This window comes from Mycobacterium sp. (genome assembly GCF_035274705.1).
Classification (GTDB): domain Bacteria; phylum Actinomycetota; class Actinomycetes; order Mycobacteriales; family Mycobacteriaceae; genus Mycobacterium.
On record NZ_DATENY010000037.1, the window covers coordinates 57,672 to 112,823 of the forward strand.

A 55,152-nucleotide genomic window follows, 5' to 3' on the forward strand; every position below is an offset into this window, starting at 1 on the left:
CTTGGCCCAGCCGGCGAAGACTTTCCAGAGCGGCGTCACGCTGATCCGGTACGCGGCCTGATTGGCGCTGATCGACCCATCGCGATCGGCGTGGCTGTCAGAATTGCGGCGTGAAGGACATCGAGCGTCCGGAAGCCCACCAGAAGTGGGACAAGGACCGCGATGAGACCGAAGCGCAACGGCTGGACCGAAATTGGTCCAGCCTGCTGCAGGAGCTGCGTGTAGCGCAGACCGGTGTCCAATTGCTCACTGGCTTCCTGCTGACACTGCCGTTTCAGCAGCGGTTCACGCAGCTGGACGCCACCATGCGCACGGTCTATCTCGTCACGGTGGGATGCTCGATCGGCGCCACGGTGTTGCTGGTGGCCCCGGTCAGCATGCACCGGCTGCTGTTTCGTCGGCACCGCATGAAGACACTGGTGTCGGCCGCGCACAGCTATGCGATCGTCGGCACGGTGCTGCTCGGCATCGCGCTCGGCGGCGTCGCCGTCGTCATCTTCGACACGGTCATCGGCAGGACCGGCGCCTGGATCGCCGGCGGGTGCACGCTGGCGGCGCTCGTGGCGTTTTGGTACTTCATGCCGCTGCTCGGCCGAAGCGACGCCGACAACCGCTACTAGGGTTTGCGTCCCCGTAAGCCGGGGAACCCCTCGCCCATGTTGATCCGACGAATCGCGCGCCCGATGTTGTCAGCGGTTTTCATCAGCCGCGGCGTCGATGCTCTGCGCAGCCCCAAACCCGCCGCGGATGCGGCCCGCCCCACACTCGAGGGCCTCAGCAAGTTACCGGATCCTGTCGGTACGAACGTCCCAACCAACGCCGAGACCGTCGCCCGCATCAACGCCGCGGTGCAGATCGGTGGTGGGCTTCTACTCGCGACGGGCAAGCTCCCCCGCTTGGCGTCTGCCGCCCTGGCGCTCAGCGTCGTGCCGGGCAGCCTTGGCGGGCATACGTTCTGGAGCGAATCCGACCCGGCACGCAAGGCCGATGAACGACGTGCCTTCATCACCGACGTGAGCCTCATCGGCGGCCTGATCATTGCCGCCGTCGACACCGCGGGCAAACCTTCCCTGGGCTGGCGCGGCCGGCGGGCCGCCCACAAGGTGTCAGGAGCCGTCACCGCCGCGCTGCCCATCGGAGCCGCCTCCGGTGGCGCACTCGCCGACAGCGCGCTGGCCGACAAAGTCAGCCACGGCCTGCAGGTCGGCGCCGAACGCGGGCGCGAACTGGCTCATGTCGCCGGCGAGCGCGGCGCCGAACTCGCTCATGTCGCTCGTGAGCGAGGCGCCGAGCTGGCCGAGGTCGCGCGCGAGCGCGCACCAGTCCTCGCAGAGGCGGCTCGTGAACGCGGGGCCGAGTTGGCAGAAGTCGCACGCGAACGCGGCGCGGAATGGGCCGAGGTCGCCCGTGAGCGCGGCAGCGAATGGGCGGACGTGGCGCGGGAGCGTGCCCCCGAGCTGGCCGATTCTGCGCGCACCCAGGTAGAGCAGCGCCGGCGCCGCTGACAGGAATCAGACCGCACTAAACCGCTCAGCATGCCGTGCTGAGCGGTACATTTGCGTTCACAATCACTGCGGTCAGGAGATCCGATGACAACCGGCGATTACGAACCCCAGCCCGGACAATACGGCGAACCCGGCGCATACCCGCCGCCACCCGGAGCACAGGAACCCGGCGGCTTGGCACTGAGGTTCGGCGCGCGACTGATCGACGGCATCATCGTCAACATCGTCGCGTTCGTGCTCGCGTTGGCGATCGGCGCGCTGACGAACTACTGGGTGACCGGTCTGTTCTCCGGGCTGCTGATGTTCCTGTACTTCCTGGCTTTCGAATCCACCCAGGGGTGGACGCCGGGCAAGAAGCTGTTGGGCCTGAGCGTGCACGGCCCTGCTGGCGCACCCAAGCCGGATGTTCAGCAGGCCGCGATCCGCAATTCGTGGACGTTGCTCAACATCATCCCGTTCGTCGGCGGTCTGCTGACGCTGGCCGCCGTCATCGTGATCGCGGTGACCATCAACAGCAGTCCGACCAAGCAGGGCAAGCACGACGAACTGGCGGGCGGCACCCAGGTCGTCAAGGGCTAAGTTTCCTCGCGAGCAGACACAAAACTGCCCAAAATTGTCCCAAATAGGGCACTTTTGCGTCTGCTCGCGCTACCCACGGGGCGTCAAATCACGATGCCGAGCAACAACACCAGGATCAGGCCCGTCACCGACAGCACCGTCTCCATGATCGACCATGACTTGATGGTCTGACCGACCGTCATGCCGAAGTACTCCTTGACGAGCCAGAAGCCGGCGTCGTTGACGTGGGAGAAGAACAGCGAGCCGGCGCCGACGGCGAGCACGACCAGCGAAACCTGTCCGGTGCTCATGCCTTCTACCAGACCCAGCATCAGCGACGATGCGGTAATGGTCGCCACCGTCGCGGAACCCGTTGCGAGCCGGATCAATACGGCCAGCACCCAGGCCAGCAGGATCACCGAGATACCGGTGCCCTTTGCCCAGTCGGCGAGCATCGTGCCGATACCGGTATCCACAAGGACCTGTTTGAATCCGCCGCCGGCGGCGACGATCAGGATGATGCCGGCGACCGGGGGCAGCGACGTCTCAAGGCATTTGACGATCTGATCACGCGTCATCGCTGCGCCGCGGCCCAGGGTGAAAATGCCGACCACTACCGCGATCAACAGCGCCACGAGCGGACGGCCAAGAATGTCGAACGTTTGGCGCAGCACGTTGCCTTTGTCGTCGATGAAGATGTCGGCCAGCGCCTTACCCATCATCAAGCCGACGGGCAGCAGAACGGAAAACATGGTGATGCCGAAGCTTGGCCGGCGGCGCTCAGTGCGGCTGGCGGTCTGCGTCGTCGTCGTGCCCTCACCCTCGGCGCCCGCCGCGGCGGTCGTCACTGAACCACCACCGTTTCTGGCGAAGTCGTCGGCCTCGAACCGGTCTGGCACATCGAGGACGACCCAGCGTCCGGCCAGCTTGCCGAACAACGGGCCGGCGACGATCACGGTGGGAATAGCGACCGCCACACCCAATGCCAGCGTGACACCGAGGTCGGCGTTGAGCAGCTGGATGGCGGTCAACGGCCCGGGGTGCGGCGGGACCAGGCCGTGCATCGCGGAAAGCCCTGCCAGCGCGGGGATGCCGACGGTGATCAGCGAGAGCTGCGACCGTTTGGCGACCAGATAGATGACCGGCATCAGTAGCACCAGGCCGATCTCGAAGAACATCGGCAGGCCAATGATGGCCCCCACCAATGCCATTGCCCACGGTAGTGCCCGTGGTGATGCGTGCCCCACGATGCTGTCGACGATCTCGTCGGCCCCGCCGGAATCGGCGAGCAGCTTGGCGAACATCGCACCGAGCGCGATCAGGATGCCCACCCCCGCAGCGGTATCGCCGAATCCCTTGCCGAACGAGTCGAGGACATCCCCCGGGTTCTGTCCCGCAACAATGCCAACGGTGATGGCGCCGAAAATCAATGCGAGGAACGGATGCAGCTTGGCGATCGTGATCAGCACGACGATCAGCGCGATACCGGCAAGCGCCGCAAGGATCAGCTGCCAGCCGCCAGCGACCGGTTCAACCAGCTTGGTGTCGGCCGCCAGGATGGTGAGTGCCGACCCGATATCTGCAGTCATCGGTTCTCCTGTTCCGTTGTGCGCGTACCGGATAACGCGACATAGTTGTCGATGATGGAATCGATGTTCTGATCGACATCGATGACGATGCCGCGTTCATCGGGCTCGAGTGCCTCGAGCGTGGCGAACTGAGATGCCAGCAGGGACGCGGGCATGAAGTGTCCGGGCCGGCTGGCCTGTCGCTTGCCGATGACCTCGGGTGTGCCGGACAGATGCAGGAATTCGACGTCTGGGCATCCACGACGCAACTGGTCGCGGTACTTGCGCTTGAGCGCCGAGCAGCTCATCACCCCGCCGTCGCCGCAATGCTGGGCGAGCCATTCGCCGATCGCTTCGAGCCACGGATAGCGGTCATCGTCGTCGAGGGGTTGACCGGCCGTCATCTTGGCGATGTTGGCGGGCGGATGGAAGTCGTCGGCGTCGGCGAACGGCACTCTCAGTCGCTGCGCCAGTGCCGCCCCGACGGTCGACTTACCCGAGCCAGAAACGCCCATGACGACGATTGGTGACGCCATCTCCTCCACCTACCCAGTTGTGCTTGGCGTCACACAGCATGCCTCAATAGTCATACCATTGCAACCCTGATGCGGAATCATATGGTTTTAACAACGCCAGCAAAGCTATGACAAGATGTATGCGTGGCATCGCCATCAAACGTCGGAGCTCTGCATGGCAACCTCCTCGACGCGTTGGGCTGCGCGATCGTGTCAGGCGAGTACCCGCCCGGCCAGGTGATCACGCTCGACGGGGTTGGCGCGGGGCACGGCGTATCGCGCAGCGTGACTCGGGAGGCGGTCCGCGTGCTGGAGTCGATGGGCATGGTCGAATCGCGCCGGCGAGTGGGCATCACCATCCAGCCCCCACAGAAATGGAATGTCTTCGATCCTCGGCTCATTCGCTGGCGGCTCCAGGCAGGCGACCGCGCCGCCCAGCTGGTGTCGCTATCGGAGCTACGACGGGGATTCGAGCCTGCCGCGGCGGCGCTGGCAGCCCGTCGTGCCGACCCACACCAATGCCGAATCATGGCCGCCGCCGTCTCGGACATGGTCATGCACGGCCGCTCCGGCGACCTCGAGGCATATCTATTGGCCGACAAAGTCTTTCACCAAACGATGCTGGAGGCCAGCCGCAACGAGATGTTCCGCGCGCTCAACGGTGTGGTCGCCGAAGTGCTGACGGGTCGTACTCATCACGGCATGATGCCCGAGACACCTAACGCGGCGGCCATCGAGCTGCACGACCAAGTGGCCCGTGCGATCCGGCTGCGTGACGAGGCGGCCGCAGAACGCGCGATGCTCGCGATCATCGACGAAGCGGCATCGGCTGTGGCAGAAGAGTTTTCCGAGACGTCCTAGGGACGTGACGCGGGCCATGGCAAGTTAGGCGCGGGCGTAATGGTTAACTGCCAGAGTGAGTAGACAACCTTCGCTGGCGCGCCGCTTCTTCGACCGCTTCGAACCGGTGCACGCCGTCACCTACTTCGCTCCCGAATCCCGAACCGCCCTCGAAGGTCTGGGCTTTCACGGATTCTGGAAGGGCTACTTCGCCGCCCGGTCAGCCCCGTTCGGGGTGGTGCCGACGGAGGTCGTGACCGCGGTGTTCTACAACTTCGCCCCGGAGCGCGTCGCCAAGGCGCTACCCGCGGTGTGGGAGATCGCCTCACCTGATGACGCGCTGCGCGTACGCCGGGATTCGGCGGTGGCTGCGCTGCGCCGCTACGGCGTGACGGATGACGAGGCTCGCGTCGCAGCTGATCTCGCCGCCAAGGCTGCACGCAGCGCTCCACCCGATGGGCGGCCCCTGTACGCGGCGAATGTGTCGTTGGATTGGCCCGACGAACCGCTGGCCCGTCTGTGGCACGCGGTCACACTGCTGCGCGAACAGCGCGGTGACGGGCATGTGGCCGTGTTGATCACTCACTCCGTGTCGGGCCGCGAGTCGAACGTGCTACACGCCGCGGCGGGGAGAGTTCCCAGGGAGATGATCATGCGCAGCCGCGACTACGACGAAAACCAATGGGGCCGCTATCACGAGCAGTTGGCCAGCCGGGGTCTCCTTGACGTGGACGGCGAACTGACCGATGGGGGACGTGACCTCAAACAGCGCATCGAAGACACCACCGACGAGTTGGCGCTGTCGGCGCTCGACGCGCTCGACGACGACGAGGTCGAGGCGTTGTTCGGGGCGCTTACGCCAATCACCCGCAAGGTGGTCGCCGCCGGGGACGTGCCTGCCGCGACGCCGATGGGCCTGGGCCGCCACGACCTTGACGACGACAGCGCGCATCTGTCCTAAGCCTTACGGCCAGTTGCAGCCGGTCAGGTCGGCAGAGGCTTCCCATAGCCGGCGGGCCATGAGAGGGTCGCGGCCCTTTGGCCGCAGTTTGGTCACCTTGGGTCTGCCCCACTGGTTGAACCGCGGTGCAAGATATGTGCCGCTCGGCAGATCCGTGCTCACCGCCTCAATGCTCGCCCTGGCGCCCTGATCGGTCGGCGGCACTTCTGGTGATGCCGGTATCGGTCATTCCCGGATCGGACGCATACGCCCGGATGCCGCGGGCGGTCAGCTCATGTACGAAAAGCAGGTTCGCCAGCTTGGATTCCGCATAGGCCGACATCGCCGAGTACCGGCGAGTGTGCCAATTCAGGTCGTCGATATGGATGCGGGCGAAGAGGTACATCGCGCTTGCCACCGCGACCACTCGATCCGTGATCTTGTCGCCGAGCAGGCACGTCAACGCGAAGTGGCCGAGGTGGTCGACGGCCATCAGCCTGCCGTGAGCGTGCGCAAAATCGCGGTGTTCTCCGGCGTGTCGCCCGCAGACACGCACGCTCGCGGCGTTAGGGATGGGGTTGGTTGCGGTTCCATTCCACCCAGCCGACACCGGTTCGGCCGTCGGTGGTCGTCACGGTGGCCCAGGCCCGCGGAAAGTGGCTGACGCGCCCGTCGCGCGACGTGAGCAACACCGGCGCGTGTCCACGGACGTCGATGGTAGTGGTCAGCTCACCGAGACGAAGCGTCGTCGACACAGGTAAACCGTTGTCGGCGAAGGTTTCCCGCGCGTTGACTGCATGCAGCTCGACCAGCGGCTGGCCTGGTGGCTGGATGTAGCCGACGCCGATCGCGGGAGCTCCAGGGATGCGAATGTCGACGCCGTGCAGATGGGTTCCGTCGTCGAGGTGAAGTGCACTCCACACCCAATCCATGGCCCACCAGTCACGCACTCCCCAGGAATGGTCCCGCTGACCCGCAACGTCGTGAAGCGCGAATTCGCGGCCGTCGACGGTGACGCTGCCCGACACTGTGCACGGAATTTCATACCGCGGCGTGATCCGGTACTGGTAGGGCGTGCCGGCCGTCGTCCACACGAGGTCCATGGTGACCTCGACGGCCCGGCCCGACTCACCGTGCAGCAGCGCGGCCGGATCGTCATAGGCCTGTCCGCGTCCGCGCAGCCTGACGCGGTATGTCTGCAGCGGTTCCGTTGCGGTGAGGGCGAGTTCGACGGCGTCAGTGTGGATCCCGGCCAGATCGTCGGGAACCGCGGCTTCGAAGTCGTTCACTGCGATGGTGGGCATGTCGGGTCCACACACCAGCGCGTTGATCCATGCCGTCTGCTGGCTCGGATACAGGCCGAGCCTGATCCAACCGCCGACCTCTTGGCGCGGGTCGGCGAAGTCGAAATACCAGCTCTCGTTCCACAGCGGCTCGTCGGTCGCCTGGTGGCGGCCTTCGTCATCAATCGCGGGTGTAAGAGGCTGCGGTGCAACGGGTTCAGGGAGCGCGTCAAGCGCACCGGTGTCGAGCACATGCCGGCAATGGCGCTGCAGCATGACCATGAACATCTCATCGCCGCGGTCGGTGCGGGCGACGAGCATCGACGACACGATGGCCATCATCACCCCGAAGAAGCTCGCACGCCGCACGCCGTCGCGGACGTCGTCGAGGCTGATCGGTGCGTCGGGGCCGAGGCCGTCGTGGTATGCCCGCAGCAGCGCGTCGTAGTGGTCGCGGCGCTGCTCAGTCGGCAGCGCGCAGCCGAGGAAGTACGCCACGTCGGTGAACGCCTGCCCCCACGTCACGGTCTGCCAGTCGACCACTGTGAGCGGGCGCTCGGCGCCGGCCTTGCCGAAAAGCATGTTGTCCAGGCGATAGTCACCGTGCACAAGTCCGTGCAACCGTTCGGCTTCAGCGGCCAGATAGGCGTCGAAGCCGGCTACCAACCGCTCGCATACCGCGCGATGCTCGGGGGTGATCCGGTCGGCGTAGCGCTCCGAGAACCCCGTGTACAGCTGGCCGATGAGTACCTGGTTCATCGGTGAGTCGCGGTGGAGCCAGTCCGCCTGGGCCGCGGCCGTGTCGCCGAGCAACGGTGCGTGCAGCTTGCCGAGTTCGGTCAGCGCCAGGAGTGCCTGTCCGCGTGTGGCGCCGTGAATTTCGTCGCCGACGACTGCCGGCGCGGCATCGCCCAACAGTAGGTGAAACGCACCGGTCTCCGCGTCGTACGCGGCGTGATAGCACGGCGCGACAGGACCGTCCAAACCCGGCGCGATCTCGGTGTAGAAACGCACTTCCCGCTCGTATAGCCCAAGTGCCAGACCGGTCTGACGGCTGCTGGGATCGGTAGCGGCGACCTTGAGGACAACCGAATTCGGGCCTGCACCTTGGTCCCCGTATGTGAGTGCGACGCGGTAGCACTCGCTCATCTGGCCGGTGCCGATGCGCTCGAACTCAAAGCCGGTCACGGGTGCATCGAGCGCTGCGGTGAGCCACTCGGCAGTCAGATCGGATGGTTGTTCAACGACGTCAGCCACGCGACTAAGCAATCACATCCGCCGTCGACGACGTCGACGATTCGTGAAGTTCAGCCAACCGTCACGGCGCGGCGAGTGAAAAGCCCTCCCACGCCTGCCGACGGGCGGAGTGCGGGTCGAATTCAACGCGGGGATGCCGGTCGAAAACCATCACTGGGCGGTCATCGTGGGTATATGCGGGCCAGCCGTCTCCCGGTACCCCGATGCGGCTGAACTCGTGCCACCGCCTCTGCACGTCGCGACTTACCCGCAGCGCCGAACGGCGATCGGCGGCGGCTGTCAGCAGACGACCGAACTTCGTGCGGTACACGTCGAACACGGCGAACAGCTCGGTGGCATGCGTTGCGCCCAACCCCGACCACTGCAGCACGCGTGGCGCGTAGTCATACCGGTAGAGATACGTCGGCGCGTGCCGGCTGTGGGCTTCGGCGATCTGCCAGACCGCCGAGCCGAAGGCGAAGTCGCCGCCGAGCTGGATGCACGCGTCGGGATGCGGGTAGTTCGGGTATGCCGCCGTAATACGTTCGCGCTCAGCGGGTTCAGCTTCAGCCAGCAATCGTTCGATCATCGGCTCGGTCATCGGTAGTAGCTTGAGAAAGCGTGTGAAAAGCCTTCCTTCTTCGGCGTTGGTGCCGACGATCAGCGGCACGCGGTGCGCCTTGCCGCTCGTCATCGCCTGCACCGGATCGAGAGGCAGGTAGTCGGTGCCGGACGTCGGGCCGGCGGCGAAGGCGCCGAGCATGTCGCGCTGGCCGTGAATGATCAGCTGGTCGAACGCGTCGACCAACTCGGCGGGCCGCGCGGCCATGACCGCATGGGCGCCGTCCTGGAGGCGTGCGCCAAGCAGCGTTGCGAACTTGGTGGCGTATTCTGCCGCCACCTCCGGTGTGCGAACCATTCCGCTGGCCGGGCTCTCGCAAATCGCTTGGGCGAAGAGGCCTTTGGCGGCGGGTACCGCGAGTAACGTCGCGACGGCGTGCGCACCCGCGCTTTCGCCGAAGATCGTCACATTGTGAGCGTCGCCGCCGAACACCGCGATGTTGTCGCGGACCCACCGCAGCGCCATCACGAGGTCGCGCAGGTAGAGGTTGTCGTCGATGGTGATGTCGCGGTTCGACAGCGACGACAGGTCGAGACAACCCAACGCGCCGAGCCGGTAGTTCACCGATACGTACACGCAGCCCCTGCGCGCCAACGCTGCACCGTCGTAGATCGGTGTCGCCGAGCTGCCCAGGATGTACCCGCCGCCGTGGATGAAGACCAACACCGGCAGCGGCTGCCTGGTCGGCGACTCGGGTGTGACGACGTTGAGCGTCAGGCAGTCTTCGCTCATCGGCTGGTACTTGCCGGGCGCGAGGATCGTGTACTTGCGCTGCTGCGGCGCGCAGTAGCCGACTCCGTGGCAATACCGCACGCCGGGCCACGGCTGCACCGGCTGAGGGGCGCGCAGACGCAGCGGGCCCACCGGAGGGCGGGCGTACGGAATCGACCGCCAGCGGTTGACGCCGTCGCGGGTGAATCCCTCGACAATGCCGGACGCGATGGTTGCGCGGACGGTGTGTTCGTGCATAAACCGACGGTATCCAACAAAGCCTCGCCGCCGCGCCTGTCCAGCGATCGTGTGTCGGGCCGCTAGCCTTGCCGATATGCGAATGGCTGGGGTGATTGCGGCGTCTGTGCTGGTGGCAGGGTGTTCACAGTCTGTGGGCGGGGACGCCCAACGCTCGGGACCCGCACTGTCGGCGCTTCCGAGCACGGCGCGCTCCACGCCATCGACGAACTCGACGGTCCCAGCCCAACCGCCAGCAGCTGGCGCGCAGATCGGCGCCGTGGTGTCCTGGATCGAGGCCGGCTCACCGGCCGATCCCGCCGGCTATCACGTCGCCACTCGCGGCGGCGACACGACGCAGCTCGGCGACGACGTCGCATTCACCACTCCGTCGGGCAAAACCGATTGCATGACCGACTCGAAGTCCAGCAAGGGCGCGCTGGCGTGCCTCGTCGATCTCGTGAACCCACCACCCCGACCCGCCGATGCGTATGGCGAGTGGAAGGGCGGATGGGTGGACTTCGACGGCATGAGTGTCGCGGTCGGCTCGGTACACGGGGATCCGGGCCGGTTTACCGCGGGCAATGGCGCCGAATTGCCGTACGGCCAGTCACTGGCCTTCGGCGATTATCGCTGCCGCAGCGACCCGAAGGGCTTGTTCTGCGTGAACTACGCCCACCAGTCGGCCGTGCGGCTCAGCGACGCCGGGGTGGAGCCTTTCGGGTGTCTCGAACCCGCGACGGCACCGCCGCAGATTGGCGAGATGTTCAGTTGCTGAACGCGGCGTCGTGGGCTGGATAGGCATGCACGATCACCGGGCCCAGCTTCGGAATGGCATGCGCCAGTTCATGTTCGGCACCGTGGGCAACCCGGTGCGCCTCGGCCAGACTCAGTAACGGGTCGACGTCGAGCTCGGCGTCCGCTTCGAGTTGATGACCGACCCAGCGCATCCTGACCCGTCGAACGGCGCGAACTCCCGGCCGGTCAGCCAAGACTGTGGTAGCGGTGTCGATCAATTCGGGGTCGATGCGGTCCATGAGCCTGCCGAACACGTCGCGGGCCGCGAAGACGAGGACCACACAGATCGCCGCCGCGATCAGCAGACCGACGAGCGGATCGGCGGCCGGAAAGCCCAGCGCCGCACCCAAGGCACCGGCCACAACGGCCAGCGACGTCAAACCGTCTGCGCGCGCGTGCATTCCGTCGGCCCGCAATGCGGCCGACCCGATGCGGTGGCCTACGCGGATGCGATAAAGCGCTACCACTTCATTGCCGACAAATCCGACGACGCCGGCCGCGGCGACCCACCCGAGATGTTCCAGCGGTACCGGATCGACCAGACGGCGGACGGCCTGGACCGCCGCCACCACCGCAGAAATTGCGATCACCGCCACGACGAACAATCCGGCAAGATCCTCGACTCGACCGAAGCCATAGGTGTAGCGACGTGTAGCGGCGCGCCGGCTTATCGAGAATGCGATCCACAGGGGCGCGGCCGTCAACGCGTCGGAGAGGTTGTGCACGGTGTCGGCGAACAGCGCCACCGAACCCGACCAGGCGACAACCGCCAACTGCGCGACAGCGGTGATGCCGAGTACCACCAGGCTGATCTTGACCGCTCGGATTCCCGCGGCGCTGTCGCGCAGGGCGTCGTCGACACTGTCGGCGTGGTCGTGGCTGTGGCCACCGTGGCCGAGCCACGAAATATGACGACCGTGGCCGAGCCACGAAATATGACGCGAGCCCATCAGCCTGTGCCCTGTTCGTGGATCAGCTGCAGCTCAGCGTCCTTCAGGTGGTGGGCGGGAACGCCGCCGGCCGCATGCTCGGCGTTGTACACCGCATCGGTGACGAGCTGGCGCACATGGTCGTTTTCGAGCCGGTAGAACACCTGCGTGCCCTCGCGGCGGGTACGCACCAGCCGCGCCATCCGCAGCTTGGCCAGGTGTTGCGACACCGACGGCGCGGGCTTGGCGACCCGTGCGGCGAGGTCGTTGACCGACAGCTCGTGGTCGGCCAGCACCCACAGCAGCTGGACGCGGGTCGAGTCGGCGAGCATCCGAAACACCTCGACGACCAGGTCAGCATGTTCGTCAGCCAGGCGCCGCGCACAGACCTGCGTATCTGCATTCATACGCAGATAATAGCGCTTCTCACCGCGCGCGTCAGCCCGCGAAACTGCGCAGAGACCGCCATCCAGCGCGAAAACGCGATCTGTGCGCAGTTTGGAGGTGCTGCGTTAGGCGACACCCTTTTGCTTCAGCAGCGGCAGCACCCCTTCGGCGAACCAATACGCCTCCTCCAGGTGCGGGTAGCCCGAGAGGATGAACTCGTCGAAGCCCAGCGAGTGATATTCGTAGATCAGGTTCGCGACTTCCTCGTGGCTGCCGACCAGCGCCGTTCCCGCGCCGCCGCGAACCAGCCCCACCCCCGCCCACAGGTTGGGGTAGATCTCGAGCTGGTCCACTCGCCCGCCGTGCAGAGCGGTCATCCGCCGCTGCCCTTCGGACTCCGATTTCGCATGCAGCTGTGTGGCTTTCGCGATCTGATCAGGCGCCAGTTCAGCCAGCAGCTCGTCGGCCACCGCCCACGCCGCTGCCGAGGTGTCCCGGCTGATGGTGTGCAGGCGGATGCCGAAACGCACCTGGCGGCCGCGTGCTTCCGTCAGCTTGCGCACTTTCTCGATCTTGGCGGCGGCCGACGGCGGCGGCTCCCCCCAGGTCAGGTAGACGTCGACATGCTGCGCGGCGACCGGCAGCGCGGCGGGCGAGGATCCGCCAAAGTAGATCTGCGGCACCGGATCCGGCGGTTCGTACACCCGCGCGTCGGAGACCGTGTAGTAGTCGCCGGTGAAGTCGACCGACTCCTGCCTCCAGACGGAATTCACAATGTGCAGGAACTCGCCGGTGCGGGCATAGCGCTCGTCGTGGCTGAGCCAGTCGCCGAACCGGCGCTGTTCGAGGTCGTCTCCCCCGCTGACGATGTTGAGTAACACTCGACCTTCGGAGAACCGCTGCAGGGTCGCTGTCTGCTGCGCGGCGAGCGTCGGCGGTACCAGCCCAGGGCGAAAGGCGACAAGAAACTTCAGCCGCTCGGTCTCGGCCAGCAGCGCCGACGCGGTCAACCACGCGTCCTCACACCAGGTTCCGGTCGGCGTGAGCACGCCCTCGTAGCCCAGCCGGTCGGCGGCGCGGGCCACCTCGGCCAGATACCGGCGGCTCGGTGCACGGTAATTCGCCGGCAGTGTGTGATGCGACGACGCGTGCGACGCCCCGACGATCGAGCGGCTGTCGCCGTTGGTGGGCAGAAACCAGAAGAATTTCGCCCGCGGAGCGGGCGATTCAGACGGAGTAGGCATTGTCCTCTTCCTCAGTTGGTGCTGATGAACAGTGGGCGCAGTGCGTCGTTGTATCGCTTGTCGACCCACTGATCGAATTTCGGTGCGGGTGAGGCTATTTGGCCTGATTCTGCGAAAAGGTCGGCCAGCTTCTGCTCGGAGGCGACGATCTCGTCGTCGAGTTCGGTGGGCAGCCGAAGGCTGCGGGCCTGCACGACGGCGGCCACCTTCGGGTCCAATCCTACGGCGGCGGCATAGCTGTCCGCCCATTGCTGCGGATGGTCTTGGGCCCAGCGCACGGCTTTCTCGAAGCGCACGAGCAGATCCTGCAACGCGGTGTTGCGCTTGGGGTCCGCCAGCGCCTGATCGGATGCAATCCCGAACCAATATCCATTGGTGACGCCCTTGGCCTGACCGATGCTGCGTACCGGAATCTCGGCCTCAGCCTGCGCGGTGTAGGGATCCCAGATCGCCCAGGCATCGGTCTGATGTTGGGTGAACGCCGACAATGCATCGGCGGGCTGCAGGAACACGAATTTGACGTCCGACGATGAGAGACCGGCCTTTTCGAGCTGGCCGAGGATGTGGCCGTTCGCGGAGCTACCCTTGCCGACCGCGATGCTCTTGCCGCGCAAGTCGGCGATCGACCTGATCGGCGAATCGGCGTGCACGAGGATCTGGTCGCCGTTTCCACCGCCGTCGTAGGCGGCCACCACCTTCACCTTGGCGTTGGACGCCGCACCGAAGATCGGCGGGGTGTTGCCGGTGATCGCGAAGTCGATCTTGCCCGCCGTTGCGGCCTCGATCTGAGGCGGGCCGGAAGTGAACGTCGAGAACGCCACCTGGTAGGGCAGGTTGTCGAGCGCATCGGCAGCGCGCAGCAACGCCTCCGTGTTGCCCTTCTGATCGCCGATTTGCAAAGTCAGACCGGACAATTCGGAGAGCGGCACCGTGGCGGGCGCCTCCTTGGCGCCGGAACCGTCCTGACGCGACACACACCCCGCCACCAGTGCGACGACCATGATCAAGAGCGCGGCGAATCGTGCCTTGGGCATCAAAGCTCCCTTTTCGTTTCAGATCTGGACGCCGAGCTTGTCCAAAAGCTCGGCTCGGTATTGCTGGGCGTGCGGTGATCGGCGTGGTTCATCGATGGCCAGTGAATGCGCGACGCGACCAGATTCGAGAACCAGCACTCGGTCGGCCAGCGCAATCGCTTCGTCGACATCGTGGGTGACCAGCAGCACACCGAAACCGTGTTCACGCCAGAGGTCGAGCAGCAACGCACGCATGCTCAGCCGGGTCAGCGCGTCGAGCGCTCCGAACGGCTCGTCGAGCATCAACAGCTCCGGCTCGGCGACGAGCGCGCGGGCCAGCGAAACCCGTTGTGCCTGACCGCCAGACAGGGTCAGCGGCCATACCTCGGCACGGTCGGCCAAGCCAACGTCGGCCAAGGCCCGGTCGGCTCGGGCGGCAGCTTCGGACTTGGACAGCCGGGTGCGGGTGAGCCCGTAGACCACGTTGGTGCGGACGTCGCGCCACGGAAACAGCCGCGGCTCCTGGAACGCCAGCGCCGGTGCGCCCGACACCGCGCGATTCCCGGTGTGGTCGGTCGACAGGCCGGCCAGCACCCGCAAGACAGTCGACTTGCCGGAGCCACTCCGTCCGATGAGCGCCACGATTTCACCGCGGTCGATGCGTAGCGAGACATCGCGTAGCACGTGGTGGTCGCCGTACCACTTGTTCACATGGCGCAATTCACCGGCGAGGCGGGTCGTTTGAGCAGTGGTCAACGTCATGAGCGATACCTCAATGCTCGGTGTTCCAGTGCGCGGACGATGGCGTCGGTGCCGATGCCGAGCAGCGCGTAGACAATCAGCCCGAAGATGATGATGTCGATACGCAGGAAGTCGCGGGCGTTGTTGATCAGGAACCCGATTCCCTTGTCTGCATTGATCTGCTCGGCGACGATCAGCGTCAGCCACGCGATCGCCAGTGACTGCCGCACCCCGACGAGTACCTGCGGTGCGGCGCTCGGCACGATGATCGTCCGAAATCGTTGCCAGAACGAGAACCCGAGCACCTGGGCCGTTTCGAACAGCTTCGTGTCGACCTGACGGATCGCCGAGAACGTGTTCAGATACAGCGGAAAGCTGACGCCGAGCGCGACCAGAAGCACCTTGGGTAATTCACCGATGCCAAACCACAGAATGAACAACGGGATCAGCCCAAGATGTGGCAGCGCGCGGATCATCTGCATCGGCGGGTCGACCGCCGCCTCGAACCATCGAGACAACCCCACCGCGGTTCCCAGTGCGAGACCGAGAAATCCGCCCAGCAGCAGTCCCTCCACCACGCGCAGACCCGATACCCGAAGCGCGTCGGTGAGCTGCCCGTTCTCGATCAGCTCGACACCTGCATCAAGGATCAACGACGGGGCCGGCAGGACGTCCTGCGGGATGAGACCCAGTGCGCTGCCCAGCTGCCATAAGCCGAGAAGCGCCAGAGGTGACGCCAGGCGGATCAGACTCCACTTGCCTTGGCGCAGGCGGCTATTCCGCGCAGGAGTCATCTGCGCAAGTGGCGGGGCCAGCTCGGCGGGACTAGTCACGGTGGCCCGACGTTACGCGGCCGCATTTCGCCGTTGAAGGGTTTGATTCTGCGTGATGCAAAGCCGAACGGCCCTGCGGGTGCGATCGTTCACACCGGCAGGGCCGTTGGGCGACAACGGTTTATGACAGCCGGAACGTGCCAGTGACGAGCGTCGGCGTCACCTGCCGCCCGTTGATCGTCGAGCTTGCACTCTTGTTCTGCAGGAAGCTGATCTGGCTGGCCTGCTGAAGCTGACGCTTGCTGCGGACCTGTGCCCGGAACTGGTCATCCTTGAGCTGCTGCAGCTCGGCCTGTTCGAAGTCACGGCCGCTGATACCGCCATTGAACTGGACACCGATCGCCGATCCGTCTTCGCGGACCACCCAGGACGCGCGCACACCGTTCAAATCTGCGGTGTACATGCCGGCCACGCCGGACGCCGGCGCAGCGGTGAACTTGTAGGCGACACCGTTCATAGTCAGGTCGCCCTGGACGTCGTTGCCGGTGAAGTGTGCGCTGAGAGTGTCGCGGAACCGGGACTTGACGTCGATCTTGCCGTCGGCCTGGTTGCCGAAGAACCACGCCTCGTCGTCGGTGCCGTTGCACGCGTACGCGGCTATCGATGCGCCGTCAACGGAGATGCCGATCGACATCGTCTTCCCGTCGGCGGCTTTCATGTCGGCGACGTATCTGGCCGACGGCGGGAAAGGCGTCGCGGTCGCCGGTGGCGTGGTGGCTGCTTCAGATGTAGGGGTTGCCTCGGTGGTTTTCCCGCCGGAGCAAGCTGACAGAGTGCCCAGGGCGATGAGCGCGCTGACGCTCACGAGCAGGGTGCGGAAGTGCTTTTTCATGTACCCAGCATGGATTGCCGCAGGCAGGCGCACATGAAGAATGTGTGGAGATTGCATGGAGAAAACGGGCGATCTGCGACCGTTCTATCGCGCTCAGCCCGCGAGAAAGGCGTCGAGCTCAGAGCGGAACACCTGCCACGCGGGCTCGGCCGACGTCAGCAAGTGGTTGTTACTGGACAACGCAACGAGCCGGGAATCCGGTACCAGGGCGGCAAGTTCCTCGCCGAACCGCATGGGCACGCGATGGTCGTCGCGAGAATGCATGATCAGCGTCGGACACGACACCTCGCGGGCCGCGTCGCGAACGTCGACGCGGCCGAACTCTTCCAGGAAGCGCACCGCATTCTCCGGAGATGTTGTCCGCCGCTGCAATTGATCGAACGCCGCCCAGTCTGCGCGCGTGCCGTCGGGCAAGAACTGCGCGGCGAAGACCTGCCGGAATGCCGGATCGTCTCGGCCCCATCCGACTCGGGCAAGTTCGAGATCCAATGCAGCGGCACGCGTTTCATCGTCACCGACGGCCCGTACCGCGCGACCGCGTGCGTACGCACTACATAGCACCAGCTTGCTCACCCGGTCGGGATGCCGCGCTGCGTATGCCACCGCGACGGCTCCACCCTGCGACACCCCGAGTAACGGGAAACGGTCGAGCCCGAGCGCCTCGACCACGGACTCGAGGTCGGCCACCCAGTCGTCGAATGTGAAATCTGTTGCTTCCCAATCGGATAGGCCGCAGCCGCGTTCGTCGTAGCGGATGAATTTGTGATTCAGAGACAGGTCACGGACCCAGTGCTTCCAGACCGGGCTTTCAATGTCGTAACCGAGATGGGTCATCCAGTTGGCCGCTCGAACCAGCGGCGGCCCCTCCCCGGCCACCGCGTAGGCCAGCCGAACTCCGTCGGAGGCGCGGCAGAAGGCGATGTGCTGGCGGGGCGGCGGCGGTTCCTCGAGAGGCGGTGGCGTTGGTGCGGCGGTGGCGTCGGCGAGGATCGTGCCGACGAACTGGTACCCGCGGCCCCGGACGGTTCGGATGTAGCGCTGCGATTCGCCGTCATCACCCAGCGCCCGGCGCGCGGCCTTGATGCGGCTGGTCAACGCGGCCTCACCGACGAACCGGCCGCCCCATACGGAATCGAACAGCTCCTCTTTGGACACGAAGCGGTCGTGGTTGCTGATCAGTTGGGTGAGTACGTCAAACACCTGCGGCTCGACGCGGATCACGTCACCGCCGGAGCGCAGTTCGTACCGGTGCGTGTCCAGGACAAAACCGTCGAAGCGCCACACGCCGCTGGCAGTGGGCGTCGATTCAGGCGGTGACAGCGGCACGGTGTTCCCATCTCGACGGCTCGTTGCTGGCTAATCGTATCGACGAACGAGCCCTACCGAGGGTTCGAACGAGCTACCGCCAGCCGTCGGCCGCCTTGGCAGCGCGCATCAGCGCATCGCACAGTTCCCGCAGTTCTGTGCCGTCGGCGCCTTCTTCGATCGCGGTCGCGACGTCTTCGGCTGCGCATCTGACCTGGTAGACGCGGTCAGACAGCTCTGCTGCCTCGTCAGCGGTGAGGACCACCGCATCCGGCGCGAGCGAGGTGCCCTTGACTATCGCGCGCTGTTCATAGGCGCGTTGCCGGCAGGACTGCCTGCAGTACTGACGACGCCGGCCCAGCCCCGCGTCAGCGACTTCACGACCACACCAGCGACAGGGCTGAGGACGAAGACGACGTGCCACGGAGGTGACTGTAAACCGGCGGGGGCGCCGATCCCGGTATCATGGACGGTCGAGTCGGGAACTGCGCGCCGCGTTGCTGCGTTGAGTAGCCGGACAAATTGAGCTTATTGAGGAGTGTTGACGATGGCTGATCGTGTCTTGAGGGGCAGTCGCCTCGGAGCCGTGAGCTACGAGACCGACCGCAACCACGACTTGGCGCCGCGTCAGGTCGCCCGCTACCGCACCGACAACGGTGAGGAGTTTGACGTCCCGTTCGCCGACGACGCCGAGATTCCCCACACCTGGCTGTGCCGCAACGGCATGGAAGGCACCCTGATCGAGGGCGATGCGCCCGAGCCGAAGAAGGTCAAGCCGCCGCGCACCCACTGGGACATGCTGCTGGAGCGCCGCTCGGTCGAAGAGCTGGAGGAGCTGCTCAAGGAGCGCCTCGACATCATCAAGACCCGCCGCCGCGGCAGCTGACGCTTTAACGTACGACGCCGCGGGCGCGATCAAGGCGCCCGCGAATACCCCACTCCGCGACCTTGAACAGGGCCTCGCGGATGTTGGAGCCGCTCATCTTCGACTGCCCCAGCTCGCGTTCGGTGAACGTGATCGGCACCTCGGCAACGGCGAATCCGTTGTTGATCGAACGCCAGGTCAGGTCGATCTGGAAGCAGTAGCCCTTCGAATCGACCGCGTCCAAGTCGATCTTTTCGAGCACCTCGCGGCGGTACGCGCGGTACCCGGCGGTGATGTCGTGCACATCGACGCCGAGCAGGATCCGCGAGTAGCCGTTGGCGGTGCGTGACAGCACCAGCCGCCGCTTGGGCCAGTTGCGCACCTCTCCTCCGGGCACATAGCGAGAGCCGATCGCCAGGTCGGCGCCGCCGTCGACGGCGTCCAGCAGGCGGTGCAGCTGTTCGGGCGGATGGCTGCCGTCGGCGTCCATCTCGACGAGCACCGAATATTCGCGGCCCAGGCCCCATGCGAAGCCGGCCAGATACGCGGCGCCCAAGCCGTCCTTTGAGGTGCGGTGCATGACGTGCACCCGGTCCGGGTCGCCAAGGGCCAGCTCGTCGGCAAGGTCCCCGGTGCCGTCGGGGCTACCGTCGTCGACGATGAGGACGTGTACGTCTGGGCGCGCGGCGTGCACGCGTCCGACGATCAACGGCAGGTTCTCGCGCTCGTTGAACGTGGGAATGATGACCAGAGTGCGCTCGCTGGGGCGCTGAGCTCCAGCTTCCCCCGGTCGCTCCGCTCCACCCCTCCGGACGCTCATGTGGCTCCTTTGTCGTCGGCGTCCGGTCCGGACCGCCTGCGTCGGTCGTCGGCCGCGAGCCGACGACGCACGAAACTCCCATTGTGCAGTATTGCGGCGATCACAGCGCCAACACCGACCGCCACGAGGAGGGCCTGGACTATCGGGCCCCAGCGCGTTGCGGGAGTGAGCTGCGTCTTTAGCCGCACCTGGGCGTCGAGGTAGGCCGGTTCGAAGAACGCGGTCCTGGCCAGCTCGCGGCCGTCAGGCGCGATGACGGCGCTGATGCCAGTGGTGCCGGCGACCACGACGTATCGGTCGTGCTCGACCGCGCGCAGCCGGGCGAACGCGAGCTGTTGCTCACTCATGGCCTCGTTGAAGGTGGCGTTGTTGGACGGCACGGCCAGCAGCTGGGCGCCATTGCGCACCGATTCACGGGCGGCGCGGTCAAAGATCACCTCCCAGCAGGTCGTCACCCCGATCGGCACTCCCGCGGCATGTACCACCCCGGTCCCGTTGCCGGGCACGAAGTAGCCGGCGCGGTCGGCGTACGACGACAGGTGAGAAAAGAAGCTGCGCCAGGGCAGGTACTCGCCGAACGGCTGAACGATCTGCTTGTCGTGGCGGTCGGCCGGCCCGGTGCTGGGATTCCAGACGATCACCGAATTCGTCGAGACCGGATTGTCGCGGCTGTAGCCGGGCGCGGCAAGCACGCCGCCGACCAGGATCGGCGCGTTGATCGTCGATGCCGCCGACGAGATCTCCTGGGCGGCGTCGGTGTTGGCGAGAGGGTCGATGTCCGACGAGTTCTCCGGCCAGATCACGATCATCGGCTGCGGTGCGCGGCCGGCATGCACATTCTCGGCGAGCTGGACGGTTTCCCGGACGTGGTTGTCGAGTACTGCCCGGCGCTGGGCGTTGAACTCCAGTCCGAGCCGCGGCACGTTGCCCTGGACCGCGGCCACGGTGATACCCGGGTCGTCGCCAGCTCCGACGCCGGACTGCCGTACGTGCGGCCACGCCAGCGCTGTGGTCAGCAGCACGCCGCTGATACAGAGGCCCGGCACCATCACGGCTGGAGGCGCGGCGCTGTGGCTGTCGTGGCGGCCCCACAGCTGAACGACCTCGAGAATGATTGCGGCCAAACTGAATCCGATCAGCACAACCGCGAAGGACAGCAGCGGAGCACTGCCGAATTGGGCGAGCGCCAGCAGCGGGCCATCGGTTTGACTGAAACCGACTACGCCCCAAGGAAATCCGCCGAACGGCACTGTCGACTTGGCCCATTCTTGAGCCGCCCAGAGACCGGCGAACCACAGCGGCCAGCCGGGCATTCGGCGGACCGCGACGGCCGCCAACCCGAACAGGCCCGGGAACATCGCCTGAAGGACCGCCAGCATGATCCACGGAAACGCGCCGACCAGCCCGCTGATCCATGGCAGCAGCGGCAGATAGAACGCCAGCCCGAACAGGAATCCGTATCCGAATCCGCCTGCAAACGTTGTGGATTCGCGGGTCAGTACCCACGCGAGCATGGCGAACGACACGAACGCCAGGTACCACCAGCCGAACGGCGGGAAACTCGCACACAGCGCCAGCCCGCCGACAATCGCGACGCTCAGCTGGGGCAGCCGGTCCACCACAGCCTGGCCGAACCGTCGCAGGCGCGACGGTGCCTCATTGGTCGCGTCGGAGTCGATGGACTCGCCGTCCTCGTCGGTATCGGCCAGTTCTTCGCCGTCCTCGTCGTCGGCGACGGCGGGAAAGACGTCCGTGTCGTCGATCGCCCGCACCCACTCGCGCCGGCGGCCGGATTTAGCCATGGAGGACGGCACCCCGATGAACCGTTTGCCGGCACGTCGGCAAGCGGTCGTCGAGCCGCGGAAGGGCGGGGACCCGCGAGCGCTGATCCGTCGACCAGCGCTGCACCGCATCGGCAGGAGCGGCGACTTCGAAGTCGTCGGCCGCCCAAATGGCGTACGAAGCCGGGGCGCCGGGAACCAGGGTGCCGGTGATGCCGTCGCGAACTCCGCCGGCGCGCCAGGCGCCGCGCGTCGCGGCCGCGAACGCCGCCCGGGCCGACACGGCGCTGCCGGGGGTGTGATGTCGGGTCGCGGCCCGCACCGTCGCCCAGGGATCCAGCCGCGTGACCGGGCTGTCGGAGCCGAAGGCGAGGGGCACGCCTTGGGATGCTAACAGTGCGAACGGGTTGAGCCGCCGGCTTCGGTCGACGCCGAGACGCTGCGCATACATGCCGTTCTCGCCGCCCCACAACGCGTCGAAGTTGGGCTGCATGCTGGCACACACGCCCCATGACCCGAGCTGGCGTGCCTGCTGCTCGGTGACCATCTCGAGGTGCTCGAGCCGATGCCCGCACCGCGCCACCGCGGGTGCTCCGAACCGGCCGACGATTTCTTCGAGCGCGTCGACGACGGCGGTGACCGCGGCGTCGCCGATGACGTGGAATCCCGCGGCGATGCCGGCTTCCGTGCACGCGTGCAGATGGGCAGAGATTTCGTCGGCGTCCAGGTAGCGGTTTCCAGTCCATTCAGGTGAGCAATCGGGAGCATCGGCGTAAGGGTGGTGCAGCCACGCAGTATGGGAGCCGAGGGCGCCGTCGACGAACAGGTCGCCGGCCAGTCCGCGTGCACCCGTGCGATCGATCAGCTCGACGGCCTGTTCAGCGCTGGTGACCTTCTCACCCCAGTAGCCGACGACCTCGACGCCGTGTTCGGTGTCGCGAAGTTCGCGCCAGTCGTCGATGCCTCCGATGTCGGGGCCAGCGCACTCGTGCACTGCGACGATGCCGAGCGCCGCCGCGGCGTCGAGTGCTGCCAGCCGGGCATGACGGCGCTGCTGAGCGGTCAGTTGGTCTCGGGCCGTCGCGCGCACCAGGTGATGGGCGTCGCTGGTCAGCGGCTGCTGGCGGGCGAACCCCTTTGCGTCTGTGAGCTGGGGCGCGAGCCGGCGCAATGCCGTCGAGGCGGCCGCCGAATGCACGTCGACGCGGGCCAGGTAGGCGGCCCGGTCACCGATCACGCTGTCGAGGTCATCTGTGCTGGGGGCCGCACGCTCAGGCCAACCCGATTCGTCCCAGCCGTGTCCCCAAATCGGGCCGCCGGGATGCGTACGGGCATATTCGCGGATCAGCTCTAGGCAGTGCCTCAGCGAGGTGGCCGCGCGAAGGTCGAGCCCGACGAGTGTCAGACCGGTGGCGGTGACATGGACGTGACTGTCGACGAAGGCGGGGGCGACGAAACCGCCGTCGAGGTCGACGATCTCGGCGTCGGGGAACTGGGCGCGGCCGGCGTCGTCGCTGCCGAGCCACGACACGACGCCGTCGCGAACTGCCATGGCAGTGGCGTCGGGCATCGCCGGGCTGTGCACTCGCCCGTTCAGCAGAAGGGTCGTCACTTACTCGGGTTTGCGCTCCACGGCCGGCGGTTCGACATCGACGACGTCGATGACTTCGCCGTCAATGTACTCACCGTTCCCGGCGGTGTATCGCGGGGCGGCGACGGTAACCAGTGGCATTCGGCGGGCGGCCATCGCGGTCACCAACGGTCGGGCGGCGACGCGGGTCGGCGGCAGCAGCAACAGTGCACCGAGCACCGAGCTGGCCAAGCCGGGGATGACGACGAGGACCGTGCCCAGTGCGACCAGCACGCTGTCGGTGGCCGCGCCCTGCACGGTGTGCACGGTCAGGCCGGACTGCAAGCGGCGAATATGGCTTTTGACCTGCGATCCGGCAAGTGCGAGCCCGAGGGTGAACGTCGCGAGCAGCAGCAAGACGGTCCAGCCGAATCCGATCGTCGACGCGAGCGCGACGATCACCCCCAGCTCGATGACCGTGTAGATCAAGAACAACCGCATCGCCATGTTCTGCCAACGCTTCGCGGGTCGCCGGGGTTCCTCGGGACCCGGTCGGCAATGCTGAAGTCGTGATCGAACTGGCGCGATACCAGGAGGGCCAGGCCGGCGTCGTCGTATCTCGCGACGGCGATGAGCTCGTGTTCTGGTCGGATTACGACGACTACGGCAAGTCGATCGTGTCCGAATCGCGCATCCCCGTCGCCGACTTCGTCGCCAAGGGTGAGGGGCCGTGGCCGTGGTTCGACTTGCGGGACAAACGCGAGGGCGCGCTGATGGTGCTCGATGCCCTCGGTGTCGAGCATCCGACGTGGACGAGGCCGTTGCCGCACGACGTGCTTGACCTGTTCCAGCGCGCCCATGCCGGAAGCACGACAGTCATCGAGCTGCTGGCGATGGGAGCCGAACCGGATCCGCTCGATCCCTGTGACGCATCGCCGCTTTGGTATGGCGTTCGTTCCGCCACCGCGGGCATCGTGGTCGCCCTGATCGACGCCGGCGCCGACGCGGGGCGGCGCATAGATCTGTCGGCGCGGGGCGAGAAGTTCACGACGATCCTGCATGAGATCGTCCGGCTCGGCCGCACGGTGGCGCTCAGTCACGCACTGGCCAGAGGTGTCCCCCCGGGGCTGCTCGACTCGGAGGGCGCGACTCCCCTGCACGTCATCGATTCGAACTACGACAACGTCAACCCGCAGATGGTCCGTGCGCTCGTGCATTCCGGCGCCGCGGTCGACGCCGCCTCGCCCAGCGGCACTCAGCCGATCGAGCAGGCCGCCCAACGGATCCTGCCCGCAACGGTTTCGGCGATGATCGAGCTTGGTGCCGATCCGGAGCGCGGCCTCGACGCGCTGATGTCGTGGTGGCCTATCGGCGTGCGCCTCTGGGGATACCGGGCCCATGACGTCTGCGACATGATCGACATCCTGCGCGCGGGCGGCGCTAAGCCGACCGAACGCCATCGTGAACTGGCGGCGAGCGCCGGAGCGTCACAGGTAGAAGAAGCCCTTCGCCGCTAGAGTCGCGCATGTGGTGGGCTTCTCGCGGTATGTCGCGATCGGTGACAGCCAGACCGAGGGACTCTGGGACGTTGACGACTCGGGTGCCCTCATGGGATTCGCGGACCGGCTGGCGGCAGCCATCGACGCGCTTCACCCAGGATTGGCGTACGCAAATCTGGCCGTGCGCGGCAAGCGAATCCGCGAGGCGCTCGACGAACAGCTGCCTCAGGCGCTGGCGATGGATCCCGACCTGGTCACGGTGTGCATCGGGATGAACGATGTGACGCGGCCGGGGCCGTATTTCGATCGAGCACTTGCCGATCTCGAGGACCTGCACGCGCGGTTGGCTCAAACCGGTGCGACGGTCGCGACGACCACCTTTCCCGACCTGGCCCGGATCCTGCCCATTGGCCGGGTGCTCGCCTCACGCGCGGTGAGGATCAACGCCACCATCAGGGCGGCCGCCGACCGACACGGCTTCGCGCTCGTCGACCTCTACAACGCGCCGTCGATGGCCGAGCCGGATACGTGGAGCGCCGATCGCGTACACGGATCGACGAAAGGCCACATCCTGTTCGCGGCTGCGGCCGCCGAGGCGCTGGGATTGCCTGGGAGCAACCATGATTGGGCTCACGCCGATGGCCAGGCCACGCAGCCGTCCATCAGATCACGCGCGTACTCGCAGGTGCTGTGGACCCAGAACATGCTCATGCCGTGGATCTGGCGGCATGCGCGGGGTCGATCCAGTGGCGACGGACGGGTTGCGCGTCGTCCGCGGCTCGAAGGCCTGCCGGCTCTAGAAACCGAGGATCGACAGCGGAATCGGCGAGTTGCCGTTCGCGATCGACGACACCGCCGCGGGACAGAACATTGATATCGCAATGCGGGTGAACATGGTCGCGGGCCCCAGCGACATTCCACCGGCCTCGGCGACCTTGCCCGCCACATCGGCGACGGTCTGGCCGGGGTTCGCCAGCATCGGGCAGACCTGCTGACCCAGCGCGGCGGCATTGGCCGGGTCGACGACACCGACGCCGGCATCTGACAGCGCGCCCACGAACGCATCTTCGGTCGAGTCGGCCTGCGCCGGCGCGGCCAGCACCGCGGATCCGGCGATCAGCCCAGCGGAGGCGACCAGGGCGATGGCATGTTTGCGGTGCACCGCTGAATCGTAGGGCCCCGGCGTCCGGGCCAGCTAAACGTGCACCTCAGACGCCGGTCCACGCGGCGTCAAGACGATCGGCGACATCGATGATCTTCGCCTTCTGCGACGCCGGGCTGTCGATCTCGCCCGAGACGTGTGCGGCGATGAACCGCTTGATCTCGGCGTCGATCCCGCCGATGATCCGCACGACCTCACCCCGCAGCGACTTGGAGGTCACGTGAATCGCGATGTCGGATGGCCGCGGCTTCTCGACGTCGAGAATGAGCAGCAACGGCTCGGCGGCGCGGGCGGTCGCGCGCAGCGCGATCTCGCCGAACACCATGAACTTCGGCTTGTCGATCCGCAGGTCGACGACCATGTCGATCTCCAAGGGAATCCGGATCGCGAAGGTGATCGTCTCGCCGAGCTGCCGTGTCACCCGCGGGTCTTGAATCCGGACTTTTGCGGTGACTTTCGCGATCTTCCCGGGCCCTTGACCCATCGGCCCCATTTCGAAGGCCTCTCCGGCGATCTCGGCGATTGCGCCGCCCACACGCTGCTCGGTCACGGCGATCTCGAAGAATCTGCGGCCGAATTCTTCGTAGGTCATGTAGTAGTCGTCGGCGTCCATCGTGCTGTTACCGTCTCACGTCCGCCCGCCCAACAGGCGCAACGGGGCCGAACCCGCCGGACGCCCGACTGGCCACTCCCTTTGCCCGCGCGCGATCCAGCTACGTTTTTGTCCTCGTCGATGTCATATTCGTCGTCGTCATCGTTGCGCGGAGTCGTGGCGACGGACGGCTGCTCGCGTGCTCAAACTGGCGATCGACGGCGGCTGGGTGTACTGGCACGAAGCGCAGGGCCAGCAGACCGAGGATGATCACCGACAACGCCGGTGCGCCCGAAACAGGGATGCCCACGGCGGGACCGACGGTCGATCCGCTCATCGCCGAGGCCAGGGCGAAGACGGCGACCACCCACGTGATGAGGCCGGTGACCAGTACGATCACCACGGCCACACTGATGCTGCGGGCCTAGCGCGGCGGTGATCAGCACGCCCGCGACCGCGATCTTGCGTGAGTCAGTCCTTTGCATGTCCGTCGGGTTGCCCGACTCGGATTCCGCGAAACGTGACGGGCCGCGCAATGATCAATCGCGATCGGAGAAGTAGCGAATCCTATTGATGGCAAACGGGTTTGCCGTGGCATCAGCTAGGAGGACGTCGCGGTCTCCCCCACGATCGACACCGACCACCAGATGAGGACCCGCGCTGATCAGCTTGTGCCAGCGCGCCCCGGCGAGACGTTGCAGCAGGTCTGTTGCGCTCATCGCAACATCGTCGCCTGCGGTGATGCGTGCACCCTTGGCGAGTCGTCGCCATAGCGCGACTTCGTTTCCTGCACGCGCGTCGGCCAAAAAATCGGTGAAGCGCTGTTTCCCAGTGGTTCCGATACCACGGAAGCCGGCGAGAAACCCCAGCGCGCCGGTGAAGCCCTGATTGGTAAGCAACCCCTTCGAGAGTTGCACACCGGCGGGAACGGCTCGTATACCGCCGCGCAGAAACTGGCCGATCATCGCAGGCAGCTCCCAAAAGGCATACAGCCGAGCGATTTTCAGTTCGCCGCCGTTGTCTTCAATGTCGTAGCGGAGGTAGATGGGAATCCGCAGCGTCGACGCTGGAGCCATGCGCACCTCGAGTTCGAGATCGCGGATCACCGTGGCCCCGACCACGATGTCGACGTCTCGATGAAAGGTGATGTCGCGTGGACCGATGAAGGTGTCGTAGAAACGCTTGATCGCCGGGGTCCCTTGATGCGGCTCGGATCCGACGGGGTCCTCCACCCGGGCATTCGGGGTGAACAGGCCGACCCAGCCGTCCCGGTCGTGTGCCCCAGTGGCCTGCGCGGACCGCTCGGCGGCCGCCAGGATGTCCGCGCGTGTAAACGCCATATGGGTTGCCTACCACCGTTGGTTCGGTGCAGTCGACTACTTCGCCGCGCGAGGGCACACTGTGATTACCGCAATGCAGCGGTGCAGGGCGTGAGGAGGAATCGCCATGAGCAGCAACGGCCCGTTCGGGATTGATCCCGAGGAGTTCGACCGCATCGTCCGTGAGGCGGGCGAGGGTCTGCGCGACGCGCTCGACGGAATCGGCCGATTCGTCACCACGTCCGGTGAACGGGCGGGCTGGGCGAGGATGTTCGACGAGTTCACCCGATCCTCGCGCGGCAAGAGCGAACCGGAGACGACGGGCGAGACCGGTGACGGTGTATGGGCCATCTACACCGTGGACGACGACGGTGGCGCCCACATCGAGCAGGTCTACCCGAACGAACTGGATGCGCTTCGCGCGAACAAGAACAACACCGACGCGACGCGCAAGGTGCGGTTCCTGCCGTACGGCATCGCGGTCAGCGTGCTCGACGCATCCGAGTAACTATTCGAACCACCGCCGGATACCGGCGAGCATCTCGGTGTGCGCCTTGACCGCCTCGCGCGTGGTCATCATCGCCAGAGGCCGAGGCGCTTCGATCCGCATGCGCTCGGTGAGTCGTGTGCCGTCGGCGATCTTGTCGAAGGTCACCGTGGTGCGCAGTCGGACTCGCGGAAATTGGCGAGCCTCGGCGAGCACGTCACCGTCGGCCGGAACGCACAGTTGCGCGACATAGCTGATTGGTAAGGCAAAGCGCCCCAGGGGGATTCGATCGCGGACGCGATAGGTCTGCACGTACCCGTCCGCAGTCTGATGGCGGCCCGTCTCGTTCACTGCAACCACCAGTGGATGTACCCGCTTGATGTTGTTCAGGTCGACATAGAAGTCGCGAACTTCATTGGGCGGTGCGGGGATCTCCTCGGTCAGCGTCCGCTCGACGCGTGTAAGGCGCAACTCAGGCCTGTGGCCGTGGCGTAGCGCCCAGCACGCGCGGGATGTCGGGCTTCATCTGCTGCAGCTGTTGGCCCGAGTAACCCCAGGCATGGATGCCGGCCGGGAAGTTGAACACAGCGGTGTTCGCGCCCGCGGCGATGTAGGCGTCGGCGAACGCGTGGTACGTGCCGATCGCCATCGCTGCCCCTCCATCAGTCGTTGCACCTAGGCCCCGACCCCCGCTTTGGCGGACGATACGTGAACGGCAGCCAGCACCAGGGGTTTTTCCGCACCCCGTGACAATCATTACTAAAACAACAAGAATGGCGTCCATGGATCGCGACCAGCTCATCGACCTCACGCGCCGCGCCGTGAAACTGGCGCGGGACAAGACAACCGACCTCACCCCGTCCGAGTACATGGTCGCGGCCGACACCTACACGTCGGCCGAGCGCCTCGCGCAGGACACGGCGATGCTGTTGGCCAGTCCGCAGTTGGTTGGGTACGCCTCCGAACTCCCCCGGCCCGGCACGTATTGCACCAAGACCGTGATGGGCCGCTCGGTGTTGTTGACCCGTGTGTCGGACGGAAGCGTCCGGGCCTTCGACAACATCTGCCTGCATCGCCAGTCGCAGATCGCCGAGGGATGTGGCGGTGCGCGGCGGCTGGCCTGTCCGTACCACTCGTGGACCTACGACCTCGACGGCCGCCTGGTCGGAGTGCCGGGCAAGGAAGGGTTTCCCGAAACACATTCTGGCTCAGCGCGTCTGATGGGTCTGCCGGCTGCGGAATGCGCAGGCTTTTTGTGGATATCCCTAGCCCGTGACGGCACGCTCGACATTCCCGCATTCCTGGGGCCGCTGGCTGACGAGCTAGAGTCCTGGGGCATCGGGCGATGGTCGCCGTTGGGTGAGAAGGTGTTGGACTGCCCGATCAACTGGAAGCTGGCGATCGACACGTTCGCCGAGAACTATCACTTCGCGACCGTTCACAAGTCCACGTTCGCGACCATCGCGCGCAGCAATTGCACGGTGTTTGATTCCTTCGGCCCGCACCATCGGCTTGTGTTCCCGCTCAACGGGATTCTCGACCTAGAGAACGTCCCAGAAGAACAGTGGGATCCGCTGCAGAACATGGTGGTCATCTACGCGCTGTTCCCGAACATCGTGTTGTCAGCGACCATCGCCAACGGCGAGCTATTCCGTGTCTATCCTGCCGACGTACCGGGACGCTCGATCACCGTGCACCAGAACTCGACTCCGCTGGATGTCTCCGACGAATCGATGGCCGCGGGCGCGGCGGCGGTCTTCGACTATGCGCATGCGACGGTGCGCGACGAGGACTACGCGTTAGTGCAGCGGCTACAGGCCAACCTCGAGGCCGGCGTGCGTGAGCATCTGGTGTTCGGCCGCAACGAGCCAGGCCTGCAGCACCGCCACGAAACATGGGCGCAGGCGATCGAGTAACTCAGGGTTGCGGGAGCTTGTCGGCGATCTCGGCCAATTCCCAATCCCTGTACAGCGCGAGGGTACGTTCATAGAACGCGAAGCCGCTCACCGGTTTTCCGCGTTGTGTGCCGCGGTAGCGGTACGGACCCTCCATATACTCGAGCGGCAGGCCGTGCGCTGGGGCGGGCACTAACGGCTCCCCGGTGAGTTCCAAGTCAAGCTTGCGGGATGTCAGACGATGGCGATCGGGCATGAACCGCGTCGCTGCCGGCGGCGGGACCAATGTGCTGATCGACTCGGGCCAGCGCACATAGCTGTCGACGCTGACCACTACATCATCGGTGTACTCGGGATCGGCCTCGGGCGCACTGGTCGTCGCCCCCGAAAATGGTTGGAGTGCATTGCGATCCGTGCGATCGAATTGCCGCCAGATGCTCAGGTCGACGCCGTTGTCGAGGTTGATCGTGCGCCATTCGTGCGCACGGGACCGGATATCGCCGTCGGGGCCGCCACTGTTTGCAATCAGCGGGAACCATTGCCTGTCGACATGACCGGTCGTGCCCGTGACCGTGTCCTGCACGTGTCCCCACGACAGCGTGCCGGTCATGGTCATGCGGGTCTGGAAGTAGGAGTACGTGTCGTTCTGGCCGAAGCATACGATCTTCCCGTTGTAACTGTCGCCGCCCAGTGGGACCGGGGCTCGGGTCGGGGTGACACGCAGGTCCAGACGCATGGTGACGCCGGCGTGATCGGTGCCGACGAACGCGACATCGTAGGTGTAGGGCAGCAACTCATTCTGCTCGCCACGGCACGTCCGCCAAATGGCCGTGCCCGCGCCACTCTCGTACGTCATGTCGAGGTGGCCCTCGGTGACGGCCAACTTCGGGCCAGCGCCGGAACGCAGGTTCATCCCCGGCATGTCGTAGTCCGTGTACGTGCCATAGGTGCCGTTGTCGAGGTCGAACAGCGCGAGCGTATAGAAGTCGGCGACGATCGACTGCCCCGGCCGGTTCTTGTTGAAGATCGTGAGGAACGCGAACTTCCGGCCGGTTGAACCCGTCAGCTCTCCGGCCAGAAACCAGGTGTCCGATTCGCATTCCGGGTGGTTCGCCTCGGCGGCCGGGAAGCTGAGCTGCGGGTCGCCGGGTACCAACTGGAACGGATATCGACGCCAGTCGTCACCCACAGTGGCCACTCCCAAAGGCTTTTTTGCTATGTTAGCAGTAATAGCAACTTTAGCGCGGGGACGGGCGGTGACGCCGTGGTAGAGGACGCCGACGAGCGGTTCCCGTTCGCCCCCTACCCCAAGGGCTGGTTCCAGGTCGCGTACAGCCGCGACGTCGAGGCCGGTCAGGTGATTGGCCTGCACTACTTCGGCAGACGGTTGATCGGCTACCGCGGCGGTTCCGGGACGCCGTACGTGCTCGACGCCTACTGCCCGCACCTGGGTGCCGACATCACCGTCGGCGGCACGGTCACCGAGGACTGCATCGTCGCGCGTTACACATTCTTCGTCCAGACCAACCCGGACAGCGGGGAGATGTCGCGGATGGGGCTTGGCTTCGCACGTGACTTCTGCAAGCAGATCGAACAGGACATCCCGATCTGGGAGAACAAGATCTATCGAGAGCGTCCGCAGTTGGCGCGTGGCGAGAGTGCGATCAGCGAATTCCGCGCCTGGGCGTGGCAGTCCTGCTTGGAGGCATTGGCATGAGATCGCTTACGTACGACCAGCTTTACATCGGCGGCCGCTGGCAGGCTCCGTCGAGCGGGCGGCGGATTTCGGTCATCTCGCCGCACACAGAAACGTCCATCGGCGAGACACCGGAAGCGACACCGGAGGATGTCGACAAGGCGGTCAAAGCCGCCAGGCTGGCCTTCGACGAAGGGCCGTGGCCACGGCTGAGTGTGCCGGAGCGGATCGAGAAGATCGAAAAGCTCGCCGCGGTCTACGCCAGCCAGACCGATGAGATGGCTGACCTCATCACGGCCGAAATGGGTTCCCCGAAGAGCTTCAGCAGGCTGGGCCAGGCGACCGGCGCGGTGGCGCAGATGCATTTGACCATGGCGACGGCGCGCGAATTCCCGTGGGCCGAAAGGCGACCAGGTCTGTTCGGCGAGGTTCACATCCGCCGTGCGCCCGTCGGAGTCGTCGGGGCGATCGTGCCGTGGAACGTGCCGCAGTTCCTGATCATGCCGAAGCTGATCCCTGCGTTGATCGCGGGCTGCGCCGTCGTGGTCAAGCCGGCGCCCGAAACCCCTTTGGATGCCTTGTGGCTGGCCGAGATGCTGGAAGAAGTCGACTTGCCCGAAGGTGTGGTCTCGATCATCCCGGGCGGACGAGAGACCGGTGAGGCGCTCGTCCGTCACCCTGGAGTGGACAAGATTTCGTTCACGGGTTCGTCAGCGACCGGGCGACACATCGCCGCGCTGTGCGGTGAGCAACTCAAGCGGGTCAGCTTGGAACTCGGCGGCAAATCGGCGGCCATCATCCTCGACGACGCCGACATCGACTACACGGTCAAGCATCTGAAGATGGCCAGCCTGATGAACAACGGGCAGGCGTGCGTGGCGCAGACCCGGATTCTGGTCAGCGAAGGACGCCACGACGAAGTGGTCGACGCACTCGTCGACATGATGTCGGGCCTGCAGATCGGTGACCCGGCCGACGACGCGACCGACATCGGACCGCTTGTCGCGCAACGCCAGCAGCACCGCGTACAGGGCTACATCCAGGCCGGTGTCGCCGAGGGTGCGCAGATGGTCCTCGGCGGAACCGATAAGCCGTACGACCGGGGGTGGTATGTCCAGCCGACGCTGTTCACGAATGCGACGAACCAGATGAAGATCGCCCGTGAGGAGATCTTCGGACCGGTGCTGACCGTGCTCAAGTACTCCGACGAACGCGACGCCGTTCGCATCGCCAACGACAGCCAGTACGGGCTGGCGGGCTCCGTATGGACGGCAGATGTCGCGCACGGCTTGGAGATCGCCTCTGAAATCCGTGCAGGCACCTACGGCATCAACATGTACACACTCGATACCAGTTGCCCGTTCGGCGGATTCAAGCAGTCGGGCATCGGACGCGAGTTCGGGATGGAGGGGCTCTCGGAATACGTCGAGCTGCAATCGACCGTCAGTGCGGGCAAGCTGCCGGAGCACACGTGCTAGCGGGGCAGGCGGGCGGCCAGATTGTCGGCCGGATGACCGTCGAGCGCCGAGCGAAGGACGTATACCTAGATCTCCTTAGCGAGAAGTTCGACACCATCGAGAGGCTGACGAAAGTCCTCAACGGCTAGGGACCAGTGTCGTGAGTCGTCGATTCCGCGCCGTTTCTTCGCATTTGCGGTGAGACCGCAGTTGTCGTGGAAAAGTGCGAGTAGCGGCCACGATGACTACAGTCTCGACAGTTCTGCATGCCCCGCGTTCGTCGGAATCTGCCACAGAACTCGTGACTCACGACACTAGGACATCTCCACCGTTACCTCAGCGGGGCAACACAAGTCACCGCGCTGGTTGTGCAGCGAGATTTCGAGATCTACCAGACAGCGTCCTGCTTCGCGTCGCTTGTCGACCACCCGGCCGCGCCCGACCATCGAGTCGCCTGCATAGATCGACCCGACCAGCGTCACCTTACGGCGCACCACCCTGCTGTACGGCCCGGCCCAGTCGGTGGCAATGCGGTCGATGAACCCTGCCAGATGCATGGTGTTCACAAAAATCGTCGGATGGCTATATGTTTTGGCGTATTCGGGATCATAGTGCCACGGGATGTAATCCCACGTCGTAGCTGAATTCATCACGACCCGTTGATAGCTGATCTCGTCGACCACCTCGGGGAGGTCGGTCGGCACGGCGATCTCGTCCCAGGTCATGATTCGCGCGCCGGGGTATAGCGGAACAACGTGTTGCGAATCGTGGCTACGGGTGTGCCGTCATCGCGGTAGTAGGTCTCCAGCGTCTCAACGAAATGCCCTGCGCCCAGCCGCGTCGTCTTCAACGGCGACACCGATGTCAGCTCCTCCACGACGCTGAGCCGATCCCCCTCCAGGATCGGCACCGGGAATTCGGCATCGTTGGAGGCATTGATGATCGCGATGCCGGGCAGCGGGACGCGAATCGCGATCGACGCCGTGGGCCTCTCGCCAATGGGTTCCCACGGCGGTGGCATCAGTAGGCCGGTCAGCAGCGCAGGCGGCGCGACGAGCCCGCCCCACACCCGTTGGGCGAATTCCGGATCCCAGTACGCCGGATTGGGATCGCGCACCATCGCGGCGAAGTGCTGGATGCGGGCCCCGCTCACCGCCGTCCCCGCGAACCTGGGCTTTGCGCGCATGCCGACCATGCGCAAGGCGTCTTCGTAAGCGCCGTAGGCGAATTCGTAGCCGATACTCACAACGGCAGCGCACTCTCACGCGGGACGAGATCCCATTCGAGTTCACGCGACGTGAAGTACCAGCCACCACGCTCGTAGATGAGTCGGTCCCGGTATGTGCCGGTCGCCTGCAACGCGTTGTTGCGGAACAGCAGCGCGACGCACCCCTGTGTCGCGTCGACGCCGTCGACGCTGATCTCGTGGTCGACCGTTGTCAACCGCTGGCCGTTGCCGCCGTCGAAGGCGGCGCGCAAATCGGTGTACGTCTCCCCCGCCCGCGTGAAGCTCGCCCCGGCGTGGCGGAAGGTGGCGATCCAGCCGGCGAGATCACCCGACGAATAGAACCTGTTGAATCGTGCGTCCAGATCGAGAATGGCTGCGCGGCCGGCCAATCCGGCCAGCATGTATTGCTGTTGGTAAGTCATGCTCATCTGCGATCTCCTCTAGCGGCTCACCACGTAGCCGTGTGCTTCACGGTCCCAGGCGCCCGCACCCAGTCCTCTGGTGCGCAGTACGTCCTTGCGCACGCGGCCGATCACGTTCTTCGGAATTTCGTCGAGCACCTCGAGATACCGAGGCACGCAAAAGTACGGCATTCGATCCGAACAGAAATCCAGAAGCTCGACGTAATCCACGGCGGCACCTGGCCGCAACGTGACAACCACGAGGATGTCATCCTCGCCGAGCTCGCTGGGGATGCCGACCGCGGCGGCCTCCAGCACGGCTGGATGGCGCATCACGGTCGCTTCAACCTCGACCGACGACACATTCTCGCCGCGTCTGCGCAGCGAGTCTTTGACCCGGTCCACACAGGTCAGGTTCTGATCGTCGTCCACGAAGCCGAGGTCGCCGGTGCGGAACCACTCCGGGTGCGGATCCACGCGTAACCCCGGCCCGCCGGACGCGGACGACACATACCCCTCGCTCATCGCATGTGTGATCCGCGCCCGGCAGGCGATCTCGCCAATCTCCCCCACCTGCAACGGGTTTCCCTGATCATCCAGGATGCTCACGTCGAGGGCCGGGTTCACGCCTCCCGATGTGCCCGGCACGCCGTCATCGGACACCGCCGTGTATGCGATCGGGAATGCCTCGGTCATCCCGTACATCGTCACCACGCGGCAACGGTAACGCCGCTCGATGCCTCGGTAGATATCCGCCGCGATCGGCGCCGCGGACAAAAACCGCAACGGCACGTCGGTGTCACGCGGATCGACCGGCAGATTCCACAACATCGACACCATCGCGCCCGCGCCTGCGAAACCCGTAGCACCGCAGGCCCGTATCTCGTCCCACACCTGCGTCGGATGAAACCCCGACGCGAGCACACTGGTGCCCCCGGTCAGCAATGGCACCAGGACGGTCGGGGCCGCGCTGAGATGAAACAGCGGCATCGCAGTCCACAGCACATCGGCCGCACCGAACTCCCACGCCGACGCGACGGTCTGTGCGGCATTGAACAGATAGGGCCATGTCGTCGCGACAGCCTTCGACGGTCCGGTGGTTCCCGAGGTGAAGAACAACGCGCCGACGTCGTCTGGTCCGCTCGGTGGCCCCTGAGGCGGCGCACTGGATGCTTTGCGTAGCCGATCTGTGAGTGAATCGCCTTGAATCAGAGTTGATCTCAGCGTCATGACGCTGTCGGTTACTTCGTCCAGCCGAGGATGTCGCTCGCGGTCGGTAATCACGACCTTGGCCTGCGACAGCCGCAGCGCATGCGACAGGAAGTCGCCCTTGCTGGCGGCGTTCACCGCCGCCGTGACCGCGCCGATCCGTGCGGCACCAAGCCAGAAGTACACCCACTCTGGACACGTGCCCGTGAACAGCGCGACGGTCTCGCCACGCCCGACCCCGAGTCCGGCGAGCACGTTGGCGGCGGCGCAGGACCTGTCGCGCATCTGTGCAAATGTCACAGGACTGCCTGCGATAGACATCATCACGCGGTCGCCGAACTCTTCGGCGCGGCGATCGAGCGCAGCCGCAACGGTCAGACCGCCGTCGGGCATCACACCCTCGCTGCTTGATCTGGACCCGGGTCGCTTCGCTCCTGCCCACCGGCCGGGTCGGGTGCACCGTCGGCCGTGTATCCGAAATCGTCTGGTGACGGCTCGGTTCCTGGATAGAAGCGGTGCGCCCAGCGGCGCAGCGCGGCATAGTCGCGCGCCTCCTCGGGGGCGAGATTGGGCTTCTCGAGGTACTTCATGTTCTCCCAGGTGAAGAAATCCTGTTTGATCACTTCTTGCTGCAGCTGCAGGAACTTGGCCGCGCGGCCGGTTGGCTTGTCCCCCGTGTCACCGGGCTCGCGGATCGACGCCTGCGTGTAGAAGTAGTCGGTGTAGTCCTCGTCGACCGGCGTCTGACCGGTCACCTGAACGGTTGCGACCAGGTCGGACGGGAACCGTACGACGCCGAGACCCAGTGAGTAGTTGTCGTAGACGATCTTCGCGTCGACCTCACCGTTGGGCGTCAGCCACGTCTTCTCCCGTCCCCCACCGAAATTCGCATTGACGGTTGCATGAAGGTGGTAGCCAGTGACGTCGAATGCGGCCGTGTTCGCCGGGTTGGCCGCCTTGTGCACGTACTGCACGTGGTACGGGTCGGCGGCGTTCTCGATGATCATCTGCGCGTGCACCTTGACCCGGTTCACCATCCGGGTGTGCGGGTGCAGCGGGTAGTACTCACCGGTTTCGAGTTCGGCCAGCACAGGCGGTTGCCAATAGGGTGCGCGGCCGTGGCGTTCGTGCCACGCCAGGATGAAGCCGTACCACTCCACGCTGGGGTAGGTGCGGATACGGACATTCTGCTTGCACCCGATCTTGCTGTACGGGATCAGGGCGTTGGTGCCGTCACCGTTCCAGTGCCAGCCGTGCCACGGGCAGACGATGTGTTCACCCTCGACGGTGCCGCCGACCCCGATGTTGGCGCCAAGGTGCTGGCAGTAGGCATCCAGGACGTGGATCTGCCCGGATGCGGTCCGGAAGATGACCAGTTCTTCACCGAAATAGTGGGCGCGCTTGACCTGGCCCGCAGTCAACTCCGAGGCGAAGCCGACGATGAACCAGCCCGTCGGGAACCGGTATGTCGAGAGGCCGATGCCGCTCGGCCCGAACTCGCGCTCCGACGGATCGAGGGTCGAATCAGAAACCGAGTCCGTCATACGTTCTCCATCCGCGCAGAACTGGGCGGTTCGCCGAACCTGCCTGTTGCCTATTTTTACTATTTTAGGCATTCTAGGTCAAGGTCAGCGAAGTGAGGACCGGCGGCGGACGTGAGGAGCACCGAAGACAAGATGGGGCCCACCGCCACACCGGTCGATCTATCCGATTTCGCCTTGTGGCGGAACGGTTTTCCCGACGACCTCTTCGTCCAGCTGCGTCGCGACCGGCCGATTTTTCATCATGAGCTCACCGACGGAGTAGCCAAAGCCGTCCAGCGCGACTTCTGGATGACGACCAAGCATCGCCACGCCCAGCGGATTCACCGCGACACGGATTCGTTCACCGCCGTCGACGGCCCGCTCATCCAGCCGATCGACGTGATGACGTCATTCCCGACCATCATCCACATGGATCCGCCTGATCTGATCAAACGGCGCAGGATCATGTCCCACGCGTTCACACCACGCGCGATCGGCAAGCTCGAGGAGGGTATCCGTGCGCGTGCCGCCTCGATGATCGACGGGCTACTCGCTGCGGGCGGCGGTGATTGGATCGGCGACGTCGCCGACGTGCTCCCGATGTCGGTGATCGGCGACATCATCGGCATCCCTGATGGGGATCGGCCGGACGTCTTCGACACGCTGGACCGCATCCTGTCGGCCAACGAGCCGGACTCGCAGTTGACCGAGCATGACCAGCTCGAGCTCTTCGGCAAGGTCTTCTCGTACGCGCTCGAGCTCACCGCGGAGAAGCGGCGAAGCCCGGTCGACGACATCTGGAGCATGCTGACGTCCGCGGTGATCACCGAGGAGAACGGCGAGCAACTATCTCTGCCCGCCAACGAACTCGAGATCTTCTTCTTCGTGCTCGCATTCGCGGGAAGTGATACGACGAAGAACGCTCTGGCGGCCGGCTTACAGGCGTTCGTCGCCAATCCCCGGGAGATCGAGCGCTATCGCGCCAACGAGGCGATCCGGCCGACGGCGGTCGAAGAGGTGCTGCGCTGGTCCACGCCCGTCGCGTTCTGGACTCGCACCACCAAGGTCGACGTCGAGATGGACGGTGTCATCATCCCCAAGGGCGATCGGGTGGTGTCGATGTTGCGCTCGGCCAACCGCGACGAAGAGATTTTCGAGGACCCGTTCACATTCGACATCGGCCGGGCCGACAACCCGCACGTCGCATTCGGTGGAGGCGGGCCTCATCATTGCCTGGGCGCGATGCTGGCGCGCGCCGAGATCCGCGCGGTGCTCGACGAATTACTTTGTCGCGCCGACGACATCAGCCTGGGCGCGCCTAAGGTGACTTACCCGAACCTGACGAACAACATGTCGATCTTCGACGAGATGGCGATCTCGCTGACCCCGCGCTGAAACCCTCATGATCCCTTCGGGCGGGTGCCGATGACACCCTGTTCGGCGAGCTGCTCGAGTTCGGCGTCTGTTAGCCCGCACAATTCGGTAAGCACCTCGGCGTTGTGCGCCCCCAGGGTTGGCGGTGTACGAAACAACCACTTGTCAGCGCCTTCGAGCCGGGCGAACGGAGGCGTCGGGTAGAGGCCCGGACCGGTGCGCGGATGCTCGAGGCGTTCGAAGAACCCGCGATGGCCTAGCTGTGGATTCTGTGTCACCAGCGAGGGGGACACAACTATAGCCACTGGAATACCTTCGGCAGCAAGACTTTCCACGGTAGTGTTGCAATCCTGCACGCGGAGCCACTCGTCAAGGCGGGCGTGGCCGGTCAAGTCCGCCAACGCGCGCCGCTGCTCTCCGGTGCCGCCGCTGATTGCGATCCAGTTGTCGTCGCCCTGGCACTGATAGAGATCCTGCATCGCCGTGGTGTGGCCACGGTTACCCCGGCGGGAGACGATCTCTCCGAACACCTCGAATTCGATTGTCTGGATGGCGGTGACGTTCAGTACCGTCTCGATCATCGGTACTTCGACGAGCTGACCACGACCCGTGCATTCGGCGAACTCCAACGCAGCCAGGAGTGCGAACGCGGCGTGCGCGCCAGCCAGCGGATCACAGGCACCGCGTGGCGCTATCGGCGGCCCGTCGGGTAGGCCGGTCACCCAGGCCAGTCCCGCGATCTGCTCCATCGTCGGCGCGAAGCCGACGCGATCGCGCCACGGACCCGTCAATCCGAACGCCGGCATCCGCACCGCAACGAGCCTGGGATTGAGTTCGAGCAGCACGTCGCCGTCAAGCCCGAAGTGATCCATCACCCGCGGCGAGAAGTTCTCGATCACCGCGTCCGCCTGGCTCACCAGCTTCTTGAACAGCCGGATGCCGTCCTCGGATGCCAGATCCAGCGTCACAGAACGCTTGTTGGTGTTCATCGCCTGGAAAACCCAGCCGTACTCCCACCAGTCGTCGACGTCGGTGCGCATGCCGCCGGAGTAGCGGATGCCGTCGGGGCGCTGGATGGACTCGATCTTGATCACATCCGCGCCGAAGGCCGCCAACGAATGCGTCGCTGACGGCCCCGCCCAGAACGCAGTCAGGTCGATGATCCGCACGCCGGCCAAAGGTAGCGCGCTCGACGACGTGGGAGCCGCCAAGTCTCTTGGCGCCCAGACGAAGTCGCCAGCATTGCCGAGTGTGGGTGCCTCTCGAACAGGCGCCGGCGCGGCGGCCGACATCAGCCACGGCGGACGCGGCTGACGGAACCCTGCCGGGTTGCCGACGTACACACCGCGCTCGCGCAAGTGATCCATCTGCGGGATGGTCGAACCGTTGCCCAGCGGAGCGATCGGCAACCGGAACAGTTGGCCCAGTTCGACGATCTCGTCGACCGTGCGTTCGCGCATCCAGGGGTCGGTCCGCTCCCGTATCCAGTCGCGGTAATCCCATCGTCCGATCTGAAATCGCAGATCGGGAATCTCGGTGAATTCCGGACAGTCCACCATCGCAGCGAAGTCCAGCCACTGCTGCCCCGTCACCATGCTGATGCCGACGTAGCCGTCCTTGGCGGGCTCGATCGAGGGCACCTCCACGGAGCGCTTGATCGGAGGAACCTGGAGCAGCTGCGAGTGCAGCCATTCACTGCTCTGCATCAACGTGATCGCCTCGAGCATCGACATGTCGAGGTGCCCGCCTGGGCCACCATGGCGCACCCGGCGACGCAGGGCCAGTGCCCCGTACGCCGCGAAAGCGCCGCCCATGTACTCCCCCAATTCCCCGCCGATCGAAATTGGCGGGCCCTGCGGATCGCCCCGGAATCCAGTCAATCCCGACCACGCCTGCAACGTGAACTCGGTTGCGGCGCGTTCTGACCACGGTCCGGTCCAGCCGAAGTCGGAGATGGTGACCACCACGCAGTGCGGCGAAATGTCGAGCAGCCGCTCAAGATCGATGCCGCGGGCGTTCGCCGATTCGTGCGTCCCGGTCACGATCACGACGTCGGCACGGGTGATCAGCTCGTCGGAAAGTGTTGTCACGCTGCGCTTTCCGGCGTTGAGATAGCTGAACAACGGCGCATCGGCGCCGCTGATCGGCGCCGCACCCGTGACGGTGAAACGGCGCAACGGGTCTCCGGTGACCGGCTCCACCTTCACCACATCGGCACCGGCGTCGACGAATAGCTTGCCGCAATACCCGCCGGCGATCCGATCGCTGATCTCGACGACGCGCAGATCACTCAGCGGGGTAGGTGCTACGGCGCTCACCCGCACGTCCTCCTGGAGGGTTTTTTGCCATATTAGTTACTTTTGACAGATACGGGACAGTGCAGCGCAAATGCACCGCTTTCACTGTTAATATTGCTAAGACATGACAACACTGGGAATTGGGCCCGAGGCACGGCGTCGGTTGTCGGCGCGCCGCACGGCCGAGATTGTGGCCGACGAGCTTCGGCGCCAAATCATCGACGGCGAGCTGTCCGACGGCGATCTGCTGCCGCGCCAAGAGGTGCTCGTCGAGCAATTCAACGTCAGCCTGGTGTCGCTGCGGGAAGCCTTGCGAATTCTTGAAACCGAGGGTCTGGTGTCCGTGCGCCGCGGCAACCGCGGTGGCGCCGTTGTACATGCGCCCGCGAAAGCCAGCGCGGCCTACATGCTCGGGCTGTTGCTGCAAAGCGACTATGTGCCGTTGGCCGATCTCGGGACCGCATTGCAGGAGCTGGATCCGATGTGCGCGGCGCTGGCCGCCAAGCGTCCCGACCGTGGCGAAACGCTGGTTCCCAAGCTCAAGGAACTCAACGAAGCGATGGCCGAACACATCGAGGACGGCGCCCGGTTCACCGAAATCGGCGGCCAATTTCACGACGAAATTGTGCGCGGCTGCGGCAACCACACAATGATCGCGGTGGTCGGCAGCCTGGAAACGCTGTGGAGCAGCCACCTGCAGTGGTGGGCCGACGAGACCGCGGCCAGAGGCGAATACCCATCGATAGGCAAGCGCCGTATCGCGCTCGGCGTACACAACAAGATCGCCGACGCTATCGAAGCCGGCGATGCCGACCGTGCCCGCAAATTGTCGGCGCGCCATCTCGCCGACACCCAAACATTCTTCCTTGCAGCCGATCCCGAGCAGCGGATCGTGGCTCTCTCGCCGCAAGCGTTGGCGCGGCGCCAGCGCTGAAGGGTCCGGCGTGCGAACGGCGTTGGTCACCGGCGGCAGCGGGGGCATCGGAAAGGCCTGCGGGGCCAAGCTGGTTGAGCTCGGCTATGACGTCATCCTCACCGCAAGGCGTGAAGAACCATTGCGTGCCGCCGCCGAACAGATGGGCGCGCGGTATGTCGTCGCCGACGCAACCGACCCGGAAAGGTTCGAGCCGGCCGTACAAGCGGCCGGTGAGATCGACTTGCTCGTCCATGCCGCGGGCGTCCTAGGCGGAACGTACGCGCGCAAACAGACTTTCGAGCAGTGGCGGGCGACGATATCGGCGAATCTGGACTCGTGTTTCATAGTGACATCGGCGGCCCTACCCAGAATGAAGGCGGGTTCGCGAATCGTGTTCATCTCGTCGTCGGCGGCCCACGAACCGATGCGGGCACGCACGGCCTACTCGGCGTCGAAAGCAGGCATGAACGCGTTCGCGCTGGCGCTGGCTCAGGAGGTCGACCGCGACGGGATCAACGTTCACATCGTCACGCCCGGACCGGTGGAAACCGAGATGCTGCAGGATGTGCCGTTCGAGATGTACGCGATACGCGCAGCTGACGTTGCCGAAGCCGTCGCCTGGTTGGACACAGTCGATCCGTCGGTTGACGTGCCGGAGATCAGGCTGCACGCCGTCACGCGGGGCCCGTCGGCGCGTCAACCGGTCGTGCCGCTCGAGGTGGAGCGCCGTATCCCGAAGCGGACGCATTAGGCGCGGCGGGGTCGAAACTGCGGCAATGCGAACTCTTCTCGCTGTTCGAACACGACCTCCATCGGAAGTCCGCAACAGAGTTCGTCCGGGTCGGCTTCGACGATGTTCGTCAAGATCTTCACCCCCGGTGCATCGTCGAGCTCCGTCAGGCCGATGATCATCGGCACGGCGTCGACAAAGCCCGGATGAAATGGCTGGTGCAGGATCGTGAACGCGAACAATGTCCCGCGGCCGCTGACCTCGACGGCGACCGGGTCGCCGACGTCGTCGCCGGGACCGCCCGGCACCTCCGGCACCGGGCTCGGCGGATGCTGCAGGATGTCGGTGCCCTCGAAGCCCTGGACCGCCAGCTTGCCCGCTTTGGCGTAGTCCCAATAGAACTGGGTGACCGGGTCGGGTATCGGCACCGGACGAACGTTGAGTTCCATTACTGCCCTTCGTTATCGGTCAGGTGGACCTGCGACTCCATATGGTGGACGATCCGGTATTGCTCGTCGCGGCGAATGAGCACCCAGGTGATCCAACTGGTCCCGGTGTGCTCGAAGTTCGATTCCCGGCCGGTCAGCCGCCACCGGCTGAGCAGCACCGCGCGCACGACGGCATCGTCGACCACATCGAACGCGTGCAGTGTCGACGACACGGATGCCATCTTCACTCTGCTCGCGACGCGCGCCCAATGCCGATCAAGCTCGTCGTTGCCGATCAGTGGTACCGCGTATTCGTCACCGACGTAGATTGGCCGCGGGTCGTCACGCTCCCAAAGATCCGCCAGCCCAGCGAAATCCAGGCTCGACCAACACTTGTCGTATGCCCGGACCAAGTCGGACACGTCAGGCGCTGGCTGGCTGTTCACCCGGGAGCGCCTTGACCGTCGAGGGCAGGCCGTACAACGCAGTGGCGTTGCCCCGCATGATCCGCTCACGCTGGTCGGCCGGGAAACGCCTTATCGCCCAGTCGGGCGAGTCGTAACTCCAGTGCGGATAATCCGTGGAGAACATCAGGTTGTCGCCAAGATCCATCATTTCCAGGTATTCCCGGTACATTCCGACGTTGACATCCTCCAGCGGCTGCGTGGTGAACCGCACATGCTCGCGGACGTACTCCGACGGCTTGCGGCGCACATGGGGCAGATCGCCCTTTCGCTGCTCCCAGATCCGGTCCATTCGCCAGATCACCGGCATCGCCCAGGTGAAGCCGCCCTCGACGAACACGACTCGTAGCCCGGGGTGCCGGTCGAATGCGCCGTCGAACACCAGGCTCATCAGATGCGACACGTACAACAGCGGCCACGACGCGAAGAAGTCATGCCAGTGCGCCGGGTTGCCCACCGGGTAGAGCGGTATCAACTCGAACGGCGTCTGGCTCATCAGGTGGGTGGCAACCGGAAGGCCGTGGCGGGCAGCGGCTTCGTACAGCGGATCGAAATGCGGGCTGCCGAACGGGATTCCCCGCGTCTGGGGCGTCATCAGGACCTCGGCCATGAACGGGTGACCGGCCCAGCGTTCGATCTCTCGCGCGGCAGCGTGCGGATCCTGCGCGGTGACGCTGATCGCGCCCCGCCAGCGCCCGTGCCAGTTGTTATCCCCGAGCCACACGTCGGCCAGCCAGTCGTTGTGGGTGGCCTTGAGAATGTGTTCGGCCTGCGGCAGCTGTGCATCGCACATGGGCTCGAGCATTGCGATGCTCACTCCGGCGTCGATCAGCAATTGCTTCGCCGCGAAATCGGGATCGCTGCCCGCGACTCCCCCTCCCGGCGGGGCCGCGTCGACCCGAAGTGACATGGTCTTGTAGGAGTCCGGCGTGTCGTAGAAGTGCGGCACCGGCGAGACCGCATTGCCCGTCGGCCAGAGCTTGTCCTTCCATTCGGCCGGCGCGTATGACTTGAGCACCTCGGCCGATACCGGCAACGGATGCACGTCGGTGTCGACGATCGTCACCGCGATGTCCTGCGCGACGGAGTCGTTTGTACGTTCTTCTACAGTCGTCATGCGAGACTTCCTTCGGTTGCCGCTACCCCGTAGAGGTCACTTGCATTGCGCCACAACACCTTTTCCCGCTGTGCATCATTGAGCCCCGCGGCCACGTCGTCAGGCTGAGACGTCGCCCAGTGCGGGTAACTTGAGCCGTACATGAGCAGATCGGCCTTGTCGGTGAAATCCAGCCACCGCTCAGCGTGGCTCGTGTCGGTCGGCCCGTCGAACGCCGACGAGCAGAACCGTACGTGATCGCGCAGGTATTCACTGGGATAGCGGTCGACCCAAGGGGTTTGGTCCCGCATCGACATCCAGAACGTGTCGAGCCGCCACATCAGCGGGGTGAGGATGTCGTAGCCGCCGTCGGTGAAGACAAACCGCAGACCGGGAATCCGCCCGAGTGTTCCCTCGATGATCAGCGTGGCCAGGTGCACGAACGAGTTCAGCGGCATGAACGCCGCATATCCGGGGTAGGTATACGCGTGACCCGCGAACGTCGGCGCGTGATCGACGCCGTTGCCGCCGTTGATATGCGCCGCGACCGGCAGGCCGTGGGTGGCCGCCGCTTCCCAGATCGGATCGAACATCGGCTTGCCGTAGGGCTCCCGCGACTGCAGCGGGATGCCGACCTGAACCATCTTCGGATGCTCGGCCAGCCGCTCGATCTCCGCGACCGCTCCCCTGACGTCCTCGGGGTTGACCCGAATCGTGCCGAGGAACCTGCCCGTGTCGTCGGGTTCCAGCCAGCGATCGAGCAGCCAGTCGTTGACCGCAGCACAGATGCGGCTGTTGAGCAGGTAGTCGGCGATGTTGCCACGGGTCAACGGATTGAGGATCGCGTAGTCGACCCCGCCTTCGGTGAACAGATGCCTGTAGACGGTGTCCGGGTCGGAGCCCGGGTAGTGATCGCCGTAGAGGTCCTGGCGGTAATCCCCGCCGGGCGCCTGGTACCACTGCTGCTCGACATCCGGAATGGACCGCAGCTTGTGGGCAGAGGATAGATATCGACGGATCTCCGCGTTGTAGCGGAAATGCGGCTGGACGTTCGCGTCGATGACAGTCATGCCGTGAGGTACACCTGCCCGTCGGTGACATCAACCTCATAGGTGCGCACCCGCTTTCGCGGATCGGCGAGGTTCACCCCGGTCGTGATGTCGAACTCCCAGTTATGCCACGGGCATCGCGCGATCCGTCCCTCGCGCACTCGACGCAGCTGATCGGGCATCTCGGGAGCGAATTCGTTGGTGCCGACGACATAACCCGCACACAGCGGAGCCCCCTCGTGCAAGCAGTAGTTCGCGATCGCATACAGCGAGCCGTCGATGTTGTAGACACCCACGCCGAACTTGCCCGCCTCTACCAGTTTCATACTCCCCGGAGGCAGATCCTCGATCGCACACACGGGCCGACGCTGCATCATGTCCCTTCGGTTTCCTTGACCTAGAATACCTAAAATAGTAAAGATAGGGAGACAGCGCCGCTAGACGCGGCTGCCCGGGAGGCACACGTGACGATCAGCGCCGATTCGCACGACCAGCCGCGCGCCCCAGACCTGGTAGCCGATCCCTACGCGTTCTTCGAATACATGCGCAAGACCGAACCGGTGTGGCGCGGCACGATAATGGACACCTCCATGTCGCCGCCCGAGATGCTGCCGGTCGAGGAATGGACGCTGTTCGACTTCATCAGCGTGTTCGCGGCCTTCCGCGATGACGAAGTGTTCGGTTCGGAGCAATACAACAACACGATCGGCCTGGTCTTCGGCCCGACGATTCTGGGCATGCACGGCAAACAGCACCACGATCATCGAAGCCTGATCTCAAAGGCCTTCCGACAGAGCGCGCTGGAGCGGTGGGAACCGGCGGTGATCGATCCGATCTGTGACCACCTGGTGGACGACATCAAAGACGACGGCGCCGCCGACCTGATCACCGCCATCACACTCGAATTCCCTACCCGTGTCACCGCTGAACTGTTGGGACTGCCGGAGGAAGACCTCGACCTGTTCCGGCGGTTGTCCTTCGATCTGATCTCGATATACATCGACATCGAGGCGGGGTTGAACGCATCCGTCGAACTGCAGACCTATTTCCAGCAGCAGGTCGATCAGCGGCGCAGCAAGATGACCAACGACGTCATCGGCGATCTGGTCGGCGCCGAGATCGACGGTGAAAAGCTCACTGACGAGGCGATCATCTCGTTCCTGCGGCTGCTTCTGCCTGCGGGACTGGAGACCACCTTCCGGTCGTCGAGCAATCTGCTCTATCTGCTGTTGACGCACCCCGATCAGTTGGCGGCACTCCAGCGCAACCGTGACTTGATCCCGGCAGCGATCGAAGAAGGCATCCGGTACGAGACGCCGCTCGTCAGCGTCCCGCGCACCACCACCCGACCCGTGGAGATCAACGGCGTGCACATCGGAGAGGGCTCGCAGGTCAACCTGTGCATGGGCTCGGCCAACCGGGACGAAGCACGGTGGCCCAACGCCGACACCTTCGACATCCACCGGGCCCGGCGCGCGCACGTCTCGTTCGCAGGCGGCATTCACAGTTGCCTCGGCATGCACCTGGCCAGGGTCGAAACGCGGGCAATGCTGAACAGCCTTTTCGATCGCGTGACCGACTTACAGCTGGTGCCCGATGCGGACGCCAAGATCGTCGGCATGCCATTCCGCTCGCCCAAGACTCTCCCCGTCACCTTCCGCCCGGTATGAGAAGCCGCGCCGCGATCCTGCACGACGTGGGGGGACCGTGGTCGGTCGAGGATTTCGAACTGGATCCACCACACACCGGCGAGGTTCTTGTCGAGATGGCCGCCGCCGGCCTGTGCCACTCCGACGACCACATCCTCAAGGGCGACATGTCTGTCTCCAACGAGATCGCCCGCGAGTATGGCCTGATCCCGATGTTTCCGATGATCGGCGGCCACGAAGGGGCGGGGACTGTCGTCGAGATCGGCGACGGCGTAACCGAATTCGTGTCAGGCGACCATGTCGTGATGTCGTTCGTCGCGGTTTGCGGGCACTGCCGCTGGTGCGCGTCCGGCATGGAGTACCTCTGCGATGAGGGTGCAGCGACGATGGCGCCGGGTATGCCGACGGATCACACATTCCGTCATCACACCGCCGACGGCACGCCGCTGGGGCACCTGTCCAAAGTCGGCGCTTTCGCGAAACACACTGTGGTGTCCCAACACTCGATCGTGAAGATCGAGCCGCACCTGCCACTGGTGCCGAGCACATTGCTCTCGTGCGCCATCCCGACTGGTTACGGGTCGGCGGTCAACCGAGCCAATGTCCGCGGCGGCGATACAGTCGTGGTCATCGGCGCGGGCGGGATCGGCACCGCGGCCATCCAGGGGGCGCGCATCAACGGCGCGGCGCAGATCATCGCGGTCGACCCCGTCGAGTTCAAGCAGAAGGCGGCCCTGACGTTCGGCGCGACCCATAGCGTCGCCACCGTCTCCGACGCCACCGATCTGGTCCGCGATCTGACCTACGGTGTGATGGCCGACAGCGTGATCGTCGCCCCTTCGTTGATCGCAGGGGATGACGTCAATTCATATCTGAAGCTGACGCGCAAGGGCGGTACCTGCGTACTCACCGGAATGACCGCGCAGACAACGCTTTCGGCGAAGATCGCGCTGCAGGATTTCATCCTGTGGAACAAGAACCTGGTCGGCACCGTGTTCGGATCGTGTAATCCGAGGGCGGATATCGCCAGGCTGGCGCGGTTGTATCAGACGGGTCAGCTGCAACTCGACGAGATGATCACCATGCGGTACCGGCTCGACGACATCAACGCGGCTTACGACGACCTGCTCGACGGCAAGCTGATCCGCGGCGTCATCGACTTCGGGCTCAGTTGAGCGTGTAGAAGCGCTCTACTGCTTCGAGACTGCAGTTATCGAGGAAAAGTGCGAGTGACCAGCACACTAACTACAGTCTCGGCGATGCGGCGGGTCTGGCTACATCTCAGTTGAGTGTGTAGAAGCGCTGGGCGTTGAGACCGCCGATCTTCTCGCGGGTTTCCTCGCTGATGTCCGGCCGGGTACGCAGGTGCTTTGTGCTCTCCGGCCATTCGCCGTCCCAGTGCGGGTAGTCGCTGGCGAACATGATGAAGTCGTCGCCAAGGACGTCGATGACTCCGGGCAGGATCGGCTCCTCCGGTTCGCAGGTGGTCCAGATGTTGCCGGCTTGAAGGTACTCCTGCGGATCGCGTTTCCAGCCGTTCTCGATCCAGTCGCCGCGCTTCTCGAAGTGCTCGTGCAGGCGGTCGATGAAGAACGGCACCCAGCCGACGCCGGCCTCCAGGAATGCGACGCGTAAGCCAGGATGCCGGTCGAACACGCCTCCCGATATCAGCGCGGTCATCGCGGTCATCTGGTCGAACGGAAAGCTGATGCAGTGCACCTGAATGTAATTGGTGAAGCGGTCGACGCCGACCTTCGGAAGATGCATGCCGGGCGCGCCGTGAATGCCGAGCGGCATGTCCAGTTCGACTGCGGCGGCGTAGAACCGGTCGAGGTCGGGGTGATCCAGGTTGCGGGTCTTCAGCGCCGGCGGGATATGGGTGGCCACCAGCCCGAGGTCGTTGGCCTCGCTCATGACGTCGATCGCGACCTCGCCGTGCTCGATCGGGGTCACCGCGATACCGCGCAGCCGTCCGTTCGACTCCGCGCAGTAGTCCGCGATCCACTGGTTGTAGAGCCGCGCAAACCCCGCGGCGAATTCGGGATCTTCGAGGGTAGGCGCACATAGGCCGAGACTCGGGTAGAGCACCATGGTGTCGATGTGATCGCGGTCGGCATCGCCCAGCACGCCCTGCGCGGACGAGTAGTCGATGCCATCCGCCGTGGACAGGCCCTGCTCGCGGGGACAGCCGGCGCCCGGGCCGTCGGCTTCGGGATAGTTGCGGCCTTCGATCACCAAGGCTCGGCCGTCGGCGCGCGGCGTGATGTGTTCGGGCCAGCGCTGCATCGCCTCAATCGCCAGCGACGCTCCCTCGGCGACGTGTCCGTCGGCATCGATGATCCGCATGCATCACCTCACTGGCTGTTTGCTAAAAATAGCAGGATGCCGAGCGAGACCATCCAGCAACTGCTTCGAGAACGCGCAACATCTGACGATGTTGCCGTGAAGTACGGCGACCAGCAATGGACGTGGCGTGAGCACCTGCGCGACGCGTCCGCGCGCGCCGCCGCGCTGCTGACGATCGTCGACCGCGACCGGCCCGTCCACGTCGGCGTGCTGCTGGGCAACACACCCGAGTTCTTGAATCAGATGGCGGCGGCCGGCCTCGGCGGATATGTGCTGTGCGGGCTCAACACCACCAGGCGCGGTGCCGCCTTGGCCGTCGACGTCCGGAAGGCCGATTGCCAGATCGTGTTAACCGATGCGGAGCACCGGGTGCTTCTGGACGGAATCGACTTGGCCGGCGTGCAGGTGTTCGACACCTCCACCGAAGAGTGGGCGCGCTTCGTGGAATCGGCGGGCGCATTAACGCCCTACCGCGAGGTCGAGGCGCTCGACCCCTACATGCTGATCTTCACCTCCGGCACCAGCGGAGACCCGAAGGCGGTCAAGGTATCGCACTTCATGGTCCTGATGTCGGGTGCGAATCTGGTGCAGAAATTCGACGTCACTGCCGCCGACACCTGCTACCTGTCGATGCCGCTGTTCCATTCCAACGCGTTGGTGGCGGGCTGGGGGGTGGCAATCGCGACAGGTGCGGCGATGGCTCCCGCGAAGTTCTCGGCGTCGAAATTCTTGGACGACATCCGCCGCTACGGCGCCACCTATATGAACTACGTCGGCAAGCCGCTCGCCTATATCCTGGCCACCCCCGAACGTCCCGACGACGCCGACAATTCGCTGCGCGTCGCATTCGGCAACGAGGCCAGCGACCGTGACATCGAGGAGTTCCAGCGGCGGTTCGACACGTTGGTGTGGGATGGTTTCGGCTCCAGCGAGAACGCCGTCATCATCACCCGTGAGCCCGGAACGCCGAAAGGGTCACTCGGCAAAGGCTTTCCGGGTGTGGCGATCTACAACCCGGACACCTTGACCGAGTGTCCGGTTGCCCGCTTCGACGCGGACGGAGCGCTGATCAACGCCGACGAAGCGGTCGGCGAGCTGGTCAACACGTCCGGAACCGGTTTCTTCACCGGCTACTACAACGCCGAGGACGCGACCGCCGAACGCATGCGGCACGGAATGTACTGGTCGGGAGATCTGGCGTACCGCGACACCGACGGCTGGATCTACCTGGCAGGCCGCACCGCCGACTGGATGCGTGTAGACGGCGAGAATCTCGCGGCGGCCCCGATCGAACGCATCCTCGTCCGCCTGCCCGACATCAACCGGGTCGCTGTCTATGCGGTGCCCGACGAGAACGTGGGTGACCAGATCATGGCCGCAGTGGTGCTCAACGAGGGATCGAAGCTGAATCCCGAGGGCTTCGAGTCGTTCCTGGCCGCGCAATCGGATCTGTCACCGAAGGCCTGGCCACGATACGTCCGCATCACCGCTGACCTGCCAACCACTGCGACGCACAAAGTGCTCAAGCGCGAACTTGCCGCGCAAGGGCCGACTGCAGGCGATGGCGAGCTATGGATGCGCGAACCGCGCGGCACAACGTACGTCCGGGCCAGCTAGCGCCGAACGTTCCGTACCGCTCGAAAATCCGCCCGGAACTCGTGCGGTAAGGAACGTTCGCGCGCACAGTCAGAGGATTCGCGCGCACAGTCAGAGGATTCGTGACGTCCGACCCTGCCAGTAGCGCTCGCGGATGCGCCGCTTATAGAGCTTGCCGTTCGGGTCGCGCGGCAGCTCGGAATCGAAATCGACTGAGCGCGGACACTTGTACGACGCGAGGTGAGCCCGGCAGTACTCGATGAGCTCCGCCTCTAGTTCGGGCCCGGCCGTGACGCCCTCCTCGGGCTGCACGACGGCCTTCACCTCTTCACCGAATTCCTCGTTCGGAACCCCGAACACCGCGGCGTCGACGAGCTTGGGATGCATGACGAGAAGGTTCTCCGCCTCCTGCGGGTAGATGTTCACCCCACCGGCGACGATCATGAACGTCGACCGGTCCGTGAGATACAGGTAGCCGTCGTCGTCGACATAACCCATGTCGCCCAGCGATCGCCAACCGTGTTCATTGGACACCGACGCAGTCTTCTCGGGATCCTTGAAGTACTCGAAGGGCGGTCCGCCTTCGAAGTAGAGCTCCCCCGACTCGCCGACCGTAAGCTCAGAGCCATCCTCGCCCACCACGTGCATCGGCGTGAACGGCTTGCCGACCGAGCCGGGATGGGCGAGCCATTCCTGCGGGTCGATGGTCGTACCCGCGAAACCCTCTGTGCCACCGTAATACTCGTAGATGATAGGGCCGAACCACTCCATCATGCGATGTTTGACGTCGACGGGACAGGGGGCGGCCGCATGGATAACGTACTCCAGGCTCGAGACGTCATAGGAGCGGCGAACCACGTCGGGCAGCTTGAGCATCCGCACGAACATCGTCGGCACGAACTGCGCGTGTGTGACCCGGTACGTCTCGATGTGACGCAGTACCGCCTCGGCGTCGAACTTGCGCATCAGGATGGCGGCCGCGCCGACGCGATGAACCGCCATCGCGTAGTTGACGCCCGCCGCGTGATACAGCGGTGCCGGGGACAGATACACGCTCTCCGACGTCATGCCGTAGCGCTGCGTCAGCGTGTACTCCAGCACCTTTTGTGCCCACGAGCCGTTGCCGTCAGTCGGCAGCGGCCGGCGAACGGCCTTGGGCTTGCCGGTGGTGCCGGACGAGTACAGCATCTCGGATCCGTCCGAAATCGGCGGCGCCCCGCCTGCGCCGGCAAGTGCGTCCTCGTATGGGTGCCAAACGCCGGCGATATCGATGTGGAGATCACCGCCTGCATCGACGAACACCGCCTTGGCTTCGGAGTCGTCGACCACATAGGCCACTTCGTCGGGCGTGAAGTGGGTGTTGATCGCGCTGTAGTACAAGCCGGAAAGCTGGCAGCCCCAAGTGATTTCCAAGAACTCAGGGCGGTTCGGTAGCACCAGTGCCACGCCGTCGCCACGCCGCAGCCCCGCCTCGTGCAGCAGGGCGGCCACCCGTTGGCTCCTTGCGTACAGCTCTCCGTACGAAATCGTGGCGCCATCCGCGACGATCAGGGCCGGGGAGTCTGCGGCCCCGGCCGCGTGGTCGGCAATGTTCAACGGGTCCCCTACGTCGCCGCTGCGCCGTCCTTGGATGCGGCGGCCTGCCGTTCGGCCATCTCCGACGGCAGGATCTTGTCGGCGAACACCCTCTGAATCAGGGCCTGCACATCCGAGCTGAGCGAAGCGAGTGCGACGAGATCGTTGGAGCTCTGCCAGTGCACCCGCATGCCCATCAGCTCCCAGGCCCGCTTGAGGTTCGCCTTGGTGGCCAACAGTGTCGTCAGCGGAGCCTGGGCGATGTGGCGGGCGATCGCGTCGACACGTGCGTCGAGGTCCTCAAGCGGGACCACCTCGTTCACGAGGCCGACCTCCAAGGCCTTCTTGGCGTCGATCACCTGGGCGGTGAATAGGTAGTAGGCGGCGCGGCGCCAGTTCATGAAAACCCACGGCTCGATCGAGCACTCTCCAGACGGCATGCCGAACCCTTGCAGCGGCGGATAGGAGAAGTAGGCATCCTCCGAGGCGATCACGATGTCGGTGATCAGCCCGTAGTGAGTGCCGCCGCCGACGCAGTAGCCGTGGATCTGCGAGACCGTCGGTTTCGAGAACTCCCACAGGTTCAGAATCGGCTTGACGAACAGATCGGTCTGCGGCTTCCACGGCGTGCCAGTGGCTTTGAAGCCCTCGACGAACTCCGGGTAGTCCACCGAGTTGTTGCCGATCGCATGTCCTGAGCAGAAGCCCTTCCCGTTGGCCTTCAGGACAAGCACCTTGATGTCGTAGTCGCGGTCCGCGTCCCGCAGCGCGTCGTCGATCTCCTCGACCTGCTTCTGATCCTGGGCATTGGCCTTCTCAGGCCAGTTGAGCGTGATCTTCGCGATGGGGCCCTGCTTTTCGAAGATGATCCGTTCACGGGTCTCGTTGAGATCCATACTCTCTCCTAGGTTTTGATGACGCCGATCTCGACGCCGATGTCGTATGTGGTGCCGACTTCGCCGGTCCATTGGACGGTGCCCGATGCACCGGCCTCGATTTCCTGTTCCACCTTTTCCGTTGCGATCACGTAGATCGGCATGCCCTCCTCGACGTGCTGGCCGTCCGCCACGAGCAACTGGACAAGCTCGGCTTCGGACACGGCCACCGAGACTCGGGGGATGCGAATGAGGAAGTCACCCACGGGCGCCCGCCTTTTCGAGCGTCCGCTGGACGGCGGCGACGACGCGCGCCGACGTCGGGTAGATCTGAGCCTCGAGCGCGGCGGCCGCAGGGGTCGGGACGAACCGTGCGCCGACGCGCTCGATGGGCGCGGCAAGCTCGCCGAAGCACTCCGCATGCAGTGTCGCCACGATTTCGGCTCCCGGACCGGCGAATTGGACCGCATCGTGCACTACCACGGCCCGGCGGGTACGTCGAACCGATTCGACGATGGTGTCGATGTCCAGCGGTACGAGTGTGCGTAGATCTACGACTTCGGCGTTCACTCCCTGTTCCTGCAGGGCGACAGCGGCGGCGAGCGATTCGAGCACGCTGCGCCCGTAGCTGATGATGGTGATGTCGGATCCCGGGCGCTTGATGTCCGCCCGACCGAGTGGGATAGAGAAGCCGGGATCGGTTGGCACCAAGCCCTTTTGACCCTGCAGCCGGATCGTCTCCACGAAAAGACAAGGATCCTCGTCGAATATCGCCGATGTCAGCAGGCCCTTCCCATCGCGCGGCGTGGACGGCACGATCACCTTCATCCCGGGAATGTGCATGAACCAGGCCTCGAGCGTCTGCGAATGCGTTGCGCCGGTTGCCAGCCCGCCGTATACCTGAGTGCGAACCGTGATCGGTGCCGTCGTCCGGCCCGCCGTCATGAACCTCAGCTTGGCCGCGTTGTTGATCAACTGGTCGGCCGCGATGCCGATGAAGTCCATGATCATGATCTCGGCCACCGGCAGCAGGCCGTCGATCGCCGCACCGATCGCGGCGCCGACGATCGCTGCCTCCGAGATCGGGGTGTCCAAAACGCGGTCGTGACCGTACTTTGTCGACAGCCCCGCCGTCGGGCCCGACGCGCCGGGGTCG

Annotated in this window: 60 protein-coding genes and 2 pseudogenes (2 of these 62 running past the window's edge); 22 read left to right on the top strand and 40 right to left on the bottom strand. The window is 65.1% G+C overall.

The window, feature by feature from the left end; genetic code table 11:
• The 4 genes from VJV41_RS09770 to VJV41_RS09785 all read left to right on the top strand — a co-directional run.
• Positions 1 to 61, top strand: partial view of a dihydrofolate reductase family protein gene (locus VJV41_RS09770; protein ID WP_325333105.1) — the end only. It extends 488 nt beyond the left edge of the window; the window shows 61 of its 549 coding nt (coding positions 489-549); its start codon lies beyond the left edge, outside the window; the stop codon is at positions 59 to 61.
• Between the two features lie 49 nt (positions 62 to 110).
• Complete coding sequence (locus VJV41_RS09775; RefSeq protein ID WP_325333107.1) at positions 111 to 620, top strand: DUF6328 family protein; 510 nt, start codon at positions 111 to 113, stop codon at positions 618 to 620.
• Positions 621 to 656: 36 nt separating this feature from the next.
• Entirely contained in the window at positions 657 to 1,505 is an 849-nt protein-coding gene (locus VJV41_RS09780; RefSeq protein WP_325333109.1) for a DoxX family protein, read from the top strand.
• Between the two features lie 84 nt (positions 1,506 to 1,589).
• Complete coding sequence (locus tag VJV41_RS09785; RefSeq protein WP_325333111.1) at positions 1,590 to 2,084, top strand: RDD family protein; 495 nt, start codon at positions 1,590 to 1,592, stop codon at positions 2,082 to 2,084.
• A gap of 83 nt (positions 2,085 to 2,167) precedes the next feature.
• On the opposite strand, the gene VJV41_RS09790 is transcribed toward VJV41_RS09785, so the two are convergent.
• Both VJV41_RS09790 and VJV41_RS09795 read right to left on the bottom strand, forming a co-directional pair.
• Positions 2,168 to 3,652, bottom strand: a complete 1,485-nt coding sequence (locus tag VJV41_RS09790) for a gluconate:H+ symporter (RefSeq protein ID WP_325333112.1) — start codon at positions 3,650 to 3,652, stop codon at positions 2,168 to 2,170.
• Positions 3,649 to 4,167: a gluconokinase gene (locus VJV41_RS09795; protein WP_325333113.1), complete on the bottom strand. Its 519-nt coding sequence runs from the start codon at positions 4,165 to 4,167 to the stop codon at positions 3,649 to 3,651. Before VJV41_RS09795 ends, VJV41_RS09790 begins: the two co-directional genes overlap by 4 nt.
• A gap of 123 nt (positions 4,168 to 4,290) precedes the next feature.
• Between VJV41_RS09795 and VJV41_RS09800 the strand changes: the two genes are divergently transcribed.
• Both VJV41_RS09800 and VJV41_RS09805 read left to right on the top strand, forming a co-directional pair.
• Entirely contained in the window at positions 4,291 to 5,007 is a 717-nt protein-coding gene (locus tag VJV41_RS09800; protein ID WP_325333116.1) for a FadR/GntR family transcriptional regulator, read from the top strand.
• 55 nt (positions 5,008 to 5,062) lie between these two features.
• Positions 5,063 to 5,947: an SCO6745 family protein gene (locus tag VJV41_RS09805; protein ID WP_325333118.1), complete on the top strand. Its 885-nt coding sequence runs from the start codon at positions 5,063 to 5,065 to the stop codon at positions 5,945 to 5,947.
• A 3-nt stretch (positions 5,948 to 5,950) separates the two neighbouring features.
• On the opposite strand, the pseudogene VJV41_RS09810 reads toward VJV41_RS09805, so the two are convergent.
• The 3 genes and pseudogenes from VJV41_RS09810 to VJV41_RS09820 all read right to left on the bottom strand — a co-directional run.
• A pseudogene (locus VJV41_RS09810) lies at positions 5,951 to 6,419 on the bottom strand (retinol dehydrogenase); the annotation flags it as partial.
• 73 nt (positions 6,420 to 6,492) lie between these two features.
• Positions 6,493 to 8,466 carry a phosphotransferase gene (locus VJV41_RS09815; RefSeq protein ID WP_325333120.1) on the bottom strand — a complete coding sequence of 658 codons (1,974 nt, stop codon included), beginning with the start codon at positions 8,464 to 8,466 and terminating at the stop codon, positions 6,493 to 6,495.
• Between the two features lie 61 nt (positions 8,467 to 8,527).
• The gene (locus tag VJV41_RS09820) at positions 8,528 to 10,036 is read right to left on the bottom strand and encodes a carboxylesterase/lipase family protein (RefSeq protein WP_325333122.1); all 1,509 of its coding nucleotides are present in this window, start codon (positions 10,034 to 10,036) and stop codon (positions 8,528 to 8,530) included.
• Between the two features lie 76 nt (positions 10,037 to 10,112).
• Here VJV41_RS09820 and VJV41_RS09825 point away from each other — a divergent pair, with 76 nt between their 5' ends.
• Positions 10,113 to 10,793, top strand: a complete 681-nt coding sequence (locus tag VJV41_RS09825) for a hypothetical protein (RefSeq protein ID WP_325333124.1) — start codon at positions 10,113 to 10,115, stop codon at positions 10,791 to 10,793.
• Here the strand turns inward: VJV41_RS09825 and VJV41_RS09830 are convergent.
• The 9 genes from VJV41_RS09830 to VJV41_RS09870 all read right to left on the bottom strand — a co-directional run bounded on the left by VJV41_RS09830 (position 10,783) and on the right by VJV41_RS09870 (position 18,521).
• Complete coding sequence (locus tag VJV41_RS09830) at positions 10,783 to 11,763, bottom strand: cation diffusion facilitator family transporter (protein ID WP_325333126.1); 981 nt, start codon at positions 11,761 to 11,763, stop codon at positions 10,783 to 10,785. The genes VJV41_RS09825 and VJV41_RS09830 overlap by 11 nt on opposite strands.
• The gene (locus tag VJV41_RS09835; RefSeq protein ID WP_325333128.1) at positions 11,763 to 12,149 is read right to left on the bottom strand and encodes a metalloregulator ArsR/SmtB family transcription factor; all 387 of its coding nucleotides are present in this window, start codon (positions 12,147 to 12,149) and stop codon (positions 11,763 to 11,765) included. Before VJV41_RS09835 ends, VJV41_RS09830 begins: the two co-directional genes overlap by 1 nt.
• 105 nt (positions 12,150 to 12,254) lie before the next feature.
• Positions 12,255 to 13,373, bottom strand: a complete 1,119-nt coding sequence (locus tag VJV41_RS09840) for an LLM class flavin-dependent oxidoreductase (protein WP_325333130.1) — start codon at positions 13,371 to 13,373, stop codon at positions 12,255 to 12,257.
• A gap of 11 nt (positions 13,374 to 13,384) precedes the next feature.
• Complete coding sequence (locus VJV41_RS09845) at positions 13,385 to 14,407, bottom strand: ABC transporter substrate-binding protein (RefSeq protein WP_325333132.1); 1,023 nt, start codon at positions 14,405 to 14,407, stop codon at positions 13,385 to 13,387.
• Between the two features lie 18 nt (positions 14,408 to 14,425).
• Positions 14,426 to 15,148 (bottom strand): ABC transporter ATP-binding protein, encoded by a 723-nt coding sequence (locus VJV41_RS09850; protein WP_325333133.1) that lies wholly within the window; start codon positions 15,146 to 15,148, stop codon positions 14,426 to 14,428.
• The gene (locus tag VJV41_RS09855) at positions 15,145 to 15,921 is read right to left on the bottom strand and encodes an ABC transporter permease (RefSeq protein ID WP_325333242.1); all 777 of its coding nucleotides are present in this window, start codon (positions 15,919 to 15,921) and stop codon (positions 15,145 to 15,147) included. Before VJV41_RS09855 ends, VJV41_RS09850 begins: the two co-directional genes overlap by 4 nt.
• Before the next feature lie 160 nt (positions 15,922 to 16,081).
• Complete coding sequence (locus VJV41_RS09860) at positions 16,082 to 16,792, bottom strand: hypothetical protein (RefSeq protein WP_325333135.1); 711 nt, start codon at positions 16,790 to 16,792, stop codon at positions 16,082 to 16,084.
• A gap of 93 nt (positions 16,793 to 16,885) precedes the next feature.
• Positions 16,886 to 18,118 carry an alpha/beta fold hydrolase gene (locus VJV41_RS09865; RefSeq protein WP_414684924.1) on the bottom strand — a complete coding sequence of 411 codons (1,233 nt, stop codon included), beginning with the start codon at positions 18,116 to 18,118 and terminating at the stop codon, positions 16,886 to 16,888.
• Positions 18,119 to 18,191: 73 nt separating this feature from the next.
• Positions 18,192 to 18,521, bottom strand: a complete 330-nt coding sequence (locus tag VJV41_RS09870) for a hypothetical protein (RefSeq protein ID WP_325333137.1) — start codon at positions 18,519 to 18,521, stop codon at positions 18,192 to 18,194.
• A gap of 123 nt (positions 18,522 to 18,644) precedes the next feature.
• Between VJV41_RS09870 and VJV41_RS09875 the strand changes: the two genes are divergently transcribed.
• On the top strand, positions 18,645 to 18,983 hold the full coding sequence (locus VJV41_RS09875) for an RNA polymerase-binding protein RbpA (protein WP_325333140.1): 339 nt from the start codon (positions 18,645 to 18,647) through the stop codon (positions 18,981 to 18,983).
• 4 nt (positions 18,984 to 18,987) lie between these two features.
• On the opposite strand, the gene VJV41_RS09880 is transcribed toward VJV41_RS09875, so the two are convergent.
• From VJV41_RS09880 to VJV41_RS09895, 4 genes are read right to left on the bottom strand one after another with little or no spacing between them, the layout of a single operon-like run.
• Complete coding sequence (locus VJV41_RS09880) at positions 18,988 to 19,782, bottom strand: polyprenol monophosphomannose synthase (RefSeq protein WP_325333142.1); 795 nt, start codon at positions 19,780 to 19,782, stop codon at positions 18,988 to 18,990.
• Entirely contained in the window at positions 19,779 to 21,584 is a 1,806-nt protein-coding gene (gene lnt, locus VJV41_RS09885) for an apolipoprotein N-acyltransferase (protein WP_325333144.1), read from the bottom strand. Before lnt ends, VJV41_RS09880 begins: the two co-directional genes overlap by 4 nt.
• Entirely contained in the window at positions 21,577 to 23,175 is a 1,599-nt protein-coding gene (locus VJV41_RS09890) for an amidohydrolase (protein WP_325333145.1), read from the bottom strand. The genes lnt and VJV41_RS09890 overlap by 8 nt, the downstream gene beginning before the upstream one ends.
• Complete coding sequence (locus tag VJV41_RS09895) at positions 23,176 to 23,640, bottom strand: FxsA family protein (RefSeq protein WP_325333147.1); 465 nt, start codon at positions 23,638 to 23,640, stop codon at positions 23,176 to 23,178.
• A 62-nt stretch (positions 23,641 to 23,702) separates the two neighbouring features.
• On the opposite strand from VJV41_RS09895, the gene VJV41_RS09900 reads away from it, so the two are divergent.
• Both VJV41_RS09900 and VJV41_RS09905 read left to right on the top strand, forming a co-directional pair.
• The gene (locus VJV41_RS09900; protein WP_325333149.1) at positions 23,703 to 24,650 is read left to right on the top strand and encodes an ankyrin repeat domain-containing protein; all 948 of its coding nucleotides are present in this window, start codon (positions 23,703 to 23,705) and stop codon (positions 24,648 to 24,650) included.
• A 10-nt stretch (positions 24,651 to 24,660) separates the two neighbouring features.
• Complete coding sequence (locus tag VJV41_RS09905; RefSeq protein WP_325333151.1) at positions 24,661 to 25,506, top strand: SGNH/GDSL hydrolase family protein; 846 nt, start codon at positions 24,661 to 24,663, stop codon at positions 25,504 to 25,506.
• Here VJV41_RS09905 and VJV41_RS09910 read toward each other — a convergent pair.
• A complete protein-coding gene (locus VJV41_RS09910) occupies positions 25,429 to 25,794 on the bottom strand; it encodes a DUF732 domain-containing protein (RefSeq protein WP_325333153.1) in 366 nt (121 codons plus the stop codon). The genes VJV41_RS09905 and VJV41_RS09910 overlap by 78 nt on opposite strands.
• A gap of 46 nt (positions 25,795 to 25,840) precedes the next feature.
• Positions 25,841 to 26,407 (bottom strand): hypothetical protein, encoded by a 567-nt coding sequence (locus VJV41_RS09915; RefSeq protein ID WP_325333155.1) that lies wholly within the window; start codon positions 26,405 to 26,407, stop codon positions 25,841 to 25,843.
• Between the two features lie 245 nt (positions 26,408 to 26,652).
• Here VJV41_RS09915 and VJV41_RS09920 point away from each other — a divergent pair, with 245 nt between their 5' ends.
• The gene (locus tag VJV41_RS09920; RefSeq protein ID WP_325333157.1) at positions 26,653 to 26,814 is read left to right on the top strand and encodes a hypothetical protein; all 162 of its coding nucleotides are present in this window, start codon (positions 26,653 to 26,655) and stop codon (positions 26,812 to 26,814) included.
• 111 nt (positions 26,815 to 26,925) lie between these two features.
• Here the strand turns inward: VJV41_RS09920 and VJV41_RS09925 are convergent, their stop codons facing one another.
• Complete coding sequence (locus VJV41_RS09925; protein ID WP_325333159.1) at positions 26,926 to 27,726, bottom strand: nuclear transport factor 2 family protein; 801 nt, start codon at positions 27,724 to 27,726, stop codon at positions 26,926 to 26,928.
• A 106-nt stretch (positions 27,727 to 27,832) separates the two neighbouring features.
• On the opposite strand from VJV41_RS09925, the gene VJV41_RS09930 reads away from it, so the two are divergent.
• A complete protein-coding gene (locus tag VJV41_RS09930) occupies positions 27,833 to 28,213 on the top strand; it encodes a hypothetical protein (RefSeq protein ID WP_325333161.1) in 381 nt (126 codons plus the stop codon).
• Here VJV41_RS09930 and VJV41_RS09935 read toward each other — a convergent pair whose 3' ends face one another.
• Both VJV41_RS09935 and VJV41_RS09940 read right to left on the bottom strand, forming a co-directional pair.
• Entirely contained in the window at positions 28,214 to 28,663 is a 450-nt protein-coding gene (locus VJV41_RS09935; protein ID WP_325333163.1) for an SRPBCC family protein, read from the bottom strand. It abuts the gene before it with no gap.
• 1 nt (position 28,664) lies between these two features.
• Positions 28,665 to 28,817: pseudogene (locus VJV41_RS09940) on the bottom strand (diacylglycerol acyltransferase/mycolyltransferase Ag85A); the annotation flags it as partial.
• A gap of 157 nt (positions 28,818 to 28,974) precedes the next feature.
• On the opposite strand from VJV41_RS09940, the gene VJV41_RS09945 reads away from it, so the two are divergent.
• Entirely contained in the window at positions 28,975 to 30,108 is a 1,134-nt protein-coding gene (locus tag VJV41_RS09945; RefSeq protein WP_325333165.1) for an aromatic ring-hydroxylating oxygenase subunit alpha, read from the top strand.
• A 1-nt stretch (position 30,109) separates the two neighbouring features.
• Here the strand turns inward: VJV41_RS09945 and VJV41_RS09950 are convergent, their stop codons facing one another.
• On the bottom strand, positions 30,110 to 31,276 hold the full coding sequence (locus VJV41_RS09950; RefSeq protein ID WP_325333245.1) for a lipocalin-like domain-containing protein: 1,167 nt from the start codon (positions 31,274 to 31,276) through the stop codon (positions 30,110 to 30,112).
• A gap of 75 nt (positions 31,277 to 31,351) precedes the next feature.
• On the opposite strand from VJV41_RS09950, the gene VJV41_RS09955 reads away from it, so the two are divergent.
• The 3 genes from VJV41_RS09955 to VJV41_RS09965 are packed head-to-tail and all read left to right on the top strand — an operon-like array spanning position 31,352 to position 33,389.
• Positions 31,352 to 31,804, top strand: coding sequence for a Rieske 2Fe-2S domain-containing protein (locus tag VJV41_RS09955; RefSeq protein ID WP_325333166.1), 453 nt, complete (start codon positions 31,352 to 31,354; stop codon positions 31,802 to 31,804).
• Entirely contained in the window at positions 31,801 to 33,261 is a 1,461-nt protein-coding gene (locus VJV41_RS09960) for an aldehyde dehydrogenase (protein WP_325333168.1), read from the top strand. The genes VJV41_RS09955 and VJV41_RS09960 overlap by 4 nt, the downstream gene beginning before the upstream one ends.
• Positions 33,255 to 33,389 (top strand): hypothetical protein, encoded by a 135-nt coding sequence (locus VJV41_RS09965; protein WP_325333170.1) that lies wholly within the window; start codon positions 33,255 to 33,257, stop codon positions 33,387 to 33,389. The genes VJV41_RS09960 and VJV41_RS09965 overlap by 7 nt, the downstream gene beginning before the upstream one ends.
• Before the next feature lie 165 nt (positions 33,390 to 33,554).
• Here VJV41_RS09965 and VJV41_RS09970 read toward each other — a convergent pair whose 3' ends face one another.
• Genes VJV41_RS09970 through VJV41_RS09990 form a run of 5 tightly spaced genes read right to left on the bottom strand, consistent with a single transcriptional unit; the run spans position 33,555 to position 37,622 of the window.
• Positions 33,555 to 33,965 (bottom strand): MaoC/PaaZ C-terminal domain-containing protein, encoded by a 411-nt coding sequence (locus VJV41_RS09970; RefSeq protein ID WP_325333171.1) that lies wholly within the window; start codon positions 33,963 to 33,965, stop codon positions 33,555 to 33,557.
• Entirely contained in the window at positions 33,962 to 34,435 is a 474-nt protein-coding gene (locus tag VJV41_RS09975; RefSeq protein WP_325333247.1) for a MaoC family dehydratase, read from the bottom strand. The genes VJV41_RS09970 and VJV41_RS09975 overlap by 4 nt, the downstream gene beginning before the upstream one ends.
• Before the next feature lie 47 nt (positions 34,436 to 34,482).
• Entirely contained in the window at positions 34,483 to 34,896 is a 414-nt protein-coding gene (locus VJV41_RS09980) for a nuclear transport factor 2 family protein (RefSeq protein WP_325333172.1), read from the bottom strand.
• 12 nt (positions 34,897 to 34,908) lie between these two features.
• Positions 34,909 to 36,471, bottom strand: a complete 1,563-nt coding sequence (locus VJV41_RS09985) for an AMP-binding protein (RefSeq protein ID WP_325333174.1) — start codon at positions 36,469 to 36,471, stop codon at positions 34,909 to 34,911.
• The gene (locus tag VJV41_RS09990) at positions 36,471 to 37,622 is read right to left on the bottom strand and encodes an aromatic ring-hydroxylating oxygenase subunit alpha (protein WP_325333176.1); all 1,152 of its coding nucleotides are present in this window, start codon (positions 37,620 to 37,622) and stop codon (positions 36,471 to 36,473) included. Before VJV41_RS09990 ends, VJV41_RS09985 begins: the two co-directional genes overlap by 1 nt.
• A 132-nt stretch (positions 37,623 to 37,754) precedes the next feature.
• On the opposite strand from VJV41_RS09990, the gene VJV41_RS09995 reads away from it, so the two are divergent.
• Entirely contained in the window at positions 37,755 to 38,996 is a 1,242-nt protein-coding gene (locus VJV41_RS09995; protein ID WP_325333249.1) for a cytochrome P450, read from the top strand.
• Positions 38,997 to 39,001: 5 nt separating this feature from the next.
• On the opposite strand, the gene VJV41_RS10000 is transcribed toward VJV41_RS09995, so the two are convergent.
• A complete protein-coding gene (locus VJV41_RS10000; RefSeq protein ID WP_325333178.1) occupies positions 39,002 to 41,293 on the bottom strand; it encodes a CaiB/BaiF CoA-transferase family protein in 2,292 nt (763 codons plus the stop codon).
• A 103-nt stretch (positions 41,294 to 41,396) separates the two neighbouring features.
• On the opposite strand from VJV41_RS10000, the gene VJV41_RS10005 reads away from it, so the two are divergent.
• Both VJV41_RS10005 and VJV41_RS10010 read left to right on the top strand, forming a co-directional pair.
• Positions 41,397 to 42,206 carry a FadR/GntR family transcriptional regulator gene (locus tag VJV41_RS10005; RefSeq protein WP_325333180.1) on the top strand — a complete coding sequence of 270 codons (810 nt, stop codon included), beginning with the start codon at positions 41,397 to 41,399 and terminating at the stop codon, positions 42,204 to 42,206.
• A gap of 10 nt (positions 42,207 to 42,216) precedes the next feature.
• Positions 42,217 to 42,939: an SDR family oxidoreductase gene (locus VJV41_RS10010; protein ID WP_325333181.1), complete on the top strand. Its 723-nt coding sequence runs from the start codon at positions 42,217 to 42,219 to the stop codon at positions 42,937 to 42,939.
• On the opposite strand, the gene VJV41_RS10015 is transcribed toward VJV41_RS10010, so the two are convergent.
• From VJV41_RS10015 to VJV41_RS10035, 5 genes are read right to left on the bottom strand one after another with little or no spacing between them, the layout of a single operon-like run.
• Complete coding sequence (locus VJV41_RS10015) at positions 42,936 to 43,367, bottom strand: OB-fold domain-containing protein (protein ID WP_325333183.1); 432 nt, start codon at positions 43,365 to 43,367, stop codon at positions 42,936 to 42,938. The genes VJV41_RS10010 and VJV41_RS10015 overlap by 4 nt on opposite strands.
• Positions 43,367 to 43,792 carry a nuclear transport factor 2 family protein gene (locus tag VJV41_RS10020; protein WP_325333185.1) on the bottom strand — a complete coding sequence of 142 codons (426 nt, stop codon included), beginning with the start codon at positions 43,790 to 43,792 and terminating at the stop codon, positions 43,367 to 43,369. Before VJV41_RS10020 ends, VJV41_RS10015 begins: the two co-directional genes overlap by 1 nt.
• Positions 43,770 to 44,927, bottom strand: coding sequence for an amidohydrolase family protein (locus VJV41_RS10025; RefSeq protein ID WP_325333188.1), 1,158 nt, complete (start codon positions 44,925 to 44,927; stop codon positions 43,770 to 43,772). Before VJV41_RS10025 ends, VJV41_RS10020 begins: the two co-directional genes overlap by 23 nt.
• On the bottom strand, positions 44,924 to 45,976 hold the full coding sequence (locus VJV41_RS10030; RefSeq protein WP_325333189.1) for an amidohydrolase family protein: 1,053 nt from the start codon (positions 45,974 to 45,976) through the stop codon (positions 44,924 to 44,926). The genes VJV41_RS10025 and VJV41_RS10030 overlap by 4 nt, the downstream gene beginning before the upstream one ends.
• Positions 45,973 to 46,329, bottom strand: coding sequence for a Rieske (2Fe-2S) protein (locus tag VJV41_RS10035; protein WP_325333251.1), 357 nt, complete (start codon positions 46,327 to 46,329; stop codon positions 45,973 to 45,975). Before VJV41_RS10035 ends, VJV41_RS10030 begins: the two co-directional genes overlap by 4 nt.
• A 90-nt stretch (positions 46,330 to 46,419) precedes the next feature.
• Here VJV41_RS10035 and VJV41_RS10040 point away from each other — a divergent pair, with 90 nt between their 5' ends.
• A complete protein-coding gene (locus tag VJV41_RS10040; protein WP_414684925.1) occupies positions 46,420 to 47,625 on the top strand; it encodes a cytochrome P450 in 1,206 nt (401 codons plus the stop codon).
• Positions 47,622 to 48,779 carry a Zn-dependent alcohol dehydrogenase gene (locus VJV41_RS10045; protein WP_325333191.1) on the top strand — a complete coding sequence of 386 codons (1,158 nt, stop codon included), beginning with the start codon at positions 47,622 to 47,624 and terminating at the stop codon, positions 48,777 to 48,779. Before VJV41_RS10040 ends, VJV41_RS10045 begins: the two co-directional genes overlap by 4 nt.
• Before the next feature lie 106 nt (positions 48,780 to 48,885).
• On the opposite strand, the gene VJV41_RS10050 is transcribed toward VJV41_RS10045, so the two are convergent.
• On the bottom strand, positions 48,886 to 49,950 hold the full coding sequence (locus VJV41_RS10050) for an amidohydrolase family protein (RefSeq protein ID WP_325333193.1): 1,065 nt from the start codon (positions 49,948 to 49,950) through the stop codon (positions 48,886 to 48,888).
• Positions 49,951 to 49,986: 36 nt separating this feature from the next.
• On the opposite strand from VJV41_RS10050, the gene fadD1 reads away from it, so the two are divergent.
• A complete protein-coding gene (gene fadD1 / locus VJV41_RS10055) occupies positions 49,987 to 51,567 on the top strand; it encodes a fatty-acid--CoA ligase FadD1 (RefSeq protein ID WP_325333195.1) in 1,581 nt (526 codons plus the stop codon).
• Positions 51,568 to 51,657: 90 nt separating this feature from the next.
• Here fadD1 and VJV41_RS10060 read toward each other — a convergent pair whose 3' ends face one another.
• The 4 genes in view from VJV41_RS10060 to VJV41_RS10075 are tightly spaced (at most 8 nt apart) and all read right to left on the bottom strand, a layout consistent with a single transcriptional unit that may run on beyond the window.
• Positions 51,658 to 53,142, bottom strand: a complete 1,485-nt coding sequence (locus tag VJV41_RS10060; RefSeq protein ID WP_325333197.1) for an acyl-CoA synthetase — start codon at positions 53,140 to 53,142, stop codon at positions 51,658 to 51,660.
• An 8-nt stretch (positions 53,143 to 53,150) separates the two neighbouring features.
• Complete coding sequence (locus tag VJV41_RS10065) at positions 53,151 to 54,017, bottom strand: enoyl-CoA hydratase/isomerase family protein (RefSeq protein ID WP_325333198.1); 867 nt, start codon at positions 54,015 to 54,017, stop codon at positions 53,151 to 53,153.
• Between the two features lie 8 nt (positions 54,018 to 54,025).
• Complete coding sequence (locus VJV41_RS10070; protein WP_325333199.1) at positions 54,026 to 54,262, bottom strand: biotin/lipoyl-containing protein; 237 nt, start codon at positions 54,260 to 54,262, stop codon at positions 54,026 to 54,028.
• Positions 54,255 to 55,152 carry the 3' portion of an alpha-ketoacid dehydrogenase subunit beta gene (locus VJV41_RS10075; protein ID WP_325333200.1) on the bottom strand. Its footprint extends 101 nt past the window's final position, so 898 of the gene's 999 nt are visible here — the last part of the coding sequence; the start codon falls outside the window, past its right edge; its stop codon occupies positions 54,255 to 54,257. The genes VJV41_RS10070 and VJV41_RS10075 overlap by 8 nt, the downstream gene beginning before the upstream one ends.

What these genes read in the sequence shown, in the direction of transcription:
- VJV41_RS09780 (WP_325333109.1), top strand. Translation starts at nt 657, where the DNA reads ATGTTGATCCGACGAATCGCGCGCCCGATGTTGTCAGCGGTTTTCATC.
- VJV41_RS09785 (WP_325333111.1), top strand. Translation starts at nt 1,590, where the DNA reads ATGACAACCGGCGATTACGAACCCCAGCCCGGACAATACGGCGAACCC.
- VJV41_RS09790 (WP_325333112.1), bottom strand. Translation starts at nt 3,652, where the DNA reads ATGACTGCAGATATCGGGTCGGCACTCACCATCCTGGCGGCCGACACC.
- VJV41_RS09795 (WP_325333113.1), bottom strand. Translation starts at nt 4,167, where the DNA reads ATGGCGTCACCAATCGTCGTCATGGGCGTTTCTGGCTCGGGTAAGTCG.
- VJV41_RS09820 (WP_325333122.1), bottom strand. Translation starts at nt 10,036, where the DNA reads ATGCACGAACACACCGTCCGCGCAACCATCGCGTCCGGCATTGTCGAG.
- VJV41_RS09825 (WP_325333124.1), top strand. Translation starts at nt 10,113, where the DNA reads ATGCGAATGGCTGGGGTGATTGCGGCGTCTGTGCTGGTGGCAGGGTGT.
- VJV41_RS09830 (WP_325333126.1), bottom strand. Translation starts at nt 11,763, where the DNA reads ATGGGCTCGCGTCATATTTCGTGGCTCGGCCACGGTCGTCATATTTCG.
- VJV41_RS09835 (WP_325333128.1), bottom strand. Translation starts at nt 12,149, where the DNA reads ATGAATGCAGATACGCAGGTCTGTGCGCGGCGCCTGGCTGACGAACAT.
- VJV41_RS09840 (WP_325333130.1), bottom strand. Translation starts at nt 13,373, where the DNA reads ATGCCTACTCCGTCTGAATCGCCCGCTCCGCGGGCGAAATTCTTCTGG.
- VJV41_RS09845 (WP_325333132.1), bottom strand. Translation starts at nt 14,407, where the DNA reads ATGCCCAAGGCACGATTCGCCGCGCTCTTGATCATGGTCGTCGCACTG.
- VJV41_RS09850 (WP_325333133.1), bottom strand. Translation starts at nt 15,148, where the DNA reads ATGACGTTGACCACTGCTCAAACGACCCGCCTCGCCGGTGAATTGCGC.
- VJV41_RS09855 (WP_325333242.1), bottom strand. Translation starts at nt 15,921, where the DNA reads ATGACTCCTGCGCGGAATAGCCGCCTGCGCCAAGGCAAGTGGAGTCTG.
- VJV41_RS09860 (WP_325333135.1), bottom strand. Translation starts at nt 16,792, where the DNA reads ATGAAAAAGCACTTCCGCACCCTGCTCGTGAGCGTCAGCGCGCTCATC.
- VJV41_RS09875 (WP_325333140.1), top strand. Translation starts at nt 18,645, where the DNA reads ATGGCTGATCGTGTCTTGAGGGGCAGTCGCCTCGGAGCCGTGAGCTAC.
- VJV41_RS09880 (WP_325333142.1), bottom strand. Translation starts at nt 19,782, where the DNA reads ATGAGCGTCCGGAGGGGTGGAGCGGAGCGACCGGGGGAAGCTGGAGCT.
- lnt (WP_325333144.1), bottom strand. Translation starts at nt 21,584, where the DNA reads ATGGCTAAATCCGGCCGCCGGCGCGAGTGGGTGCGGGCGATCGACGAC.
- VJV41_RS09895 (WP_325333147.1), bottom strand. Translation starts at nt 23,640, where the DNA reads ATGGCGATGCGGTTGTTCTTGATCTACACGGTCATCGAGCTGGGGGTG.
- VJV41_RS09915 (WP_325333155.1), bottom strand. Translation starts at nt 26,407, where the DNA reads ATGGACGCCGACGACTACTACATGACCTACGAAGAATTCGGCCGCAGA.
- VJV41_RS09920 (WP_325333157.1), top strand. Translation starts at nt 26,653, where the DNA reads ATGATCACCGACAACGCCGGTGCGCCCGAAACAGGGATGCCCACGGCG.
- VJV41_RS09925 (WP_325333159.1), bottom strand. Translation starts at nt 27,726, where the DNA reads ATGGCGTTTACACGCGCGGACATCCTGGCGGCCGCCGAGCGGTCCGCG.
- VJV41_RS09930 (WP_325333161.1), top strand. Translation starts at nt 27,833, where the DNA reads ATGAGCAGCAACGGCCCGTTCGGGATTGATCCCGAGGAGTTCGACCGC.
- VJV41_RS09945 (WP_325333165.1), top strand. Translation starts at nt 28,975, where the DNA reads ATGGATCGCGACCAGCTCATCGACCTCACGCGCCGCGCCGTGAAACTG.
- VJV41_RS09960 (WP_325333168.1), top strand. Translation starts at nt 31,801, where the DNA reads ATGAGATCGCTTACGTACGACCAGCTTTACATCGGCGGCCGCTGGCAG.
- VJV41_RS09970 (WP_325333171.1), bottom strand. Translation starts at nt 33,965, where the DNA reads ATGACCTGGGACGAGATCGCCGTGCCGACCGACCTCCCCGAGGTGGTC.
- VJV41_RS09975 (WP_325333247.1), bottom strand. Translation starts at nt 34,435, where the DNA reads ATGGTCGGCATGCGCGCAAAGCCCAGGTTCGCGGGGACGGCGGTGAGC.
- VJV41_RS09980 (WP_325333172.1), bottom strand. Translation starts at nt 34,896, where the DNA reads ATGAGCATGACTTACCAACAGCAATACATGCTGGCCGGATTGGCCGGC.
- VJV41_RS09985 (WP_325333174.1), bottom strand. Translation starts at nt 36,471, where the DNA reads ATGCCCGACGGCGGTCTGACCGTTGCGGCTGCGCTCGATCGCCGCGCC.
- VJV41_RS09990 (WP_325333176.1), bottom strand. Translation starts at nt 37,622, where the DNA reads ATGACGGACTCGGTTTCTGATTCGACCCTCGATCCGTCGGAGCGCGAG.
- VJV41_RS09995 (WP_325333249.1), top strand. Translation starts at nt 37,755, where the DNA reads ATGGGGCCCACCGCCACACCGGTCGATCTATCCGATTTCGCCTTGTGG.
- VJV41_RS10005 (WP_325333180.1), top strand. Translation starts at nt 41,397, where the DNA reads ATGACAACACTGGGAATTGGGCCCGAGGCACGGCGTCGGTTGTCGGCG.
- VJV41_RS10015 (WP_325333183.1), bottom strand. Translation starts at nt 43,367, where the DNA reads ATGGAACTCAACGTTCGTCCGGTGCCGATACCCGACCCGGTCACCCAG.
- VJV41_RS10025 (WP_325333188.1), bottom strand. Translation starts at nt 44,927, where the DNA reads ATGACGACTGTAGAAGAACGTACAAACGACTCCGTCGCGCAGGACATC.
- VJV41_RS10030 (WP_325333189.1), bottom strand. Translation starts at nt 45,976, where the DNA reads ATGACTGTCATCGACGCGAACGTCCAGCCGCATTTCCGCTACAACGCG.
- VJV41_RS10035 (WP_325333251.1), bottom strand. Translation starts at nt 46,329, where the DNA reads ATGCAGCGTCGGCCCGTGTGTGCGATCGAGGATCTGCCTCCGGGGAGT.
- VJV41_RS10045 (WP_325333191.1), top strand. Translation starts at nt 47,622, where the DNA reads ATGAGAAGCCGCGCCGCGATCCTGCACGACGTGGGGGGACCGTGGTCG.
- VJV41_RS10050 (WP_325333193.1), bottom strand. Translation starts at nt 49,950, where the DNA reads ATGCGGATCATCGATGCCGACGGACACGTCGCCGAGGGAGCGTCGCTG.
- fadD1 (WP_325333195.1), top strand. Translation starts at nt 49,987, where the DNA reads ATGCCGAGCGAGACCATCCAGCAACTGCTTCGAGAACGCGCAACATCT.
- VJV41_RS10065 (WP_325333198.1), bottom strand. Translation starts at nt 54,017, where the DNA reads ATGGATCTCAACGAGACCCGTGAACGGATCATCTTCGAAAAGCAGGGC.